The 42,910-nt window shown below is 65.5% G+C and carries 35 protein-coding genes, 2 pseudogenes and 1 other annotated feature; of the genes and pseudogenes, 20 read left to right on the top strand and 17 right to left on the bottom strand.

Annotation, left to right across the window (positions count from 1 at the left end; all coding sequences use genetic code 11):
- The coding region (locus DL899_RS15585; RefSeq protein ID WP_162685459.1) for an integrase core domain-containing protein at positions 1-197 on the top strand (197 nt) is incomplete at its 5' end.
- Between the two features lie 43 nt (positions 198-240).
- Here DL899_RS15585 and DL899_RS15590 read toward each other — a convergent pair.
- The 7 genes and pseudogenes from DL899_RS15590 to DL899_RS15615 all read right to left on the bottom strand — a co-directional run.
- Positions 241-750, bottom strand: a pseudogene (locus tag DL899_RS15590) (transposase); the annotation flags it as partial.
- Positions 310-427: a sequence feature (AL1L pseudoknot), on the bottom strand. (Overlaps the previous pseudogene by 118 nt.)
- A 32-nt stretch (positions 751-782) precedes the next feature.
- Positions 783-1,010: pseudogene (locus tag DL899_RS15595) on the bottom strand (transposase); the annotation flags it as partial.
- A gap of 39 nt (positions 1,011-1,049) precedes the next feature.
- Positions 1,050-1,208 (bottom strand): hypothetical protein, encoded by a 159-nt coding sequence (locus tag DL899_RS19450; protein WP_162685606.1) that lies wholly within the window; start codon positions 1,206-1,208, stop codon positions 1,050-1,052.
- Between the two features lie 111 nt (positions 1,209-1,319).
- Complete coding sequence (arfB, locus tag DL899_RS15600) at positions 1,320-1,742, bottom strand: alternative ribosome rescue aminoacyl-tRNA hydrolase ArfB (protein WP_111735293.1); 423 nt, start codon at positions 1,740-1,742, stop codon at positions 1,320-1,322.
- 294 nt (positions 1,743-2,036) lie between these two features.
- Positions 2,037-2,966 (bottom strand): penicillin-insensitive murein endopeptidase, encoded by a 930-nt coding sequence (mepA, locus tag DL899_RS15605; protein ID WP_111735294.1) that lies wholly within the window; start codon positions 2,964-2,966, stop codon positions 2,037-2,039.
- Complete coding sequence (locus DL899_RS15610) at positions 2,945-4,330, bottom strand: MFS transporter (RefSeq protein ID WP_111735295.1); 1,386 nt, start codon at positions 4,328-4,330, stop codon at positions 2,945-2,947. Before DL899_RS15610 ends, mepA begins: the two co-directional genes overlap by 22 nt.
- Before the next feature lie 65 nt (positions 4,331-4,395).
- Positions 4,396-4,932, bottom strand: coding sequence for an acyl-CoA thioesterase (locus tag DL899_RS15615; protein WP_111735296.1), 537 nt, complete (start codon positions 4,930-4,932; stop codon positions 4,396-4,398).
- A 163-nt stretch (positions 4,933-5,095) separates the two neighbouring features.
- On the opposite strand from DL899_RS15615, the gene DL899_RS15620 reads away from it, so the two are divergent.
- From DL899_RS15620 to yaaA, 3 genes are all read left to right on the top strand, one after another.
- Entirely contained in the window at positions 5,096-5,377 is a 282-nt protein-coding gene (locus tag DL899_RS15620; protein WP_111735321.1) for a YggT family protein, read from the top strand.
- A 361-nt stretch (positions 5,378-5,738) separates the two neighbouring features.
- Entirely contained in the window at positions 5,739-7,799 is a 2,061-nt protein-coding gene (recQ, locus tag DL899_RS15625) for a DNA helicase RecQ (protein ID WP_111735297.1), read from the top strand.
- Positions 7,800-7,833: 34 nt separating this feature from the next.
- Entirely contained in the window at positions 7,834-8,592 is a 759-nt protein-coding gene (yaaA, locus tag DL899_RS15630) for a peroxide stress protein YaaA (RefSeq protein ID WP_111735298.1), read from the top strand.
- A 103-nt stretch (positions 8,593-8,695) separates the two neighbouring features.
- Here the strand turns inward: yaaA and DL899_RS15635 are convergent, their stop codons facing one another.
- On the bottom strand, positions 8,696-10,492 hold the full coding sequence (locus tag DL899_RS15635; RefSeq protein WP_111735299.1) for an ATP-binding protein: 1,797 nt from the start codon (positions 10,490-10,492) through the stop codon (positions 8,696-8,698).
- 155 nt (positions 10,493-10,647) lie between these two features.
- On the opposite strand from DL899_RS15635, the gene DL899_RS15640 reads away from it, so the two are divergent.
- From DL899_RS15640 to DL899_RS15675, 8 genes are all read left to right on the top strand, one after another.
- The gene (locus DL899_RS15640) at positions 10,648-16,089 is read left to right on the top strand and encodes an alpha-2-macroglobulin family protein (protein WP_111735300.1); all 5,442 of its coding nucleotides are present in this window, start codon (positions 10,648-10,650) and stop codon (positions 16,087-16,089) included.
- A gap of 41 nt (positions 16,090-16,130) precedes the next feature.
- Positions 16,131-18,179 (top strand): penicillin-binding protein 1C, encoded by a 2,049-nt coding sequence (gene pbpC, locus DL899_RS15645; RefSeq protein WP_111735301.1) that lies wholly within the window; start codon positions 16,131-16,133, stop codon positions 18,177-18,179.
- A gap of 227 nt (positions 18,180-18,406) precedes the next feature.
- Entirely contained in the window at positions 18,407-19,870 is a 1,464-nt protein-coding gene (gene pdxR / locus DL899_RS15650; protein WP_111735322.1) for a MocR-like pyridoxine biosynthesis transcription factor PdxR, read from the top strand.
- A 114-nt stretch (positions 19,871-19,984) separates the two neighbouring features.
- Positions 19,985-21,760 carry a sulfoacetaldehyde acetyltransferase gene (gene xsc / locus DL899_RS15655; RefSeq protein WP_111735302.1) on the top strand — a complete coding sequence of 592 codons (1,776 nt, stop codon included), beginning with the start codon at positions 19,985-19,987 and terminating at the stop codon, positions 21,758-21,760.
- A 4-nt stretch (positions 21,761-21,764) separates the two neighbouring features.
- On the top strand, positions 21,765-22,937 hold the full coding sequence (locus tag DL899_RS15660) for an acetate/propionate family kinase (RefSeq protein ID WP_111735303.1): 1,173 nt from the start codon (positions 21,765-21,767) through the stop codon (positions 22,935-22,937).
- A gap of 118 nt (positions 22,938-23,055) precedes the next feature.
- Entirely contained in the window at positions 23,056-25,884 is a 2,829-nt protein-coding gene (locus DL899_RS15665) for a molybdopterin oxidoreductase family protein (protein WP_111735304.1), read from the top strand.
- Positions 25,881-26,636, top strand: a complete 756-nt coding sequence (locus DL899_RS15670) for a 4Fe-4S dicluster domain-containing protein (RefSeq protein WP_111735305.1) — start codon at positions 25,881-25,883, stop codon at positions 26,634-26,636. Before DL899_RS15665 ends, DL899_RS15670 begins: the two co-directional genes overlap by 4 nt.
- Entirely contained in the window at positions 26,636-27,511 is an 876-nt protein-coding gene (locus DL899_RS15675; RefSeq protein ID WP_111735306.1) for a dimethyl sulfoxide reductase anchor subunit family protein, read from the top strand. Before DL899_RS15670 ends, DL899_RS15675 begins: the two co-directional genes overlap by 1 nt.
- A 36-nt stretch (positions 27,512-27,547) precedes the next feature.
- On the opposite strand, the gene DL899_RS15680 is transcribed toward DL899_RS15675, so the two are convergent.
- The gene (locus DL899_RS15680; RefSeq protein ID WP_111735307.1) at positions 27,548-28,423 is read right to left on the bottom strand and encodes a 3-hydroxybutyryl-CoA dehydrogenase; all 876 of its coding nucleotides are present in this window, start codon (positions 28,421-28,423) and stop codon (positions 27,548-27,550) included.
- A 206-nt stretch (positions 28,424-28,629) separates the two neighbouring features.
- Between DL899_RS15680 and DL899_RS15685 the strand changes: the two genes are divergently transcribed.
- Positions 28,630-29,442 (top strand): DUF6473 family protein, encoded by an 813-nt coding sequence (locus tag DL899_RS15685; RefSeq protein ID WP_111735308.1) that lies wholly within the window; start codon positions 28,630-28,632, stop codon positions 29,440-29,442.
- A 57-nt stretch (positions 29,443-29,499) separates the two neighbouring features.
- Here DL899_RS15685 and DL899_RS15690 read toward each other — a convergent pair whose 3' ends face one another.
- The 6 genes from DL899_RS15690 to DL899_RS15715 form a co-directional block, all read right to left on the bottom strand.
- Positions 29,500-30,429 carry an electron transfer flavoprotein subunit alpha/FixB family protein gene (locus DL899_RS15690; RefSeq protein ID WP_111735309.1) on the bottom strand — a complete coding sequence of 310 codons (930 nt, stop codon included), beginning with the start codon at positions 30,427-30,429 and terminating at the stop codon, positions 29,500-29,502.
- Complete coding sequence (locus DL899_RS15695; RefSeq protein ID WP_111735310.1) at positions 30,429-31,187, bottom strand: electron transfer flavoprotein subunit beta/FixA family protein; 759 nt, start codon at positions 31,185-31,187, stop codon at positions 30,429-30,431. Before DL899_RS15695 ends, DL899_RS15690 begins: the two co-directional genes overlap by 1 nt.
- Positions 31,188-31,365: 178 nt before the next feature.
- Positions 31,366-31,938, bottom strand: coding sequence for a cob(I)yrinic acid a,c-diamide adenosyltransferase (locus DL899_RS15700; RefSeq protein ID WP_111735311.1), 573 nt, complete (start codon positions 31,936-31,938; stop codon positions 31,366-31,368).
- 12 nt (positions 31,939-31,950) lie between these two features.
- Positions 31,951-32,148, bottom strand: a complete 198-nt coding sequence (locus tag DL899_RS15705) for a twin transmembrane helix small protein (protein ID WP_111735312.1) — start codon at positions 32,146-32,148, stop codon at positions 31,951-31,953.
- Between the two features lie 72 nt (positions 32,149-32,220).
- Positions 32,221-33,048, bottom strand: a complete 828-nt coding sequence (locus DL899_RS15710) for an SDR family NAD(P)-dependent oxidoreductase (protein WP_111735313.1) — start codon at positions 33,046-33,048, stop codon at positions 32,221-32,223.
- A gap of 25 nt (positions 33,049-33,073) precedes the next feature.
- The gene (locus tag DL899_RS15715; protein ID WP_111735314.1) at positions 33,074-33,715 is read right to left on the bottom strand and encodes an SH3 domain-containing protein; all 642 of its coding nucleotides are present in this window, start codon (positions 33,713-33,715) and stop codon (positions 33,074-33,076) included.
- A 136-nt stretch (positions 33,716-33,851) separates the two neighbouring features.
- Here DL899_RS15715 and DL899_RS15720 point away from each other — a divergent pair, with 136 nt between their 5' ends.
- The 6 genes from DL899_RS15720 to DL899_RS15745 all read left to right on the top strand — a co-directional run bounded on the left by DL899_RS15720 (position 33,852) and on the right by DL899_RS15745 (position 40,007).
- The gene (locus DL899_RS15720) at positions 33,852-36,161 is read left to right on the top strand and encodes a DNA topoisomerase IV subunit A (RefSeq protein ID WP_111735315.1); all 2,310 of its coding nucleotides are present in this window, start codon (positions 33,852-33,854) and stop codon (positions 36,159-36,161) included.
- 435 nt (positions 36,162-36,596) lie between these two features.
- Positions 36,597-37,388 carry an isocitrate lyase/PEP mutase family protein gene (locus DL899_RS15725; protein WP_275426797.1) on the top strand — a complete coding sequence of 264 codons (792 nt, stop codon included), beginning with the start codon at positions 36,597-36,599 and terminating at the stop codon, positions 37,386-37,388.
- Between the two features lie 78 nt (positions 37,389-37,466).
- The gene (gene yczE, locus DL899_RS15730) at positions 37,467-38,195 is read left to right on the top strand and encodes a membrane protein YczE (RefSeq protein ID WP_239494725.1); all 729 of its coding nucleotides are present in this window, start codon (positions 37,467-37,469) and stop codon (positions 38,193-38,195) included.
- A 165-nt stretch (positions 38,196-38,360) separates the two neighbouring features.
- Positions 38,361-38,732, top strand: coding sequence for an MbcA/ParS/Xre antitoxin family protein (locus tag DL899_RS15735; protein WP_111735323.1), 372 nt, complete (start codon positions 38,361-38,363; stop codon positions 38,730-38,732).
- A complete protein-coding gene (locus tag DL899_RS15740) occupies positions 38,710-39,426 on the top strand; it encodes an RES family NAD+ phosphorylase (RefSeq protein WP_111735318.1) in 717 nt (238 codons plus the stop codon). The genes DL899_RS15735 and DL899_RS15740 overlap by 23 nt, the downstream gene beginning before the upstream one ends.
- Positions 39,427-39,488: 62 nt before the next feature.
- Complete coding sequence (locus DL899_RS15745) at positions 39,489-40,007, top strand: thermonuclease family protein (RefSeq protein WP_111735319.1); 519 nt, start codon at positions 39,489-39,491, stop codon at positions 40,005-40,007.
- Between the two features lie 27 nt (positions 40,008-40,034).
- Here DL899_RS15745 and DL899_RS15750 read toward each other — a convergent pair whose 3' ends face one another.
- Both DL899_RS15750 and ahcY read right to left on the bottom strand, forming a co-directional pair.
- Positions 40,035-40,376 (bottom strand): DUF2853 family protein, encoded by a 342-nt coding sequence (locus DL899_RS15750; RefSeq protein ID WP_111735324.1) that lies wholly within the window; start codon positions 40,374-40,376, stop codon positions 40,035-40,037.
- A 155-nt stretch (positions 40,377-40,531) separates the two neighbouring features.
- On the bottom strand, positions 40,532-41,923 hold the full coding sequence (gene ahcY / locus DL899_RS15755; RefSeq protein ID WP_111735325.1) for an adenosylhomocysteinase: 1,392 nt from the start codon (positions 41,921-41,923) through the stop codon (positions 40,532-40,534).
- Between the two features lie 163 nt (positions 41,924-42,086).
- On the opposite strand from ahcY, the gene DL899_RS15760 reads away from it, so the two are divergent.
- The gene (locus DL899_RS15760) at positions 42,087-42,680 is read left to right on the top strand and encodes an HD domain-containing protein (protein ID WP_239494726.1); all 594 of its coding nucleotides are present in this window, start codon (positions 42,087-42,089) and stop codon (positions 42,678-42,680) included.
- Positions 42,681-42,910: the final 230 nt, after the last annotated feature.

The following is a 42,910-nucleotide window of genomic DNA, read 5'->3' on the forward strand; positions in this document are numbered from 1 at the left end:
GGACCCTGAAATACGAGTGCGTCTACCTGCATGCCTGGGAGACCGGGTCGGAAGCAAAGGCGGGCATCCGGAAATGGATGACCTTCTACAACCACCAACGCCCGCACTCGGCCCTTGGCGGCAGACCGCCAGCCGTGGTCTATTGGCAGAGAAATGAAACAACCAACCCCGATCAGCAGATGCAAAGAGTAGCTTGAATTACGCCAGATCCTGTCCAACCGATGGGGAGTAGCTCACTCTATCCCGCTGATGCCGCGCCGAGGCTTTGGAGGGGCCGGCTTGGCACGCCAGGTGATGATAATATGTCGACGGCGCAATCGGCAGCACCCTGCAGATCGACTCGACACCGTAGACAACGCGTTGATCTTCGATGAAGGCGATCATCGCTTCAGTGGGCGGTCGAGTTCCGCCTGTGCAAAGTTGAGCCCGTCACGCCACTGGTTCAAGTGGCGGGTGAAACGCCGAAGCCTTGCGCAGGATCTCATTGGCCTGGCGCAGCTCTCGGTTCTCCCGCTCCAGCGCCTTGATCCGGTCCCGCTCCTCGCTGGTCACGCCGTCGCGCATGCCGCTGTCTTTCTCAGCCTGCTTGACCCATTCGCGCAGGGTCTGAGGAATACAGCCGATCTTGGGTGCAATGGCCGCGATCGCGCCCGCCTACGCCTCATATGAGCATTGATGCTCGAACACCATCCGGACCGCACGCGCACGGATCTCAGGCGAGTAGCGATTTGCCAGTTTGCTTTTCGTCATAACCATCATCCTTACTTAAGTTGATGGTCTCCGACAAAGCCGGGGCGATTCAGGGGCCTACCGAAAAGCACCTTCATCGTCAGGCAAGCTTGGATCGCGGCGTCGCTGAACTCGGGCTGACGACCGCGCCTACCCGTCGGAGCCGCGTGCCAGGGCATCTCGGGATCAAACCAGATTGCAAGTGAACCGCGCTGCTTCAGCGCCGTGTTGTACGAAGGCCAGTTCCTGGTCTTGCACTTCGTAGGTGACCAACTGCTCATGACAGCCAGCTATCACGCTGGATTCAAACAGTGAATCCCTCAGCCAATTTGTGCAACAAAGCCAAGTCTAGATACAATTGGTTCGATCGGGTCTCCAATCGAAAAATCCAACTTTGCAGCAATGGCTGACGCCATGTTCTCTACGCTGGATTTGTTCCAATACGTGGGCTGCGGCGGCAAGTATTTCTGCTGATCCATCGCCGGTTCTCCTCGGGGCATGGAGCAAGAAGAGGTCTCAGAATAGTGGCTCTTTTGTTAGAAGAACAGTTGATACCCTCAATTTGATTGAATCACATTTGGCACGCGGGATCACTCCTCTCCGTCCACCTTGCCGCGCATCGCCTTGACCTCGCCGCGAACCTTCTTGGCTTTCAAGCGGCGTTTCTTGGCGCCCAGTGTCGGGCGGGTGGGGATGCGGCGTTTGGGTTTCTCGGTGGCCCTGCGCACCAGCTCGGCCAGGCGTTCGCGGGCGATCTCGCGGTTGCGGGCCTGGCTGCGGGTGTCCTCGACCTGAATCACCAGCGCGCCTTCCTTGGTCCAGCGTCGCCCCGCCAGGCGTTTGAGCCGCCGCTTGACCGGGTCGGGCAGGTTGGGGGAACGCTCTGCCTCGTACCGCAGCTCGACAGCGGTCGACACCTTGTTGACGTTCTGTCCGCCGGGGCCGCTGGACCGGATGAACTGTTCGGTCAGTTCCCAGTCCTCGATGACGATCTGGTCGGTGATGCGCAGCATGGTCTTTCTCGCCGGGCCTTGCGGAAATCGAAAGGGCCGCCCCGGTCTGCGAAGCGGCCCTTCAGAAGTTTCAGGAGGTGGTGCGGTTAGGCGCACCAATCCGGGGGTGTCCTGCACCCAGGGGCTGCCCTAGGCGCGACCCACCCGAACTGTCCCTGCACCTCGCTCCAATACCTCTAATGACACTGGACCACCTCCTTTCAGTTGTTACCGTTGATCTGAGCGTGCCACAGATTTCGGCATTGTCAAAACAAAATACAGGGGTGGGCGCAGAAATTTCCCCACGATGTGGCGTCATTCCGCCTGCAGCACCGAAACACATTCGCGCGGCAGATCGGTCATTGTCAGCTCTCGCCGGGGGGCGGGGCGGGGCGCGGTCGGGTCGGGCGGCGGCGGGTTAAGGATGTTATGCACCCACTGTTCCGCGTCGGCGCAGCCATCGCCCGCCGGGGGTGCAACCTGGTTCGTGCAGCCGCTCGCGCCCTTGGGGCAGCTCAGCCGGACATGGAAATGATAGTGATGCCCCCACCACGGCCGCACCTTGCGCAGCCAGGACCGGTCTCCCTTTTCATCCTTGCACATCTGCACCTTGGCACCGGGAAAGACAAAGATGCGCGCGGTGCGCGGGTCCTGTGCGGCGGCCTTGATGATTTGGTGGTGCTGACGGGTCCAGTTGTCGTTGATATAGGCGCCGTTGGCGCGTCTGAGCGAGATCGACGACAGGTTCTCGCGCTCGGCCCGGCTGAGGTTCAGCCGCTGGGGCGGCAGCATCCAGATATCGAGGTCCAGCCCCATCTGGTGGCTGCGGTGCCCGGTCAGCATCGGCCCGCCGCGCGGCTGGCTGATGTCGCCCACGTAAAGCCCTTCCCACCCCGGCTGGGTAGCGGCAAAGGCGGACAGCTTCTTGATGAAGTCGATGGTTTCGGGATGGCCCCAGTTGCGGTTGCGCGACAGGCGCATCGCCTGCCAGGTCGGCCCGGTCTCGGGCAGTTGCACGCCGCCGGCGAAACAGCCCTTGGCGTAGCTGCCGAAGGGCGTCGGCGCCTGGCGAGAGCCGCGGGTCACGGCCCCGAACAGGCGCTTGGCCTCGACCCCCTGCATGGATGCGGGCAGGCTTTTTGTCGAAAGGATCGGCTCCAGCCCCGGTGCGGTTGCTTGCGGGGACGAGGCGCTGCACCCGGCCAGGATGGCGGCCAGCGCGATCAGTCTGAGGTGTCCGACCATGTTTCCCTGTCCCCTTCTGCCTGAACCCATCCTAGCAGCAGCAGCCCCACCAGGAAAAGAAGTATCAGCGGCGCCACCCCGATGCGCGCGCTGCCGGTGATCGCCGTGACTGTCCCCACCAGCGCCGGCGCGACAAAGGCGGTGGCCCGCCCCGACAGGCCGTAAAGGCCAAAGCTCTCGGTCGGGGCGGCGGGGTCGGTGTGGCGCACCATCAGCGACCGGCTGGCCGCCTGCAACGTGCCTCCCAGCCCGCCGATCAGCGCGCCACAGCCGAAAAACACCATATCCGGCAGGGTCGATCCCGGCGCCAGCGCCACGCCGAAAATCTGCGTGCGGTCCATGCCCACCACCACGACGCAGACCGCGATCAAACCCCATATCGCCGCGACGATCACCGGCTTTGGCCCCAGTGCCCTGTCGAATCGTCCGCCGACCCAGGAAAACAGCGCCGCCGAGATGACGCCGATGATGCCGAAGGCGCCCACCGAGGTGATCGACCAGTCCAGCACCAGCGCCGCATAGGTGCCGCCAAAGCCGTAAAGACCGTTGAGCGCATCACGGTAGAGCATCGAGCTGCCCAGATAGGCCGACAGGCTGATCCGTCGCCTGAGCGCGAGAACGGATTTCTTCAGCAGCCCCAGCGCGTCACCGATGCCGCGCCCGCGCCGCGGCGGGCCGATGTCGCGCACCCACAGGAAATAGGGGATCATGAAGATAGCGAACCACAGCGCCGCAAAGGGGCCGACCATGCGCGTGCCCTCGCGTGCCTCGGCATCAAGGCCAAAGGGCAGATCAAGCCCCAGCATCGTGCGCCCGTCCGCGCCCTCCATCAGGAAGGCCAGCATCAGGATCAGCGTCACCAGCCCGCCCAGGTAGCCAAATGCGAAACCGGCGCCGGAAATCGCGCCGGTCTCTTCGGGCGGACCCAGCGAGGGCAGTTGCGAATTGATAAAGATCAGCGCGTATTCGGCCCCGATGAAGCCGATGCCGAACATCACCATCGCCCACCACAGGGTCGACCCGTCCGGCAAGGTCCACCAGATGCCGGTGGCGCCCAGAACATACATCGCCGAAAAACCCACGATCCAGGGCATGCGCCGCCCGGCGGTGTCAGCCAGCGCGCCCATCAGCGGCGCGCCGAAGCCGATGATCAGCCCGGTGATGGTCAGGCCCAGTGACCACAGGCTCTGGGCGCGGGCGTCGGCGGCGGTCTCGGTCAGCCCCGTGGCCATGAAATGCGCCGCCGCGATCGAGGCAAAGTAGGGGCCAAAGACAAAGGTCACCAGCAAGGTGTGATAGGGCTGGCTGGCCCAATCGAAAAAGTACCAGCCCCAGATGCGCCTGCGTGCCGCGCGATCGCTCATGCCGCCCCCGTATTCCCTGCCTCAAAAGCCGTTCGATAAGACGGGCAGGCGGGGCGGGTTGCAAGTCAATCCTGCATCGGCGGCCAGGGGCGTTGGGCCTCGGCCGCGATCCAGGTCGTGACCCAGCCGGGTATGGGCGGCGATTCAGCCGGCAGGCCCAGCACGGTTGTCAGTTCCCCCGGGTTTACGATGCCATCCGGCCCGGTGACGGCGGAACGGTAAAGCACATGACCGGCACAGTCGCCTTTGCGTTTCCACATTGACTGTTCGATGTAAAAGAACCGGTCGTCCCAGCACAGCGTGCGCGATCGCATCTCGACGGTTTCGAACATGCGGATACGGCGGCGATAACGGACCGAGGCGCCGGCCATCGTCAGCCCCCAGCCGCGCCGCCTGAGCCCCCGCCAAAGGCCGGTGCGCCAAATCAGCGGCAATCGGCCCAGGTCGTACAGCGTCAGCGTCCGGCCGTTGTTCAGCTCCATCCATATGTCGAGGTCCCAGGGCAGGCAGACATGGTGTGACAGATGGGTGCCTGTCACCGGCAGCGGCGGGGCCTTTCGGTGCAGCCAGAATTGCCACGCCATGCGGATGAAGGGGTACATCGCGGTCCTGCCTGTAATGGATTACTCAACCTGCCTGTAATGGATTACTCAAACCGCCGCCGGTTTGCCAGCCTCGCGGGCGAGGTCAGCGCAATCTCGCGTCGGACTTGCCCTTTTTGCCCCGCGCGCTTAGGTGAGTGCGGCAAGTGATGGAGTGCGCGGCATGATGGCGATTTACGGACCCTTGAGGCTGATCCTCGATGTGGCTTTCTTTATCATGATTGCCCACATCATCATGAGCTGGCTGATCAGCTTTCAGGTTCTGAACCTGCATCAACAGTTCGTGGCCCAGATCTGGTACGGGCTGAACCGCCTGCTGGAGCCGATCTATAGCCGCATCCGCCGCATCCTGCCCGATACCCGGCCGCTGGACCTGGCGCCGCTGATCGCGATCATCATCGTCATTTCGCTGCGCGATTATATCCTGCCCGCGATCCTGTTCTAGCGAACATGCGTGCCGGGGCTTGTGCCCCGAATCATGGTATGGGATGGTCGCCGGCAAGAGCAGTCGACGAGTTTCAGGGGACAGGTTTGAACCGCCGGGAGAACATGTGTCGCAATGTGGTGCCGACGCCGGTTCGAGCGCGTCCTGCTGCCTGTTTCGAAGGGAATGATGTTTCGGGGGGGCTTGGCGAATTCATGAACTTGCCTCGCCCGGCACGCTTGCGGGCCGGGCATGCGCCCGCCCGCCCCATGGCGGGCGCATTCGCGCCCACCCGGGCGTTCGCATGCCCTCTGGTTGCAAGGTTGCGACTCCTGTCAGGTGAAACCCGCGACATCGGCCCCCGCCGGAAGGCCGGGCTGACATGAACGCCTCTGCCACCCTCGACAACAGCGCTGCCACGCTTTTGCGCGACGTCTTCGGGTTCCAGGCGTTTCGCCCCGGCCAGGAAGAAATCGTTCACACCGTCGCCGAGGGGCGCAACACGCTGGCCATCATGCCCACCGGCGGGGGCAAGTCGCTGTGCTATCAACTGCCGGCCCTGATGCGCAAGGGCGTGACGGTGGTGATCTCGCCGCTCATCGCGCTGATGCGCGACCAGGTACGCGCGCTGAGGGCCGCGGGGGTAGAGGCCGGGGCCCTGACCTCGGCCAACACCGACGAAGAGACGCAGGCGGTGCACGCGGCCCTTGCCGAGGGTACGCTCAAGCTGCTCTACATCGCGCCGGAACGGCTGGCCGCCGGATCGGGGCAAGGGCTGTTGCGGCGCATCAATGTCAGCCTGATCGCCGTCGACGAGGCCCATTGCGTCAGCCAGTGGGGCCATGATTTCCGCCCCGACTATCTGCGCATCGGCGATCTGCGCCGCGCGCTGGGGGTGCCGCTGGCGGCCTTTACCGCCACCGCCGACGCCGAAACCCGGACCGAGATCGTTGCCAAGCTGTTTGACGGAGAAGAACCGCAGATATTTCTGCGCGGTTTTGATCGGCCCAACATCCACCTGGCCTTTCAACCCAAGGACCGGCCGCGCGCGCAGGTGATCGCCTTTGCCGCCGCCCGCAAGGGCCAGCCCGGCATCGTCTATTGCGCCACCCGCGCGCGCACCGAAACGCTGGCCAAGGCGCTGCGCGACGAGAGCCACAACGCCGCGCATTACCATGGCGGGATGGAGGCCGAAGCCCGCCGCGAGGTCGAAGAGCGTTTCAACGTCGAGGATGACCTGATCGTCGTCGCCACCATCGCCTTTGGCATGGGGGTGGACCGGCCCGATATCCGCTGGGTGGTGCAGGCCGACCTGCCCAAGTCGATCGAGGCCTATTACCAGGAAATCGGCCGCGCCGGGCGCGACGGCGCCCCGGCCGAAACGCTGACCCTTTACGGTGCCGACGACATCCGCCTGCGCCGCGCCCAGATCGACGAGGGGCTGGCCCCGCCCGAACGCCGCGCCGCCGATCATGCCCGGCTGAACGCCCTGTTGGGCCTGGCCGAGGCCACGGGATGTCGCCGCCGGGTGCTGCTGGGTTATTTCGGTGAAACCGCCGGCGATTGCGGCAATTGCGACCTGTGCGACACCCCGCCGGCAACCTACGACGCCACCGAGGCGGTGCAAAAGGCGCTGTCGGCGGCACTGCGTACCGACCAGAGCTTTGGCGCCGGGCACCTGATCGACATCCTGACCGGGAACGAAACCGACAAGCTGCGCGCGCGCGGCCATGACGGGTTGCCGACCTTCGGGGTGGGACGCGACATACCGCGCGCCGCGTGGCAGGCGATATTCCGGCAGATGATGGGGTATGACCTGATCCGCCCCGACGCCGCCCGCCACGGCGCGCTGGTCGTTACAGAAAAGGCGCATCCGGTGCTGCGCGGCGAGGTGTCCGTGACCCTGCGGCGCGACTCGCTGCAAAAGGCCGCGCGCCGCCCCGCGCCCAAGGCGCTGGTGGCGGAAGAGGACGCGCCGCTGTTGTCGGCGCTCAAGGCCAAGCGCCGGGCGCTGGCCGAGGCGGCGCGCATGCCGGCCTATATCGTCTTTACCGACCGCACGCTGATCGAGATGGCCGAAACCCGGCCCAGGACGCTGGATGAAATGGCGCGCATTGGCGGCGTGGGGGCCAAGAAGCTGGAACAGTACGGGCGCGCGTTTCTGGAGGTGATCAATGGCGAAGCCGAGCAATTGCACCCCACCCGGCGCAAGCTGGCGGGCCGTGATGCGGGGCCGCTGTTCGACCGGCTGAAGGCGGTCGAGGCCGAACTGGCCCGTGGCGAGAACGGCGCCGGCAAACCGCTGAGCTGTTCACCCTCGCTGCTGGCGCGCGTCGCCACTGCCCGACCCCGCACGCCCCAGGACATGGCGCGGCTGCTGGGCGAACGCCGGGCCGAGCGTTTCGGCGCGGCCTTTCTGGACGTTCTGTCAACGGCGGATTAAGCCGCAACCCCAACCCGGACGAAGGAGGCGCACAATGCTGGTCGTACTGTCACCCGCCAAGAAAATCGACATGGCGCAGGCTGAATGCCCCGGCACGACAGAGCCCGCCTTTGCCAAGGACGCGCGCGAGCTGGCGGAGGTGGCGCGCGGGCTGTCGGTGGCGGAGTTGCGCCGCCTGATGAAGATCAGCGAGGATCTGGCCCAACTCAACGCCGACCGCTTTGCGCGCTTCGGCGAGATGGATCGCAAGCCCGCTGCGCTGGCCTTTGCCGGCGACACCTATCGCGGGCTCGAGGCACGGACGCTCGACCCTGACGAGATGGAATGGGCGCAACGGCACCTGCGCATCCTGTCCGGGCTTTACGGCCTGCTGCGCCCGCTCGACGCGATAGAACCCTACCGGCTGGAAATGGGCAGCCGGCTGAAGACCGCGCGCGGCAAGACGCTTTACGACTACTGGGGTCCGCGCATCGCCGAGGCGCTGCGCGCGCAGGCCGGCCAGATCGGCACCGATACGCTGGTCAACTGCGCCAGCCAGGAATATTTCGGCGCGGTTGACCTGGCCGCGCTGGGGCTCAGGGTGGTCACGCCGGTGTTCATGGAAGACCGCCCCGGGGGCCCGCGCATCGTCAGCTTCTACGCCAAGCAGGCACGCGGGGCGATGGCGCGCTTTATCGTTCAGAACCGACTGACCGACGCCGGGGCATTGCGCGAATTCGACACCGGCGGCTATGCGTTTCAGCCGGACATGTCGGAACCTGACCGACCAGTGTTTCTGCGAGGCGCAGCTTAGGGACGATTCCCGCGCATTGAGCCTGTATCTTTCGGCCCGGGACAAAGCCGCTGGCGCCGGGCCCGCCGAAGCATCCGACAATATGAGCGTCCGATTCGGGGTTTCAGGACGCCTTCTTGGCGTCCCCCTGCGGCAAGGGCGGGCGCGCGCCGGGCGGGCAGGCGTCGGTGACCTGGCCGATGATGTCGGCCTTTCTCAGCGGCTTGGTCAGGAACCCGTCCAGCCCGGCGGCAAGGATCGTTTCTCGGTCGCCGGTCAGGGCATGCGCGGTCATCGCCACGATGGGCACATGTTGGCCTGTCTCGGCCTCGAACTGCCGGATGTGGCCGGTTGCCTCCTTGCCGTCCATCCCCGGCATCGAGATATCCATCAACACCAGGTCGGGGCCGAAGGTCTGATACAGCGCAACCGCCTCGGCCCCGTCCCCGGCGAATTGCAGGTCGATATCCAGTTCCTTGAGCATCTTTGACAGCACCAGGCGGTTGGTCTTGTTGTCCTCGGCCGCCAATACCCGCATCGCGCGCGGTGGCTGTTCGTCGACCGCCGATGTGGTGTCGCCCTGTTCCGCGGCCAGCGGCAGGGACAGAGCAAAGCCAAAGGTCGACCCCTTGCCCTCTTCCGATTGGACCCAGATGCGCCCGCCCATCAGGCCGATCAGCCGTTCGGAAATCGCCAGCCCCAGCCCTGTTCCCTCAAAGCGGCGGTTGCGGGCGTCATCGACCTGGTTGAACTCGCCGAACACGTGCCCCACCTTGTCCGCCGGGATGCCGATGCCGGTATCCTCGATACTGATCTGCAACTCGAACGCATCGTCGTCTGCCATCGCCCCGGTGGCGTGCACGATGACATGGCCCGCCTCGGTGAACTTGACGGCGTTGCCCAGAAGGTTGGTCAGCACCTGCCGGATACGGCCGGGGTCGCCGACAAGGCGGCTGGGCAGCGTCGGGTCGCATTCGGCCCGGATTTCCAGCCCCTTGTCGCGGCTGCCCGCTCGCATCATCGTCACCAGCTCGTGAATGCAGCGTTTCAGATCAAAGGGTTCGGCGTGCAGGTCCAGCCTGCCAGCCTCGATCTTGGAATAATCCAGCACGTCGTTGATGATCACCAGCAACGCCTCGCCCGAGCTCTTGATGGTGTTGGCATAGAGGCGCTGTTCCTCGCCCAGTTCGGTATCAAGCAGGACCTCCGCCATGCCGACGATACCGTTCATGGGCGTGCGTATCTCGTGGCTCATGTTGGCCAGGAACGACGATTTGGCGGCGCTGGCCGCCTCGGCCAGGTGGCGGGCCTCCTTTAGCTGGGTTTCATAGCGGATCGTGTCGGTGATGTTGAGCGCGAGGCTGACGATATCGCCGGCGTGGCCGCGCTGGTCGATCAGCTTGATGTACTCGCCGCTCCACAGGCGAATCACCTCGGGTTCGGGCGACGCTTCCTGCCATCGTTCCAGCATCCGCTGGCGCCAGGCGGCGGGGGCGTCTGTGCCGATGTCGATCACGCCTTCCTCGATGGCGATCTGCAGTATCTCGATAAACGAGATGCCGGGGCGCACGGTCTCGATGCCGTCGAACACCGACAGCCAGGCGCGGTTGGCGGCGATCATCCGGGTGTCGGCGTCGAAAAAGGCGAAACCGTCCTGGATCGTCTCGATCGAATGCCACAGCCGCCGCTCGGCGATCTCGATCTTTTCATTGGCGGCGCTGAGGTCGGATTTGACGCGCGCGTTCTCGTCGCGCACGGTGCGGACCTCGGCGCGGGTCTTGTTGATCTTTTCCGACAGCGCCAGCGCATGGCGGCCAAGCTCACGGTTGGCGGCGTGCAGTTCTGCCTGCTTCTGTTCCAGCAGCCTTTCGGCGGCCAGCCGGGCGCGGCGCTCTTCTGCCAGTTTGTTGGCAAGGCTCATCGCCCGACCTCCACCCAGGACCAGCGGGATTGCCGTGTCACTTTGGGTGTGATGGGTAAAGATGTGCCTAACCGGTGCCGGCCGCGGCTGCGGGAAACCGTTGTCTGTCGCTCGGGGACGTGGCACGATGGCGATAGATTTTGAAGGAGAGTGCCATGCTGCGCCGGCTTTTTTCAGTCATTCTATTGGTCATTGTTGCCGCCCAGGCCACGGCCCAGAGCCCGGCACAGGGCGTGGTGCCCGAACGGCGCGAGACCGTTATCCGGGACACCGATTTCTTTGGTGGCGACCTGCAGCCGCTCTTTGACACCACGCGCGAGGCCTGCCGCAACACCTGCATGGCCGACCCTGACTGCAAGGCCTATACCTTCAACACGCGCAAGAACGCCTGTTTCCCCAAGGTCGACGTGGCGGAAACAAAGCCTTTTGAGGGCGCGATCTCGGCCCGGATACTGGACACCGACCCGCAAGTGCTGGCGCAGGCCGGTGCGCGCGCGGCCGAGCTGGGCTTTCTGTCGCGGGGCGATCTGACCGCCGCGCGCAAACTGGCGGTCGAGATCGGCAGCCGCCACCCCGGCGGCCAGTACCAGGTGCTGGAGATGCTGCGCGCCGCCCAGGACCGCGAGGCGACGGGCGATCACCTGAATGCCATGCGCTGGATCGGGGCGGTCATCGCCGCGGCGGACGGGGCCGACCAGTGGGTGGAATATGCCCGTCTGTCGCTGGCCATCGAGACCGATAAACGTTCGGAAAAGCGCCAGAATGCCGAACGTGCGCTTCGCGCAGCGACCAATGCCCACCTGCGCGGCCTGACCCCGGCGGTGCGCGTCAACGCGCTGATGCAGATGGCCGAGGCGCTGGAGCGTCTGGGGCGCGGGCGCGACATGGTGCACGCCCTGCGGCTGGCCGAAGGGCTGGCACCGCGTCAGGACGTGACAGCCGCGCTTGAGGCGGCGATTGCCAAATACGGCTTTCGCGTCACCGGCCACCGTGCCGACAACGAAAGCGACCGCCCGCGCATCTGCGCCGAATTTTCCGAACCGCTGGTCAAGGCCGGGGTCGATTACGCCCCCTTCGTGCGGCTGAATGATACCGGGCTGGTGGTGCAGGCCGAGGACCGCGAGATCTGCATCGATGGCGTCGAACACGGCGAACGCTATACCGTCACCTTTCGCGAGGGGCTGCCGGCCGCCAGCGGCGAAAAGCTGATCCGCGATGTCGAGATCGCGCTTTACGTTCGTGACCGCAGTCCGGTCACATCCTTTCCCGGGCGCGCCTATGTGCTGCCCGCCTCTGCCGATGCGGCATTGCCGATCGAAACCGTCAACCTGGACGAGGTCGAACTCAGCCTGCGGCGGGTGAGCGACCGCAACCTGCTGCGCACGATACAGGAGGACTATTTCGCCCGGCCGCTGAGCTATTACGCCGAGGAACGTTTCACCGCCGACCTGGCCGAGGAAGTCTGGACCGGCACCGGCGAGGTCGGTAATGAGCTGAACCGCACCATGACCACGCGCCTGCCGCTGGGCGATGTGCTGGCCGGCCGCGCGCCGGGCATCTACGCCCTGACCGCCCGTGTGCCGGGCAGCGACCCGTACGATGCGGATGCCGCAACGCAATGGTTCGTGCTGACCGATCTGGGCCTGACCACGCTCAAGGGTACCGACGGGCTGCATGTGTTCGTACGCGCGCTGTCGGATGCGCAGGCGCTGGACGGGGTCGAGCTGACGCTCTTGTCGCGCAGCAACCGGGTGCTGGGCACCGTCGCCACCGATGCGCAGGGGCACGCGATGTTCGCGCCGGGGCTGGTGCGCGGCGCGGGGGCCGCGGCGCCGGCGATGGTGCTGGCGCAACGGGGCGATGACGACATGGCCTTTCTGTCGCTGACCGACCCGGCGTTCGACCTGTCGGATCGCGGCGTTGCCGGACGACCGTCCGCACCGCCGGTTGACGTGTTCCTGGCCACCGACCGCGGTGCCTATCGCGCGGGCGAGGTCATCCATGCCACCGCGCTGGCGCGCGATGGTGTCGCCGCGGCAGTCCCCGACCTGCCGCTGACCGCGATCCTGACGCGCCCCGACGGGGTGGAATATTCCCGCCACCTGTCGGCCGAGGATGCCGCTGGCGGGCATGTCTTTGCGCTGCCCGTGGGCGCCACCGCCCCGCGCGGCGCCTGGCGGCTGGAGGTGCGCGCCGACCCGGACGCCCCGGCGCTGGCCAGCCAGACGGTTCTGGTCGAGGATTTCCTGCCCGAACGCATTGATTTCGAGATGTCGCTGCCCGAGGGGCCGATCCGCCCCGGCGACAGCCCGCCGCTGAGCGTCGAGGCGAGATACCTCTTTGGTGCGCCCGGAGCGGGGCTGGAGGCCGACGGCATGGTCATCATCCGCCCCCGGCGTGACCTGGAAAGCCATCCCGGCTATCGGTTTGGCCGCCACGACGAACAGGTTTCGGCCCAGACCGAGTTTCTGGCGGGCGGGACGACCGATGACCAGGGGCGTCTTGTCACCGAGGCCGATATCCCTGACGCGCCGGTTGCGGACCGCCCCTATGAGGCGACGCTGCGCCTGTCGATGCGAGAGGGCTCCGGCCGACCGGTCGAGCGCGAAATCACCCGCATGCTGGCCCCCTCGGGGCCGATGATCGGTATCCGCCCCGAATTCGACGGTGTCGCGCCCGAGGGGGGCGAGGCCCGGTTCCGCGTCATCGCCTTGGGCGCAGACCTGTCGCCGGCGCCGATGGCGGTCAAATGGACGGTGAACCGCGTTCATACCCGCTATCAGTGGTACCAGGAATACGGCCAGTGGAACTGGGAACCCGTCACCACCCGCAGCCGCGTCGCCACGGGCGAGGCGATGCTGGGGCAAGGGGTCGACCCGCTGGCGCTGTCAGCCCCGGTCGAATGGGGTCAGTATGAACTGGTGGTCGAGCGCACCGACGGCGCCTATGTCGCCGCCTCGGTGGATTTCTACGCCGGGTGGTACGCACCTGCAGATACCTCCAGCACGCCCGACATGCTGGAACTGTCGCTGGACAAGCCCGGCTATCGCCCGGGCGACACCGCCAATCTGCGCATCGTGCCGCGTTATGCCGGCACCGCGCTGGTGACGGTGATGTCCAACCGGGTCATCGACATGCAGGCCGTCGAGGTCAGCGAGGGTGAGAACATCATCCCCCTCGCCGTAACCGATGACTGGGGCGCCGGCGCCTATGTCACCGCCCAGGTGATCCGGCCCATGAACGTGGCAGCCGGGCACAATCCCGCGCGCGCACTGGGCCTGTCCTATGCGGCGATCGCCCCGGGCGACCGGAAGTTGACGGTCGATATCGAAGCGGCGGAACTGACGCGCCCGCGCGGCCCGCTGGATGTCAGCGTGTCCGTCGACGGCGTGGCCGAGGGCGAAACCGCCTATGTGACCCTTGCCGCCGTCGATCTGGGTATTCTCAACCTCACCGGCTTCGACAGCCCCGACCCGGTGGGTCACTATTTTGGTCAGCGCCGCCTGGGCGTGGAAATCCGCGACCTTTACGGCCGCCTCATCGACGGGCTGAACGGGGCCGAGGGGCGCGTGCGCTCGGGCGGTGATGCGGGCGGCGGCGGCTTTCAGTCGCCCCCGCCGCAAGAGGAACTGGTGGCGTTCTTTTCCGGCCCGCTGACGGTGGGCGCGGATGGCATGGCGCAGGCCAGTTTCGATATCCCCGATTTCAACGGCACGGTGCGGTTGATGGCCGTGGCGTGGTCGCCCCGCGCCGTGGGGCAGGCCGCGCGCGACGTGCTGGTGCGCGATCCCGTGGTCATCACGGCGTCGCTGCCACGTTTCATGGCGCCAGGTGATGCAAGCCAAATGTTGCTGGAAATCACCCATGCCGATGGCCCAACCGGGCGGATGGGGCTCGACATCACCACAGCGGGGCTGACTCTTGGCGGCGGCATGCCGTCGGGCATCGACCTGGGCGAGGGCGAAAAGGCAACGCTGTCGATCCCGGTCGTGGCAAGGGAGGTCGGCGATCACACCCTGCGGGTTGCGCTGACCACGCCGGACGGGCGGCAACTGACCAAGTCGCTCACGCTGGGCGTGCGCAGCAACGACCCCGAAGTTGCGGTCACGCGGCGGTTCTCGCTGGGCGCTGGCGAACGCTTCGCGCTGGATGACAACGTCTTTGCCGATCTGCGCCCCGGCAGCGGCAGCGCTGTGGTTTCGGCCGGGCCGCTGGCCAAGCTCAACGCGCCGGCGTTGCTGACCGCGCTTGACCGTTATCCCTATGGCTGCACCGAACAGGTCGCTTCGCAGGCGATGCCGCTGCTCTATTTCGACACGGTCGCGCAGGCGCTTGGCCTGGGCGGCGGCGAGCAGGCCCAAAAGCGGATCGGAGAGGCCATCGCCAAGGTTCTGTCGCGGCAATCCAGCGGTGGCAGCTTTGGCCTGTGGCGTCCCGATTCGGGTGATTTCTGGCTGGATGCCTATGTCACCGACTTCCTGTCGCGGGCACGGGCGCAGGGGCATGCGGTGCCCGAGCGTGCCTTTGCCATGGCGATGGACAACCTGCGCAACCGCGTCAACTATGCACCCGATTTCGACAAGGGCGGCGAGGACGTGGCCTATGCGCTGATGGTGCTGGCGCGCGAGGGCGCGGCGCGGATGGGCGATTTGCGCTATTACGCCGACGTCAAGGCTGATGCGCTGGCCACGCCACTGGCGCTGGCCCAGCTTGGCGCGGCGCTGGCGGCCTATGGTGACCAGACCCGTGCCGACCGCATGTTCGCCGCTGCCCAGCGCCGCATCAGTGGCGAGGACCGGCAGGCGGAAAGCCAGCTATGGCGGGCCGACTATGGCACCAGGCTGCGTGACCGCGCGGGCCTGTTGGCGCTGGCCACCGAGGCCGGCAGCACCGCGATCGACCGGGGCGCGCTGACGGATGCGCTGGGTCAGGCCGGGCCGCACTTGTCGACGCAGGAACAGGCCTGGACGCTGCTGGCGGCGCGGGCGCTGATCGACGATCCGGCGCTGGCCGGGCTTGCCGTCGATGGCGTGCCGGTTTCCGGCCCGCTGGTGCGCCGGGTCGCGGCGACAGAGGCGCCGTTAGAGATCGCCAACACCGGACAGGCGGCAGCCGACATCACGCTGACGACGCTGGGGGTGCCACAGGTGGCGCCGGATGCGGGCGGCTATGGCTACGCGATCTCGCGCGGCTATTACACGCTCGATGGTGACGAGGTCTCGCTCGACAGCGTTGCCACCGGCACGCGGCTGATGGCGGTGATCGAGGTCACGCCGTTCGAGAAGGGTGAGGCGCGGCTGATCATCAACGACCCGCTGCCGGCGGGGCTGGAGATCGACAACCCCAACCTGCTGCAATCAGGTGGGGTGGGCGTGCATGAATGGCTGGACCCGGCGCCCGCGCAACATGCCGAGTTCCGGTCAGACCGGTTCATCGCGGCGGTTGATTGGCGCTCGGACAAGGCGTTCGAGCTGGCCTATATCGTGCGTGCGGTAACGCCCGGCCTTTATCACCACCCGGCTGCCACGGTCGAGGACATGTACCGCCCCGCCTATCGGGCGCACACGGCGACCGGGCGCATGCGCGTGACCGAGTGAGCGGGTTCCGCCCACCGGTCATGCCCTTGGCGAGATAGGCCATGCGGGTCGGCCGCCTGATCTGTGCGCTGGCACTGGGCCTGTTCCTCGTCGCGCTGGCGCGCGACGGGGTTGACCGCTGGGTTGCGGCGACTGAACTGCCCGACATCATCGCCGAAACCTCGGCCGAGATGCGCGACCGCGACGGTGCGCTGCTGCGTCTCTACACGGTCGAGGACGGGCGCTGGCGATTGTCGGTGGGCGCGGACGGGGTCGATCCGGCCTATCTGCGGATGCTGATCGCCTATGAGGATCGCCGCTTTTACCGCCATTCCGGGGTTGATCCGCTGGCCCTGACGCGCGCGCTGGGGCAGGCGGTGACGCGGGGGCGGGTGGTCTCGGGCGGCTCGACCCTGAGCATGCAGGTGGCGCGGCTGCTGGAGGACAGCGGCACAGGCCGCTGGGCCGGCAAGCTGCGGCAGATGCGGGTGGCGCTGGCGCTGGAACGGCGGCTGGACAAGGCGCAGATCCTCGACATCTACCTGTCGCGCGCGCCATTCGGCGGCAATCTCGAAGGGGTGCGGGCGGCGACGCTGGCGTGGTTCGGCAAGGAACCCGCGCGCCTGACCCCGGCCGAGGCGGCGTTGCTGGTGGCGCTGCCGCAATCGCCCGAGGCCCGCCGCCCCGACCGCGCGCCAGAGGCAGCCCGCGCCGCCCGCGACCGGGTGCTGGCGCGGATGGTGGGCGCCGGCGTGCTGAGCGACGAAGAGGCCGCCGCCGCGCGCACCGAACCGGTGCCGACCGCGCGCCGCCCCTTCCCGGCGCTGGCCCCGCACCTGACCGACCTTGCCCGCCGGCAGGACCGGCTGTCGCCCCGCCAGACCCTGACCATCCGCCGCGACCTGCAACAAAGCCTCGAATCGCTGGCGCGCAACAGCCTGCGCGACCTGCCCGACGAGGTGTCGATCGCCATCGTGGTGGCCGATCACCGCAACGGAGAAATCCTCGCCTCGGTCGGTTCGGCCGGTTATGGCGCCGGCGAGGGGCGGCAGGGGTTCGTCGACATGGCCCGCGCCGTGCGCTCGCCCGGATCGACGCTCAAGCCGTTCATCTATGCGATGGCGTTTGACCGGGGGCTTGCGCATCCGCAGACGCTGATCCGGGATCGGCCTGTCGCCTTTGGCACTTACGCACCGCGCAATTTCGACGGCGCCTGGCGGGGCGAACTGCCGGTGGCCGAGGCGCTGCGCCAGTCGCTGAATATCCCTGCGGTGCTGCTGCTGGACGAGATCGGGCCGGCGCACCTGATCGACGCCATGCGCCGCGCCGGCGTCAAGGCCCGCCTGCCGGGCGGGCAGCCGGGGCTGGCGGTCGCACTGGGCGGTGTCGGGGTGACGCTGACCGATCTGGTGCAGTTATATGCTATGTTGGCGAATGGCGGCGTTGCACAGCCGCTGCACTGGCGCGCCGGAGAAGCGGCACAGGCAACGTCATCCCGTATTCTGGGCCGTGCGGCCGCGTGGCAGGTGGGCGACATCCTGGCCGGGCTGGCGCCGCCACCGGGGGCACCGCGCGGGCGGATCGCCTACAAGACCGGCACATCCTATGGCTATCGCGATGCCTGGGCGCTGGGCTTTGACGGGGCGCATGTCGCCGGGGTCTGGATCGGGCGGCCCGACGGCACCCCGGTGCCCGGCGCGTTCGGCGGTGATCTGGCCGCGCCGATCCTGTTCGAGGCATTCCAGCGCCTCAAACCCGCCGCCGACCCGCTGCCCCCGCCGCCGCCCGAAACGCTGATCCTGTCCACCGCGAAGTTGCCGCAGCCGCTGCGCCGCTTTGCCGGGCGCGATGCGGTGTTTACAGCGGCCGAGGACGCACCCAAGCTGGTGTTCCCGCCCCAGGGCGCGCGCCTGCCGGTCGAGGGGGGTGTCTTGCCGGTCAAGCTGCGCGACGGCACGCCGCCCTTTACCTGGATGGCCGACGGCACGCCGGTGCTGACCGGGGTGCGCCGGCGCGAGGCGGTCATCGAGGGGCTGTCGCGCGGCTATTCCACCCTGTCGGTGATCGACGGTGAGGGCCGCGCCGACCGGGTGATGATCTGGATAGATTGACCGAGGGTGGAAACGCACCTGGATAAGACCAGATTGCGCCGTGGCTAAGGCCAGTCTAAAGTTTGTCTGACTTATTAATTCCGCTTTTGCCCGGACCGCTTTGCGGGCCGGGCATGCGCCCGCCCGCCCCATGGCGGGCGCATTCGCGCCCACCCGGGCGGTCGCATGCCCTCTGATCGCGGGTGGCCGCCACGGAAACCATCGCCAAAGGATACAGGCTCCGCAACATGGCCATCCCCGTAGAAACCTTCTTTCTGGACCCGGAGGCGCAAGGCACGCTGCAGGCACAGATCCGGCAGATGATCGCCGAGGGCATCCTGTCGGGTCGGCTGCGCAAGGGTGAAAGACTGCCCTCGTCGCGCAAGCTGGCGCAGCACCTGGGGGTCAGCCGGATCACCGTGACGCTGGCCTATACCGACCTGCAGGCCTCTGAATACCTGGAGGCGCGCGACCGCTCGGGCTATTACGTCTCACGCAATGCGCCGGAACCGCCGCGCATGGCCGTGCACCACCCGCTGAACGACCGCATCGACTGGTCCCGCGCGCTGGGGCGCAGGTTCACCGGCGGCGCGGCACCGGAAAAACCGCATGACTGGTCGCGCTACCGCTATCCTTTCATCTATGGGCAAAGCGACGCCACGCTGTTCGACCACGCCAACTGGCGGCACTGTGCGCTCAGGGCGCTGGGGCAGCGCGATTTCCTGACCCTGACCGCCGATCTGTATGACCAGGACGACCCCAGGCTGGTGGAATTCATCGCCCGCCACACCCTGCCCCGGCGGGGCATCCTGGCCCGGCCCGAGGAAATCCTTGTCACCATGGGCGCGCAGAACGCGCTGTGGCTGACGGCGCAGGTACTGCTGACACAGCGCCGCACCGCCGTGGCCGAGGAACCCTGTTACCACGGGCTGCGCGACATCCTGCTGCAGACGCGCTGTCACGTCGCGCCGGTGCCGGTCGACCGTGACGGGCTGCCGCCCGAGGCCCTGCCGGACCATGCCGACGTCATATTCACCACCCCCAGCCACCAGGCGCCAACCAACGCCACCATGCCGCTGGCGCGGCGGCGCGCCTTGCTGAGCCGGGCGCGCGAGATGGACGCGCTGATCGTCGAGGACGATTACGAATTCGAGATGGCGTTCCTGCGCGCGCCGCTGCCGGCACTGAAATCGCTCGATCGTGACGGGCGGGTGATCTATGTCGGCAGCTTTTCCAAGTCGGTGTTTCCGGGGCTGAGGCTGGGCTATCTTGTCGGGCCGGAGCCGTTCATCCGCGAGGCGCGCGCGCTCAGGCTCAGCGTCTATCGGCATGCGCCCGGCCATGTGCAGCGCACCACCGCCTATTTCCTCAGCCTCGGGCATTACGACAGCCTGATCCGCCGGACGGGCCAGACGCTGGCAAACAGGCGCCGGGCGATGGAAGCAGCACTGGCCGAACACGGGCTGGGGGTCGAGGGGCGCGGCGTCTTTGGCGGCAGTTCGATCTGGATGCGCGCGCCCGAAGGCGTGGACACAGGGGAACTGGATGCGCGCCTGCGCGAACGCGGGGTGTTGATCGAGCCGGGGCGCCCGTTCTTTCACGCCGCCGCGCCGCCGCGGAATTATTATCGCCTGGCCTATTCCTCGATACCCGTCGAACGTATCGGCGAGGGTATCGCGTTGCTGGCCGAAGAGATGCGCAAGATGGCCTGATGGTGGGCGTCTGGCCATAATCCGATATCGAAACTGGCCCTAGACACCCCCGGCGGCTGCCGTAGGTTCGCGTCAGGCCGCGCCCCTGTGGGCCGGGATCAGGAGACGCACGCCATGAAGATGACCACCGAGGAAGCCTTCGTCAAAACCCTGCAAATGCACGGGATCGGCCATGCCTTTGGCATCATCGGGTCGGCCTTCATGCCGATTTCGGACCTGTTTCCCAAGGCCGGCATTACCTTTTGGGACTGCGCGCACGAGGGGTCGGGCGGCATGATGGCAGACGGCTTTACCCGCGCCAGCGGGAAAATGTCGATGATGATCGCCCAGAACGGCCCCGGCATCACCAATTTCGTCACCGCCGTGAAAACCGCCTACTGGAACCACACGCCGCTGCTGCTGGTCACGCCGCAGGCCGCCAACAAGACCATCGGTCAGGGCGGTTTCCAGGAAGTCGAGCAGATGAAGCTGTTCGAGGACATGGTCGCCTATCAGGAAGAGGTGCGCGACCCCAGCCGCATCGCCGAGGTGCTGAACCGGGTGATCCTGCAGGCCCGACGCGCCAGCGCACCCGCCCAGATCAACGTACCGCGCGATTACTGGACGCAGGTGATCGACATCAACCTGCCCGCCTTGGTCGAGTTTGAGCGCCCCTCGGGTGGCGAGACTGCCATCGCCGAGGCGGCCGACCTGTTGGCAAAGGCGAAGTTCCCGGTGATCCTGAATGGTGCAGGCGTGGTTCTGGCCGGTGCAATCCCGGCGACCAGGGCGTTGGCGGAACGGCTGGAGGCCCCTGTTTGCGTGGGTTACCAGCACAACGACGCGTTTCCGGGGTCTCATCCGCTGTTCGCCGGGCCGTTGGGCTATAACGGCTCCAAGGCGGGGATGGAGCTGATCGCACAGGCGGACGTGGTGCTATGCCTCGGCACCCGGCTGAACCCGTTCTCGACCCTGCCGGGGTACGGCATCGACTACTGGCCCAAGGATGCCAAGGTCATCCAGGTCGATCTGAACCCCGACCGGATCGGGCTGACCAAGCGCGTCAGCGTCGGGATCGTCGGTGATGCCCGCAAGGTGGCTGAGGCAATCCTCGACCGTCTGCCCGAGGGCGCCGGCGACGAGGGCCGGGATGAACGCCGCGCGCTGATCGCGCAGACAAAATCGGCCTGGGCGCAGCAACTTGCCTCGATGGATCACGAGGAAGACGACGCCGGCACCACCTGGAACCAGCGCGCCCGCGACGCGAAACCCGACTGGATGAGCCCCCGCATGGCCTGGCGCGCGATCCAGGCGGCCCTGCCGCGCGAGGCGATCATTTCGTCGGACATCGGCAACAACTGCGCCATCGGCAATGCCTACCCCAGCTTTGAGGCCGGGCGGAAATACCTGGCACCGGGTCTGTTCGGCCCCTGCGGCTATGGCCTGCCCGCGATCGTCGGCGCCAAGATCGGCTGTCCCGATGTGCCGGTGGTGGGTTTTTCCGGCGACGGCGCCTTTGGCATCGCGGTGACCGAGCTGACGGCCATCGGGCGTCCGGAATGGCCGGCGATCACACAGATCGTCTTTCGCAACTACCAGTGGGGTGCGGAAAAGCGCAACTCGACGCTGTGGTACGATGACAACTTCGTCGGCACCGAGCTTGACCAACAGGTCAGCTATGCCGGTATCGCCCGTGCCTGCGGGTTGCAGGGCGTGGTGGCGCGCACCATGGACGAGCTGACCGATGCGTTGGCGCAGGCGATCCGCGATCAGATGGAACACGGCAAGACCACGCTGATCGAGGCGATGATCAACCAGGAACTGGGGGAACCATTTCGCCGGGATGCGATGAAAAAGCCGGTCGAAGTGGCCGGGATCGACGCGGCCGACATGCGCGAACAGCAGGTCTGACGCGGTGACGCGGGGGACCGTAGGCGACAGCATCCTGGTGATCAATGCCGGGTCGTCCTCGGTCAAGGCGGCGGTGTTCGGGGCGGATGGCACCGAGCATATCCACCTGCTGGCCGAGGGGATCGGCGGCACCGGGCGGCTGTGCGTCGGCACCGAGCAAGGTGCCGCGCAATTCGATACCCACGACGCGGCGCTGCGCGCGGTTCTGACGGCGCTGGGGGCGCGCGGTTTCACCCTGGATACCATGCGCGCGGCGGCGCACCGGGTGGTGCATGGCGGTGCTGCGCTGGTGCGCTCGGTGCTGATTGACGCCAAAACCCGCGCCGCCCTCAGTCGTTGCACGCCGTTGGCGCCCCTGCACAACCCGCACAACTTGGCCGCCATCGATGCGCTGTCGGGGCTCGCGCCGGGGCTGCCGCAGGTGGCTGTCTTTGACACCGCCTTTCACGCCACCAACCCCGATGTTGCCACCCGCTATGCCGTGCCCGACCGGATCGCGGCGCGCGGAATTCGTCGCTATGGCTTTCACGGGATTTCATATGCCGCGCTGGTCGAGGCACTGCCGCAGATCACGGGTGCCGCACTACCCCGCCGCCTGCTGGCGATGCACCTGGGGCATGGCGCATCCATCTGCGCCATCCGCGACGGGCGATCGGTGGCCACGACGATGGGATATTCGCCGCTGGAGGGGCTGACGATGAGCACCCGTTCGGGCGGCATCGACGCCGCTGCGGTGCTGCGGCTGGCGGCCGAGGACGGTATCGAGGCGACGCAGGAGATGCTGATCCGCGAAAGCGGGCTCAAGGGGCTGTCGGGCGGTACCGTCGACATGCGCGCGCTGCTGGCCGATGACAGCCCGGCGGCGCGTTTTGCAGTCGATCATTTCTGCTATTGGGCGGTACGGCATGCGGGCTCTCTCATCGCGGCGATGGAGGGGGTGGATGCCGTCGCCTTTACCGGCGGCATAGGCGAGAACGCTGCCCCCATCAGGGCGCGGATCGTGGCCGGGCTGGGCTGGCTGGGGGCGCGGATCGACGATGCGGCAAACGCGCAGGGCTCCGCGCTGCTGCACGTCGCGGAGTCGGCGGTCGGGTGCTGGATCGTGCCCGCCGCAGAGGAACGGCGGATCGCTGCCGAGGCGAAGGCCTTGCTGCCGGCATCAGGATCGGGAAAATAGACCCTGATGCAGGGAATTTCAGAAATCGAATTTCGGAAAATACAAACTAAACGGAAAATATGTCGCAGGACGAAATCAACTGTCCTAACGTGATGCCCGACAAGGAACGATCACGCCGATGAAACATCACGAGCCGCAGATTGATACCTCGCCCGAGGTCTCTGACGAGGTGCGCAAAACCACCTGCTACATGTGCGCCTGCCGCTGCGGCATCAACGTGCACATGAAGGATGGTAAGGTCGCCTATATCGAGGGCAACCGCGATCACCCGGTTAATCGCGGCGTGCTCTGCGCCAAGGGCAGCGCCGGGATCATGCAGGTGAATGCCCCCTCGCGTCTGCGCGCGCCGCTCAAGCGCGTCGGCCCCCGCGGTTCGGGCCAGTTCGAGGAGATCAGCTGGGAAGAGGCGCTGGAAATCGCCACCGACTGGCTGGGCCGCATCCGCAAGGATGACCCCAAGCGCCTGGCCTTCTTCACCGGCCGCGACCAGAGCCAGTCCTTCACCAGCTTCTGGGCGCAGAACTATGGCACGCCCAACTATGCCGCGCATGGCGGGTTCTGTTCGGTCAACATGGCGGCGGCGGGCATCTATACGATGGGTGGCGCGTTCTGGGAATTCGGTCAGCCCGACTGGGAACATACCCGCCTGTTCATGATCTTCGGCGTGGCCGAGGATCACGACAGCAACCCCATCAAGATGGGCATCGCACGGCTGAAGGAACGTGGCGCGCGGATCATCGGCGTCAACCCGGTGCGCAGCGGCTATAACGCCGTGGCCGATGACTGGGTCGGGATCACGCCGGGCACCGACGGGCTGTTCATCCTGTCGCTGATCCATTGCCTGATAAAGGCCGGGCGGATCGACCTGGATTACCTCGCACGCTATACCAACGCGCCCTTCCTGGTGAACCGCGATTCCACCTCGCCCGATTACGGGATGTTCCTGCGCGACGCCGTCGGAACGCCGCAGGTGATCGACCGGGTGACAGGCAGGTTGGCGCCGTTCGACCGCCCCGGCGTGCGCCCCGACCTGTCGGCCATCCACCGTGAGGGGCACATTACCCACAAGCCGGTGATGCACCTCATCGCCGCGCGCTACCTGTCAAAGGACTACGCGCCCGAGGCCGTGGCCGAGCGATGCGGCGTGCCCGCCGAACGCATCCGCGCAATCGCCGCCGAACTAGCACGGGTGGCGTTCGAAGAAGAGATCGAGCTTGACCGCCAATGGACCGATTTTCGCGGCGAGACGCATCAGACGATGCGCGGCCGGCCTGTCAGCTTTCACGCCATGCGCGGGATATCGGCCCATTCCAACGGCTTTCAGACCGCGCGTGCGTTGCATGTGCTGCAAATCCTGCTGGGTAGTGTCGAGGTGCCCGGCGGGTTCCGTTTCAAGCCGCCCTATCCCAAGCCGGTTTCGGCCCATCCCACGCCGCACAGCAAGGCCACGCCCGACAGCCCGCTTGACGGCCCGCACCTGGGCTTTCCGCGTGGGCCCGAAGACCTGGCGCTGGACGATGACGGCAACCCGGCGCGGATCGACAAGGCGTTTTCCTGGGAAAACCCGCTGTCGGCGCACGGGATGATGCACATGGTCATCTCAAACGCCCATGCGGGTGACCCTTACCCGATCGACACGCTGTTTCTCTACATGGCCAACATGGCCTGGAACTCGTCGATGAGCACGAACCGCGTGATGGAGATGCTTACCGATACCGATGAAAATGGCGACTACGTGATCCCGCGCATCATCTACTCAGACGCCTATTCGTCAGAAATGGTGGCCTATGCCGACCTGGTGCTGCCCGATACCACCTATCTGGAACGGCACGACTGCATCTCGCTGCTGGATCGCCCGATCAGCGAGGCCGACGCCGCGGCGGATGCTATCCGCTGGCCCGTGGTCGAACCCGACCGTGACGTGCGCGGCTTTCAAAGTGTGTTGATCGACCTTGCCAATCGCCTGGGCCTGCCCGGGTTCGTGGACGAGGCCGGTGCGCCGCTTTACACCGATTACGCCGACTATATCACCCGGCACGAACGCAAGCCGGGCATCGGGCCGCTGGCGGGCTGGCGGATGGGGCGCATGGGGCTGACTCATGGGCGCGGGGCGCCGAACCCCAAGCAGTTGCAAAGCTATATCGCCAATGGCGGCTTCTTCGTGAAGCACATCCCGCCAGAGGCCGCCTATATGAAACCCTGGAACCGCGCCTATCAGGACTGGGCCGTCGGCATGGGGATTTATGACAGCCCGCAGCCCTATGTCTTTGACATCTATTCCGAGACGATGCGCCGTTTCCAGCGCGCGGCAGAGGGTCATGGCGAGCACCAGCCGCCCGATCATCTGCGCGAACGCCTCAAGACGGTGATGGACCCGCTGCCGATCTGGTACGCGCCGCTGGAACATGACAGCGTCGATGGCGATGAATACCCGCTGCACGCGCTGACCCAGCGACCGATGGCGATGTATCACAGCTGGGGCACGCAGAACGCCTGGCTGCGCCAGATCCACGGGGAAAACCCGCTCTACCTGCCCACCCGCGTATGGCAGGCGCATGGCTTTGCCGAGGGCGACTGGGCGCGCGTCAGCTCGGCGCATGGGGCAATGGTGGTGCCGGTGGCGCATATGGCCGCGCTCAACCCCAATACCGTCTGGACATGGAACGCCATCGGCAAGCGCAAGGGTGCCTGGGCGCTGTCGGATGACGCGCCCGAGGCGACGCGCGGCTTTCTGCTCAATCATCTGATCCACGAATTGCTGCCCGAAAAGGGCGACGGGCTGCGCTGGGCCAATTCCGACCCGGTAACCGGTCAGGCGGCGTGGTTCGACCTGCGGGTGAAGATCGAAAAGGTCGCCGCCCCGGCGCAAAGCCAGCCTGCGTTCGAGCCGATAAATTCGCCCGTGGGCAAGGGGCCTGACGAACTGCGATGGAAGGTGGGAAAATGACCGCGCTTCCGGACAAGACCGAACGCAAGATGGGGCTGGTGATCGACCTTGACACCTGTGTCGGCTGTCATGCCTGCGTCGTCAGCTGCAAGGGCTGGAACACCGAGAATTACGGCGCGCCGCTGTCCGATCAGCAACCCTATGGCGCTGATCCCTCGGGCACGTTCCTGAACCGTGTCCACAGCTACGAGATTACGCCTGACGATGGCGGCGCCGCGCAGCTGGTGCATTTCCCCAAATCCTGCCTGCATTGCGAGGATGCGCCCTGCGTCACCGTCTGCCCCACCGGCGCCAGCTTCAAGCGGGCCGAGGACGGGATCGTGCTGGTGAACGAGAGCGACTGCATCGGGTGCGGGCTGTGCGCCTGGGCCTGCCCCTATGGGGCACGAGAGCAGGACGCCGCCGAGGGGGTGATGAAGAAATGCACCCTGTGCGTCGACCGCATCTACAACGAAAACCTGCCGCAAGAGGACCGCGTGCCCGCCTGCGTGCGTACCTGCCCGGCCAAGGCGCGCCATTTCGGCGACCTGGGCGACCCCGACAGCGATGTGTCCCGTCTGGTGGCTGAACGCGGCGGTTTCGACCTGATGCCCGAACAGGGCACCAAGCCGGTCAACAAGTATCTGCCCCCGCGCCCCCGCGACAGTCTGCAATCGGCAGAGACAGAGGCGCAGGAGACCTGGCTCGAACCCGTGGCGGGCGAGGCAAAGGGGTTCATCGCCTGGCTTGACCGCGCATTGGAGAAGCTCTGATGCATCCGGCGCCATCCGTCATCCTGTTCACAACGCTTTCGGGGGCCGGTTTCGGCCTGCTGGTCTTTCTCGGTGCCGGGTTTCCGGCTGTCACCGGCTGGGTGGCATTTGTCTTTTTCGCCGTTGCCTATGTGCTGGCGGTGGGCGGGTTGCTGGCCTCGACCTTTCACCTCGGCCACCCCGAACGGGCGATGAAGGCATTCACGCAGTGGCGCACCTCGTGGCTCAGCCGCGAGGGGGTCGTATCGGTCGCGGCCCTGCTGGTGATGGCGCTATACGGTGCGGGGCTGGTCTTTCAGGGCGAGGCGCGGCCGGTACTGGGCGCGGTCGGCGCGGTGCTGTCACTGGGCACGGTCCTCTGCACCGCGATGATCTATGCCCAGCTTGCCACCGTGCCCCGGTGGAAGACATGGCTGACGCCGGTGCTGTTCCTGGCGCTGGCGCTGGCGGGCGGTGCGCTGCTGGCCGGGCAGGTGCGCGCGGCGCTGGTGCTGTTGCCGCTGGCGGGGGTGGTGCAACTGCTGTGGTGGTTGCGTGGCGACAGGGCGCTGGCGCGCAGTGGCACCACGCTGGCCAGCGCCACCGGGCTGGGCGGCGGCGAGGTTCGTGCGTTCGAGCCGCCGCACACCGGCAGCAACTACCTGCTGCGCGAGTTTGCCTTTCAGGTCGGCCGCCGGCACGCGCTGAAACTGCGCATCATCGCGCTGGGGCTGGGGGTCGTGCTGCCCGTGGTGCTGTTGCTGGCGCCCGGCACGCATGTTCCGGCCGCGCTGGCGGCACTCAGCCATCTGGCGGGGGTGGCGGCCTCTCGCTGGCTGTTCTTTGCCGAGGCCGAGCATGTCGTCGGGCTGTACTACGGTCGTCGCGGGGGCTGACACCACGACGTTGCCCGCATTGCGGCGCTCTGCGGTTCAGCGTGTCGGCACCGGGGTTTCGCCGCGATAGTCGTAAAAACCGCGCCCGGTCTTGCGCCCCAGCCAGCCGGCCTCGACATACTTGGTCAGCAGCGGGCAGGGCCGGTACTTGGTATCCGCCAGCCCGTCATGCAGCACGTTCATGATTGCCAGACAGGTATCGAGCCCGATGAAATCGGCCAGTTCCAGCGGCCCCATCGGGTGATTGGCGCCCAGCTTCATCGAGGTGTCGATCGAGATGACCGAGCCAACCCCCTCGTACAGCGTATAGACCGCCTCGTTGATCATCGGCATCAGGATGCGGTTGACGATGAAACCGGGAAAATCCTCGGCCGTGGCCGAGGTCTTGCCCAGCCGGTCAACGACGGCCTTGCAGGTCTTGAATGTTTCCTCGTCGGTGGCGATGCCGCGGATCAGCTCCACCAGCTGCATCACCGGCACCGGGTTCATAAAGTGGAACCCCATGAACCTTTCCGGCCGGTCGGTTCGGCTGGCCAGCCGGGTGATCGAGATCGAAGAGGTGTTCGAGGTCAGGATCGTGTGCGGCAGCAAATGCGGCGCGAGGTCCTCGAAAATCGCCTGCTTGACGGTTTCGCGCTCGGTCGCCGATTCGATCACCATGTCGGTCTTGCCCAGGTCGCTCAGCGTAAGGGTCGGCGTGATGCGGGCAAGCGATGCCTCCATCTCGGCCTCTTCCATCTTGCCGCGCGAAACCTGCCGTTCCATGTTGTCACGGATATGCGCCAGCCCCTTGTCCAGCGCCTCTTGCGTGATGTCGTTGAGCAGCACCTCATAGCCGGCCATCGCCAACACATGCGCGATCCCGTTGCCCATCTGCCCGGCGCCCACGACGCCCATTTTCCGGATTTCCATTGGTTCGCCCTTGCATAACTCATCGGTGTTTCAAGTTGGCGCTACCATAGGCGCGCAGGGCTTTGGCCCGCAAGGGGCGGCGGCGCGGGCGGTGCCGGGCCGGGGGCGGAGGTGCCTTTAAAACTTGCGGCAAATGCCCGCATTAGCAGTTTTTCAACGTGCCTGCCCGAATCTGCCTGTGGGTGAGACGATCAAGGGTGGGCGCGATGCTTTACAAGGCCGCGGGGCGGGGGCCCCATGCGTTTGAGCAATGCCGCTATGATGGCTCAAGGCTGCTGTTTCGCGGCCCGCGCCGGCGGCTGGAGGGCGATTTCACCGCCTGCCTGGGCGGGACCGAGACATTCGGCAAGGGCGTGGCCTGTCCCTGGCCCGACCTGCTGGAGGAATTGACCGGGGTTACCTGCGTCAATTTCGGCTGGCCCAATGCCGGCGTCGATGTCTTTGCCAGCGACCGTGCCTTGCTGGATTGTGCCGGACGGTCGCGGCTCAGCGTGTTGCAGGTGCCCTGCGCCACCAACATGTCGAATCGGTATTACAGCGTGCATCCGCGCCGCAATGACCGGTTCCTGCAGGCGGCCCCTGCCCTGCGCGCGCTCTTCGCTGACGTGGATTTCTGCGAATTCAGCTTTACCCGCCACATGCTGGGGGCGTTGCAGGCGCGCTCGCCCGACCGTTTTGCCATCCTGCGGCAGGAACTGGCCACGGCCTGGGTCGAAGGCATGCGGCCGCTGATCCGCCGTATCGGCGTGCCGGTGGTTCTGTTGTGGCTGTCGGCACGGACGCCGGACGTGGCCGCCGACCGGCCAGAGGTCTGGGCCGATCCGGCGCTGGTCGACCGCGCGATGCTGGAGCGGCTGCGCGCGGATGTGCAGGCCATCGTCGAAATGCGGATAGATGCGCCAAAGGATACCGGCCCGACGCCAAGGGGCGCGGTGCCCGGTCCGGCGGTGCACCGACGGATCGCCACGGCGCTGGGTCCGGTTGTCGAGGCCGCGCTGGAGGCTGAAACGAGGGGCTGACATGCTAATGGCCCGCCCTTGCGGGGCGGGCCATTCACGGCGTCACGCGGGTGGCGTTCAGCCCAGTTTTTCAGTCAGTTCCGGGACGGCCTGGAACAGGTCGGCGACCAGGCCGTAATCGGCAACCTGAAAGATCGGCGCCTCTTCGTCTTTGTTGATGGCGACGATGATCTTGCTGTCCTTCATCCCCGCAAGGTGCTGGATCGCGCCCGAGATGCCGACCGCGATGTAAAGATCGGGCGCCACCACCTTGCCGGTCTGGCCGACCTGCCAGTCGTTCGGGGCAAAGCCCGAATCGACCGCGGCGCGCGAGGCGCCCACCGCCGCGCCGAGCTTGTCGGCGAGCTTTTCGATCAGCGCGAAGTCATCCTCGGAGCCGACGCCACGACCGCCCGAGACGACGATACCGGCGGAGGTCAGTTCGGGACGGTCGCTTGCGGCAACCTTGTCCTCGACCCATTCGGACAGGCCCGGGTCGGCGACGGCATCGATGCTGTCGACCGAGGCCGAGCCGCCTTCGCCGGCCACGTCGAAGGTCGAGGTCCGGAAGGTGATAACCTTCTTTTCATCTTTCGACTTTACCGTCTGAATCGCGTTCCCGGCATAGATCGGACGCTCGAAGGTATCGCTGTCGACCACCCCGGAGACATCCGAGAGGATCATCACGTCGAGCAGCGCAGCAACGCGGGGCATGACGTTTTTCGCATCCGTGGTCGCGGGCGCGGCAATGTGCGAGTAGTCGCCCGCGAGCGACACGATCAGCGCGGCGGTCGCCTCGGCAAGGCGGTGGCCCAGCGAGGCGTCTTCGGCCACCAGCACCTTGGCCACGCCGTCGATCCTGGCGGCGGCTTCGCCTGCGGCAGCGGCAGAGGCCCCGGCACACAGAACGGTCACATCGCCCAGCGATGCGGCAGCAGACACGGCCTTGGCGGTGGCATCCATCGCCAGCTCGCCATCGGTTACTTCGGCAAGAAGGAGAACAGCCATCAGATAGCTCCCTTTTCTTTGAGTTTGGCCACCAGCGTATCCACATCGGCCACGATCTCGCCGGCCTGACGGGTCTCGGGCTCGGCGGTCTTGATGACCTCCAGTCGCGGGGTGACGTCGACGCCGTAATCGGCGGCGGTCTTTTCCTCCAGCGGCTTTTTCTTGGCCTTCATGATGTTGGGCAGTGACGCATAGCGCGGCTCGTTCAGGCGCAGGTCGACGGTGATGATCGCCGGCATCTTGACCTTGATCGTCTGCAACCCGCCATCAACCTCGCGCGTGACCAGCGCATGGTCGCCCTCAATGTCCAGCTTGCTGGCGAATGTGCCCTGCGACCAGCCCATCAGCGCCGCCAGCATCTGGCCGGTGGCGTTCATGTCGTTGTCGATCGCCTGCTTGCCGGCCAGAACCAGCCCCGGCTGTTCCTCGTCGATCACGGCCTTGAGGATCTTGGCAACTGCCAGAGGCTCGATGTCCTGGTGCACATCATCGGCAGCCACCACCAGGATCGCCCGGTCAGCGCCCATCGCCAGCGCCGTGCGCAGCGTTTCCTGCGCCTGCTTGACCCCGATCGAGACGGCGATGATCTCTTCGGCCTTGCCGGCTTCCTTCAACCGGATCGCCTCTTCGACCGCAATCTCGTCGAAGGGGTTCATCGACATCTTCACATTGGCAAGATCGACACCCGATCCGTCCGCCTTGACGCGAACCTTCACGTTGTAGTCGATCACGCGTTTGACAGGCACAAGCACCTTCATACGTCTGATCTCCTTAAAGTGGTTGAAGCGCCGCAAGGCGCCCCGTCTTGAAACTCTCCGGCGCGTTAATACAGATTTGTTTCCGGATGAAACAGAGCAAAATCATCATGATCCTGCGCCCGGTCGTCGCGTTCGGGACGGTTTTCGCCATGTTAGCGCCAAAGCGGCGACTCCGGCCTCAGCGGTTCGCCCCCGGAACCCACAGAATATCGGCCTTGCCGCCGTCGTTGGCGATGCGGGCGGCGACGAAGAACCAGTCGCTGAGGCGGTTGAGGTACTTGACCGCCGCCGGATTCACCTCTTCGGCGGTCGTCAGTTCGACCGCGTGACGTTCGGCACGGCGCGCGACAGTGCGGCAAAGATGCAGCGCTGCCGACAGCTCTGACCCGCCGGGCAGGATGAAACTGCGCAATGGCTGAAGGTCCGCGTTCATGGCGTCGATCTCGGCCTCAAGCCGGACAACCTGGTCGTCGCTCACGCGCAGGGGCGGGTATTCGGCCTCGGCATCGCGGGCCATGTCGGGGCGGCACAGGTCCGCGCCCAGGTCAAAAAGGTCGTTCTGGATACGCATCAGGGCCTCGTCCGATTCGGCCGTGGCCTTCAGCCGGGCCAGTCCGACCGTGGCGTTCAGCTCGTCGACGGTGCCATAGGCCATGACGCGCAGCGAATGCTTGGCCACGCGCACGCCGTTGCCCAGAGCAGTTTCGCCGGCATCGCCGGTACGGGTATAGATCTTGTTGAGAACGACCATGTCATCAGACTCCTAGCGACGGATTAGAACAAAAAGAAGGATGGCGAGTACCGCGACGAACTGGGCGATGATCCGCCAGCGCATCAGCTTGTTTGACCGCTTGCCGTTCTCGATGCCGCCCTTGCCGAAGGTGGTGATCCCGAAGATCAAGATCGCCGCAACAACGCCGCAGGCCAGTACAACAAGAATGAAAAGCGGGTCGCTGAACATGGGGCAGGGCCTTTCGTCACGTCCTTGGCGACCATGTAGAGCGGATGGAGCACAAGACGAAAGCGAAAAATGTCAGCCCTTGGCGATCAGCCAGTCCAGCGCCCGCGTCGGCAGGACCCGTCTGAGCGCCCCCATCAGATAGGTGGGCGTGGTGACATAATAGCGCGGCCTTGGGCGCCGCGATTCCAGCGCGCGGACCAGTTTTTTCGTCACCGCCGATGGCGGCAGCTCGAACGGGTCGCGGCCGCGATCCTCGTAAAGACGGTGCAGAACTGCCTTGTACTGGCCCTTGCGGGCTGAGTTCTGCCAGTCGATCCAGCGTTCGAAATGCGGGATGGCGTTTTCGCGGATCTTCGATGTCACCGGCCCCGGCTCTATCAGGATGATGTGGACGCCGGTGCCGCGCATTTCCACCCGCAGCGTGTCGGTCAGCCCCTCCAGCGCGAACTTGGTGCTGACATAGGCGCCGCGAAACCGCGCCGGCACCAGCCCCAGAACGGATGAGTTCTGCACGATCCGTCCCTCGCCCTGCGCCCGCATGACCGCGATCACCCGGCGCGTCATTTCGTGCCAGCCAAAGAAATTCGCCTCGAAAATATCGCGCAGCGCATCGGTCGGCAGGTCCTCGACCGCGCCGGGGCAGGCGAAGGCGCCGTTGTTGAACACCGCGTCCAGCCGGCCGCCGGTGGCGGCAAGCACCTCGTCCAGCCCGTCGGCGATGGTTTGCGGGTCCTGATAGTCGATGCGCGGGCTGTCGAACCCCTGAACGCGCAGGCGTGCGCAATCCTCGGCCTGGCGGCAGGCGGCAAAGACGCGCCAGCCGCGCGCGCGCAGCCCGTGCGCAGCGTCCTGCCCGATGCCCGAGGAACACCCGGTGATGAGAATATTCTTTCCGTTCATCTGGGATGTGCCGCCAGCCTTTTGCCTAGTCGGGGTTCACCAGCAGCCATTCGGCCACCCAGCCTGTTTGATAATTGTCTGTCGCCTGTACTTTCAACCAGCCGTGACCGGGGTCTTCGATCACCGCCACCTCGGTTCCCTTGGTGATCCGGGCCACGGTGTCATAGCTCAGCCCCGGGCCGGCATGCAGGTCGACCATGTTTTCCTTGACCCAGCGCAGGTCGGACGACCGATAGAGGGGTTGCCCCAGCGCGGCGGCGAGGGCAGAGGTGAGCGCGTCATCCTGTGCCGGGGTGTCGCCCGTCACGTCGACGGTCATGGGGCTGTCGGGCAGCTCCAGGTCCAGCAGCTCGCCCTTGGGGCGGCTGGCCTCGGCGGCGATGATGCCGGCCCCGTCCAGGCGCGTGGCGGCCAGGGTCACGGACAGATCTTCGGTCTTTGTCTCGGTTTCCACCTCGGCGCGGCGCAGGCTGTCCATCGTCGCCTCGACCTCGGCCATGCTGCGCGACGGGGGGGCGGGGCGTTCGGGCGCGGTCCTGGGCTGTGGTTGCACCCGGTCGGCCATCGCCTGCAGGGACCCGGGCGCAGGTTCATAATCGGCGCCGCCGCTCAGCACATAGAACGCCAGCCCGAGCAGGGCGAAACTGATCACAATAAAGCGCCACATAGCGCGGTATCCCCCGGAACAGAAACAAGAGCAGCACAAAGACGAAGGTCAGGTTACATGATTCGCCCACCGGCATCATGTCAAAAGCCCCGCTTGCCGCTTTACGCCGAAACGGCACGGGGCTATCACCGCATATATGAACGATCTGCTGGATGACCCCCATATCGGCCCCGGAACTGTTGCCGAACCGCTGCGCCGCGCCATCGGCGAGCGGTACCTGACCTATGCGCTTTCGACGATCATGCACCGGGCATTGCCCGATGCGCGCGACGGGCTGAAACCGGTACATCGGCGCATCCTCTACGCGATGCGCGAGCTGCGGCTCAATTCCGGCGGGGGGTTCCGCAAGTCGGCCAAGATTTCGGGCGATGTGATGGGTAACTATCACCCGCATGGCGACGCGGCGATCTATGATGCGATGGCCCGGCTGGCGCAGGATTTTGCGGTTCGCTATCCGCTGGTCGACGGGCAGGGGAATTTCGGCAATATCGACGGCGACAACCCCGCCGCCAGCCGCTATACCGAGGCCCGCCTGACAGCGGTGGCCGAGGCCCTGCTGGACGGGCTGGCCGAAAACGCAGTCGATTTCCGCCCCAACTACGACGGCACCCTGACCGAGCCGGTGGTGCTGCCGGCGGCCTTTCCCAATCTGCTGGCCAACGGCGCCAGCGGCATCGCCGTGGGCATGGCCACCAGCATCCCGCCGCACAACATCGTCGAGCTGATCGACGCCTGCCTGTACCTGATCAAGACGCCCGACGCGCGTGACGACACCCTTCTGAACCATGTGAAGGGCCCGGATTTCCCCACTGGCGGCGTCATCGTCGAACCGCCAGAAAGCATCGCTCAGGCCTATCGCACCGGGCGCGGCGGGTTTCGCCTTCGCTGCGCCTGGGAGGTCGAGCAACTGCCACGCGGCCAGTGGCAGATCGTGGTGACGGAAATCCCCTATCAGGTGCAGAAATCCAGGCTGGTGGAAAAGCTGGCAGAGCTGATCCAGACCCGCAAGGTGCCGATCCTGGCCGATATCCGCGACGAAAGCGCCGATGACATCCGCATGGTACTGGAGCCGCGCTCCAAGAACGTCGATCCCGAGGTTCTGATGGGGATGCTGTTCCGCAACTCGGATCTTGAGGTGCGGATTTCGCTCAATATGAACGTGTTGATCGACGGGGTAACGCCCAAGGTCTGCTCGATGAAGGAGGTACTGCGCGCCTTTCTCGATTTCCGCCGCGAGGTGCTGATCCGGCGGTCGCATCACCGGATGGAAAAGATCGACCACCGGCTTGAGGTGCTCGAAGGGCTGATCGTCGCCTTCCTGAACCTCGACCGGGTGATCGACATCATCCGCTATGACGACGAGCCCAAAGCCGCCCTCATGCGAGAGGATTGGGGACGCGAATTCGTCCGCGCTACATCGGAGCGAGATTATGTAACGCCCGCCCCCGGCGGAGAAGAGGACGGGCTGTCGGACGTGCAGGCCGAGGCGATCCTCAACATGCGCCTGCGCAGCTTGCGCCGGCTCGAAGAGATCGAGCTGAGGAACGAACGCGATGCCCTGATGGAAGAGCGCGCCGCGCTGGAAGACCTGCTGGCAGACGAGACACGCCAATGGGCAGCAGTCGCCGACCAGCTGAAAGAGGTCAGAAAGACCTTCGGCAAGGATTATCCCGGCGGCGCCCGGCGCACCCGTTTCGCCGAAGCGGGCGAGGTCGAAGAGGTGCCGCTTGAGGCGATGATCGAGCGCGAGCCGATCACGGTGGTCTGCTCGCAGATGGGCTGGATCCGCGCCATGACCGGCCATATCGATCTGGGGCGCGAGCTGAAATTCAAGGATGGCGACGGCCCGCGTTTCATCTTTCATGCCGAAACCACAGACCGCTTGCTGGTCTTTGCCACCAACGGACGGTTCTACACCCTGTCGGGTGCCAACCTGCCCGGCGGGCGCGGCATGGGCGAGCCGCTGAGGCTGATGGTCGATCTGCCCAACGAGGCCGACATCGTGGCGCTGTTCATTCACCGCCCCGCTGGGCGGCTGCTGGTCGCATCCTCGGCCGGCGACGGGTTTGTGGTGTCCGAGGACGAGGTCGTGGCCCAGACCCGTGCGGGCAAGCAGGTGCTGAACGTGCGCGGCGACGTGCGCGCCAAGGTCTGCAAGCCGGTTACCGGCGATCACGTCGCCTGCGTCGGCGAAAACCGCAAGGTGCTGGTGTTCCCGGTTTCAGAGCTGCCCGAGATGACGCGCGGCAAGGGCGTGCGGCTGCAGAAATACAAGGACGGCGGCCTGAGCGACGCCGCCACCTTTGATCTGGCGGATGGGCTGAACTGGCACGATCCCGCCGGCCGGACGCGGACCGAAACCGAGCTGGCCGAATGGCTGGGCAAGCGCGCCGGCGCCGGCCGCATGGCGCCGCGCGGGTTCCCGCGGGACAACCGATTTACCTGAGCGGATTTGTGCAAGCCGGACGGCTGGCTGCCCGTGGGATGACGCAGTCAACGGACGTCTGACGCGGTTTATCCCGGCTCATACCAACGCCTCCATGAGCAGGGCCTCGATCCACGGGCGGGCGCAGAGGGGCCGATACGCCCCTGCCCCCGGCAACGCGGCGGTTCCAGGCGTCCGAGCCAGCGACACCGTCAAGGCCGCGCTGCTCCTGTGCGACGAAAGCTGAAAGAACACGACGATCAGGATCGCGGGGGTGACGGTGGAGTTTCAGCAGACAAGCCCTGCCGGTTTTTCAGGAAACCGGTGTTGAACTGGACGAACACCGGGCCTGTCCCGCGTCGTGCCTCTGAGATGCTGCGCCGGGCATGATTGTCGGCTATGATGCGTGATACCGGAACCGGCTAAGGGGAGGGCCACGTTTTGCGCCGCGATGAGTTGACAGAACGTTTCCGCGCCTTGCACGTCCCGGGCACGCCGCTGATGATGCCGAACCCCTGGGACATAGGATCAGCAAAGGTCATGGCCGGGCTGGGGGCGCAGGCGCTGGCGACGACCTCTTCCGGGTATGGTTTCACGCGCGGGCTGCGCGATGGCGGCCAGATGACGCGCGACCAGGCCCTGCAACACGCCGCCGAAATCTGCGCCGCCGTCGATCTCCCGATCAACGGCGATTTCGAGAACGGGTTCGGCCATGATCCAGGGACCGTCGCCGAGACGGTAAAGCTGGCGGCAGAGGCCGGTCTGGCCGGTGTCTCGATCGAGGATACCGACCTGCCAAAGACAGGGTCATATCCATTCAATGAGGCCCTGGCCCGAGTAGAGGCGGCGGTATCCGCGGCCCGCGCGGCGGGAATTGTGCTGACGGCCCGCGCCGATGGCTGGCTCATGAAAAGCTATGATCAGGCCGAGGCGCTCCGACGTTGCCGGGCGTTCGCCCGGGCCGGTGCCGACGTCATCTATGCCCCGCTGGTCGATGCAGACACCACCCGTGCGCTGGCCGCAACCGGAACCCCGGTCAACCTGCTGGCCGCGGGTGACATGCGTGACCTGAACACGCAACAGATCGGGGCGCTTGGCGTCGCACGCATTTCAATCGGCGGCGGGCTTGCCCGCGTCACCCAGCAGGTGACCATCAACGCGACCCGCGCAATGCTGGAACGGGGCGATTTCACCGCCCTGAAGGGCGCGGTGAGCTTGGCGGAAGTCGAGGCGCTGTTGGACAGATGATCCGATGGGCGACGGGTGTCAGCCAGGTTCCTGCCCCACTGGCGAAAATCCGGTCCGAGCCCGATCAGGCGATTGACGATGTCGGACTTGTGGTGTCCTCTCCCAGGCGGCAAGAAACCAATCTCTTGCCGCTTCAGTGTGGGTTTCGCCTTGAGTTTTCTTTCGGTCACGTCTGTCCCAAAGCTCAGATGGAGCTCGCCAAAGGCTTTCACCCTGAAACCGCCCTTGGTGTCGGTCGTGTTTCTCGTCGCTGGCCTGGTGGTGTTCGGCCTGGGTGAATCGTTACTGGTCACCGCAGGCGTCGGCGTCAGCCCCTGGACCGTGTTCGCCGAAGGCGTGACCAAGGTCACGGGCTGGAGCTTGGGATTCGCAACCTTCGTCATCAGTGCCTCAGTTCTGGCCCTGTGGATTCCGCTCAGGCAGACGCCCGGCATGGGAACGATCCTCAACGCGATCATCATCGCCCTGGTGCTGGAATTCGTGTTGCCCTGGCTGCCCCGGTTCGAGACTTATCTTGCCAACGCCATGCTGGCCCTGGCGGGGGCGCTTGTGACCGGATTCGGCGGGGCGATATACCTGATCGCAAACCTGGGCCCGGGTCCCAGAGACGGCCTCATGACCGGGCTGCAGGCTGTCACGCATCGACCCATCGCGCTTGTCCGCACCGGTCTTGAGGTGACGGTCATCGCGATCGGCTGGGCCCTGGGCGGCACGCTTGGTCTGGGCACGATTTTCTTTGCGTTGGGGATTGGACCGGCAATGGCAATCGGGATGCAGATCCTGCAATTCCGCAGCGCCACGCGTTGATATCCGCCGGACCGTCGCGGGGGGGTGCCAATTGCAGCATCAAAGCCCTTTTGAACGGCCAATGAGGACTCAGGTAAGACGGTTTTCCATGGAAAGGTCGCCTCCATCTTGTTTCTTTAGAAATTTTCTGCTATATATTATTCATCAGAAACCGAAGAGATGGACATGCAACAATCACAAACCCTGCCGCAAACGGCCCCCGGCACAGTGTTGGGAAAGGCTGTGTTCCGCGCGTCACAGGCCCTGGGGCTGACCGGGGCCGAATTGGCGGCGATCATCGGTGTCAGCCCTGCCTCGGTTTCCCGCCTCAGCGGGGGGCAATACACCCTCAGCGGCAAGCCGTTCGAACTTGCCGCGTGCCTTGTCCGGGTGTTTCGGTCGCTCGATGCCATCGTCCACGGCGATGCGACGTCGATGAAGGCCTGGATGGCCAGTCAGAATACCCATCTCAACACCGTTCCAAGGGAAGAGATAAAGACAGCGCCGGGCCTTGTCCGGGTCATGAACTACCTTGATGCCGCAAGAGCCCCGATTTAAGCCCTACGTGAACGAGGTGTGGCGCCTGGTAGAGGCGCAGCACCTCGTCTCGACCACCAAGCTGGTCGATAGCGGCGAAGAACAGGAACAACTGGAACAGATACTGGAGGCGACCAAACCCCCGGTTCCGCCGAATTGCCGGCACCTGCATTACCTGCTTTCCACCCCCTTTCGCTATGGCCGCTATCCTTGGGATTCACGCTTTCGCAGAAAGGGCGAGAGCCCGGGTGTGTTCTATGGTGCCGAGGACCCGATGACAGCCGTTGCCGAAACGGTGTGGCAGCGAAAGGTCTTTTTCGACGCCTCACCCGACACGCCATTGCCTGTGGCGCCCGGGGTCTACACCGCATTCAGCGTCATGGTTCGCGTGCCACTCGCCATCGACCTGACCGAACCGACGATGTCGCACGATGCGGTTCTCTGGACTGATCCGGATGACTACAGCGCCTGCCTGGATCTTGCCGACCGGGTCCGTCAGGCGGGGTGTGAACTGATCCGTTACGCTTCGGTTCGTCACCCGGACGGGCCGGCGAACATCGCGGTCCTCACCTGCCGGGCATTCGAAAGCGCCGATCCCGTCCAGTTCCAGACCTGGCACCTGATCATGCGGCCCGGGCGCACCCAGGTTCGCCGTGAACATCCCAGGGTTTCGGTCGAGTTCGAATTTCGCACCAGCAGGCTGGCCTTTGTCTGAGAACATCATTTTCTCAGGTGCAGGCCATATTTCCGCCGAAGTGATCCATTAACTTTTGGGTCATGATGTTTCTGCTCGGGCCTGGCCGCAACTCGTTCATCGGACGTGTGATATCCTCTATCCGCTCTGCGCTGCTGGTCGGGCTGGCGCTGGCGGCGGTGCCCTATGTCAACGCGATATATCAGCCGTCTGAGCGGGCCGCTTCGGCCAGCGCCGGACAGCCCGAGGCGTTGCGCGGCGGCGGCGCCTGGGGCGGTCTGCGCCCGGTCTCGCGCAACGAAGGTGCCGAACTTGCCGGCAAGCGGCTGTCCGGCCCGGTGACCCATGTGCGCGACGGCGACACCGTCGAGGTGCGCGGCGTGCCGGTCCGGATCGCCAACCTGGATTGTGCCGAGTTGGGCACCCCGGCCGGGCGTATGGCCAGCGAGGCAATGACGCAACTTGCACGCACCGGCCCGCTGACATGCCGTCTGACCGGCCGTCAATCATATGACCGCGAGGTCGGCACCTGCGCCATGCCCGACGGGCGCGACATCGGGGCAGAGCTGATCGCGAAAGGGGTGTGCAGCCGCTGGCGCTGATTCAGCCTAAGCGGCGCTCGCTACGGGTCAGCCGTAGACCGATTCCTTGCCGAATTTCTTGGTCAGCATGTAATAGACCACGGCGCGATACTTGTTGCGCTCGGAGCGGCCATAGGTCTCGATCACTTCGTTGATCGCATCCATCAGTTGCGGACCGTCGGCAAGGCCCAGCTTCTTGATCAGGAAATTGTTCTTGACGGTTTCCAGCTCGTGTTCCTGTCCGGCAGCCACGGTCGAAGCATCGGCATCATAGACCGCCGGGCCACAGCCGATTGTCACCTTGCGCAAGAGATCCATATCCGGATTCATCCCGCACTTGTTACGCAAATCGTCGGCATAGGTTGCGATCAGATCGTCACGACGTCCCATGAAATAACTCCCTTTTTCCCGGCACCGCGGCCGGCCCTTGACGGGTTTTTCGACCATTGCCCCTGACGGGGCTATAGTGAACTTAGCGACAAGTTTCGTTTGCTGAAAGCAGTTATTGCCCCGCCCGCGTCATGCCGGGCGGGGCATATGGACACTCAATAGCGGTAATGTTCCGGCTTGAAGGGCCCCTCGGGGCTGACGCCGATGTAATCCGCCTGTTCGGGCGTGAGTTCCGTCAGTTGCACGCCGATACGCGCCAGGTGCAGGCGGGCAACCTTTTCATCCAGCGCCTTGGGCAGGATATAGACCTGGTTTTCATAGGTATCGCCCCTGGTCCACAGCTCGATCTGCGCCAGCACCTGGTTGGTGAACGAGGCGCTCATCACGAAACTCGGATGCCCGGTGGCGTTGCCGAGGTTCAGCAGACGCCCCTCGGACAGCAGGATGATACGATTGCCCGAAGGCATCTCGATCATGTCCACTTGGTCCTTGATGTTGGTCCACTTGTGGTTCTTCAGATCGGCGACCTGAATTTCGTTGTCGAAATGGCCGATATTGCCGACGATCGCCATGTCCTTCATCTCGCGCATGTGCTCGATGCGGATAACGTCGCGGTTGCCGGTGCAGCTGACGAAAATATCGGCGTCCAGCGCGTCCTCCAGCCGGACCACCTCGAACCCGTCCATCGCCGCCTGCAGCGCGCAGATCGGGTCGGCCTCGGTCACCTTGACCCGTGCGCCGGCGCCTTGCAGGCTGGCCGCCGACCCCTTGCCCACGTCGCCATAACCACAGACAACCGCGACCTTGCCGGCCATCATCGTGTCGGTGGCGCGGCGGATGCCGTCAACCAGGCTTTCCTTGCAGCCATACTTGTTGTCGAATTTCGACTTGGTGACAGAATCGTTGACGTTGATCGCCGGGAACGGAAGGTGCCCCTTTTCCATCATCTTGTAGAGACGGTGCACCCCGGTGGTGGTTTCCTCGGACACGCCGCGGATCATGTGGCGCTGGCGCACGAACCAGCCTGGGCTGGCCGCTATCCGCTTGCGGATCTGGGCGAACAGCGCCTCTTCCTCTTCGCTGGTCGGGGTTTCGATCAGGTCGGTTTCACCATCTTCGACGCGCGCGCCCATCAGCACATAGAGCGTCGCATCCCCGCCGTCGTCGAGGATCATGTTGGCGCCGCCGTCCTCAAACTGAAAAATGCGGTCGCAATAGTCCCAGTATTCCTCCAGCGTCTCGCCCTTGATGGCAAAAACCGGGGTCCCGGTCGCGGCGATGGCTGCAGCTGCATGGTCCTGGGTGGAAAAGATGTTGCACGAGGCCCAGCGCACATTGGCGCCCAGCACGACCAGCGTTTCGATCAGCACAGCCGTCTGCACCGTCATGTGCAGCGACCCGGCGATGTTTGCGCCCGCCAGCGGTTTGGCGTCGCCGTATTCCTCGCGCAGGGCCATCAGGCCCGGCATCTCGGTTTCAGCAATATCCAGTTCCTTGCGACCGAAATCAGCCAGGCCAATATCCTTGACGATATAGTCCTTTGTCATGAAGGGGCTCCCTGCAAATGCGGTGTCGCATGGCAGATAGCATCGCACCCGATTGGCGGCAATGTGCGATTGGCCGATCGCGGCGCGGCGCGGGCTTTGCAAAACCGCACCGGCGCGGGTAACAGGGCGACGGTAGAAACCGCATACGAACGGGAGCCCAGCCTTGCCCCAACCCCGCGCCTGGCAAAAGATGCTTTCGGGCCGTCGGCTCGACCTGCTCGATCCCACGCCGGTGGATGTCGAGATAGAGGATATCGCCCACGGGCTGTCCTTTGTCGCGCGCTGGAACGGGCAGACAAAAGGCGAATTCGCCTATTCCGTGGCCGAGCATTCGCTGCTGGTGGAACGGCTGTTCGCCCGCATCAGCCCGCGCGCGCCGGCCAGGTGGCGGCTGGCCGCGCTGCTGCACGATGCGCCCGAATACGTGATCGGCGACATGATTTCACCGGTCAAGGCGGCGGTGGGTCCCGGTTACGAGGCGCTGGATCAGCGGCTGGCGGCGGCAGTCCATATCCGTTTCGGGCTGCCGGCGGTTCTGCCCGCGACAGTCAAGCGGCAGATCAAGAAGGCCGACAAGATCAGCGCCTGGATGGAAGCAACGCAACTGGCCGGCTTTACCGAGGCCGAGGCGAACAAGTTTTTCGGCAAGCCGGCGCCGGACATGATCGGAGATCTGAAACTGCTGCTGCGGCCACCAAGGGAAACGCGCGCCGCCTATACCGCGCGCCATGACGAATTGCTGGCCGAGATCGGCTGACGCCGCCCATTTGTTGTTGCTGCGGCTTGGTGTTGATGCGCTGAAAATCAGTATTATTGAGTCGATTAGAACCGCGCCGAGTTTGTCGGAGGCTGATTTGTCTTAGGCCGTGTTGACAAAATGGATTCCCATCAGGCTTTGGGCATGATTCAAGCTGGTATCTGCGATGGAGACCAGCTTGGCACGAAACCTTATGTCAGACGAGGAATAGGCCTTCTTTGAGGGGTTCA

Source organism: Roseovarius amoyensis (assembly GCF_003260265.1).
GTDB lineage: Bacteria > Pseudomonadota > Alphaproteobacteria > Rhodobacterales > Rhodobacteraceae > Roseovarius > Roseovarius amoyensis.

Excerpts from the sequence above, each read along its gene's own strand:
- yczE (WP_239494725.1), top strand. The coding sequence starts at position 37,467 with ATGTCGGACTTGTGGTGTCCTCTCCCAGGCGGCAAGAAACCAATCTCT.
- DL899_RS15640 (WP_111735300.1), top strand. The coding sequence starts at position 10,648 with ATGCTGCGCCGGCTTTTTTCAGTCATTCTATTGGTCATTGTTGCCGCC.
- recQ (WP_111735297.1), top strand. The coding sequence starts at position 5,739 with ATGAACGCCTCTGCCACCCTCGACAACAGCGCTGCCACGCTTTTGCGC.
- DL899_RS19450 (WP_162685606.1), bottom strand. The coding sequence starts at position 1,208 with ATGGATCAGCAGAAATACTTGCCGCCGCAGCCCACGTATTGGAACAAA.
- DL899_RS15615 (WP_111735296.1), bottom strand. The coding sequence starts at position 4,932 with ATGTACCCCTTCATCCGCATGGCGTGGCAATTCTGGCTGCACCGAAAG.
- DL899_RS15700 (WP_111735311.1), bottom strand. The coding sequence starts at position 31,938 with ATGGTCGTTCTCAACAAGATCTATACCCGTACCGGCGATGCCGGCGAA.
- DL899_RS15690 (WP_111735309.1), bottom strand. The coding sequence starts at position 30,429 with ATGGCTGTTCTCCTTCTTGCCGAAGTAACCGATGGCGAGCTGGCGATG.
- DL899_RS15635 (WP_111735299.1), bottom strand. The coding sequence starts at position 10,492 with ATGAGCCTTGCCAACAAACTGGCAGAAGAGCGCCGCGCCCGGCTGGCC.
- DL899_RS15620 (WP_111735321.1), top strand. The coding sequence starts at position 5,096 with ATGATGGCGATTTACGGACCCTTGAGGCTGATCCTCGATGTGGCTTTC.
- DL899_RS15675 (WP_111735306.1), top strand. The coding sequence starts at position 26,636 with ATGCATCCGGCGCCATCCGTCATCCTGTTCACAACGCTTTCGGGGGCC.
- DL899_RS15710 (WP_111735313.1), bottom strand. The coding sequence starts at position 33,048 with ATGAACGGAAAGAATATTCTCATCACCGGGTGTTCCTCGGGCATCGGG.
- ahcY (WP_111735325.1), bottom strand. The coding sequence starts at position 41,923 with ATGACAAAGGACTATATCGTCAAGGATATTGGCCTGGCTGATTTCGGT.
- mepA (WP_111735294.1), bottom strand. The coding sequence starts at position 2,966 with ATGGTCGGACACCTCAGACTGATCGCGCTGGCCGCCATCCTGGCCGGG.
- DL899_RS15665 (WP_111735304.1), top strand. The coding sequence starts at position 23,056 with ATGAAACATCACGAGCCGCAGATTGATACCTCGCCCGAGGTCTCTGAC.
- DL899_RS15745 (WP_111735319.1), top strand. The coding sequence starts at position 39,489 with ATGATGTTTCTGCTCGGGCCTGGCCGCAACTCGTTCATCGGACGTGTG.
- DL899_RS15680 (WP_111735307.1), bottom strand. The coding sequence starts at position 28,423 with ATGGAAATCCGGAAAATGGGCGTCGTGGGCGCCGGGCAGATGGGCAAC.
- DL899_RS15610 (WP_111735295.1), bottom strand. The coding sequence starts at position 4,330 with ATGAGCGATCGCGCGGCACGCAGGCGCATCTGGGGCTGGTACTTTTTC.
- DL899_RS15740 (WP_111735318.1), top strand. The coding sequence starts at position 38,710 with ATGCCGCAAGAGCCCCGATTTAAGCCCTACGTGAACGAGGTGTGGCGC.
- DL899_RS15750 (WP_111735324.1), bottom strand. The coding sequence starts at position 40,376 with ATGGGACGTCGTGACGATCTGATCGCAACCTATGCCGACGATTTGCGT.
- DL899_RS15705 (WP_111735312.1), bottom strand. The coding sequence starts at position 32,148 with ATGTTCAGCGACCCGCTTTTCATTCTTGTTGTACTGGCCTGCGGCGTT.
- DL899_RS15670 (WP_111735305.1), top strand. The coding sequence starts at position 25,881 with ATGACCGCGCTTCCGGACAAGACCGAACGCAAGATGGGGCTGGTGATC.
- yaaA (WP_111735298.1), top strand. The coding sequence starts at position 7,834 with ATGCTGGTCGTACTGTCACCCGCCAAGAAAATCGACATGGCGCAGGCT.
- DL899_RS15695 (WP_111735310.1), bottom strand. The coding sequence starts at position 31,187 with ATGAAGGTGCTTGTGCCTGTCAAACGCGTGATCGACTACAACGTGAAG.
- DL899_RS15685 (WP_111735308.1), top strand. The coding sequence starts at position 28,630 with ATGCTTTACAAGGCCGCGGGGCGGGGGCCCCATGCGTTTGAGCAATGC.
- pdxR (WP_111735322.1), top strand. The coding sequence starts at position 18,407 with ATGGCCATCCCCGTAGAAACCTTCTTTCTGGACCCGGAGGCGCAAGGC.
- DL899_RS15715 (WP_111735314.1), bottom strand. The coding sequence starts at position 33,715 with ATGTGGCGCTTTATTGTGATCAGTTTCGCCCTGCTCGGGCTGGCGTTC.
- DL899_RS15735 (WP_111735323.1), top strand. The coding sequence starts at position 38,361 with ATGCAACAATCACAAACCCTGCCGCAAACGGCCCCCGGCACAGTGTTG.
- xsc (WP_111735302.1), top strand. The coding sequence starts at position 19,985 with ATGAAGATGACCACCGAGGAAGCCTTCGTCAAAACCCTGCAAATGCAC.
- arfB (WP_111735293.1), bottom strand. The coding sequence starts at position 1,742 with ATGCTGCGCATCACCGACCAGATCGTCATCGAGGACTGGGAACTGACC.
- pbpC (WP_111735301.1), top strand. The coding sequence starts at position 16,131 with ATGCGGGTCGGCCGCCTGATCTGTGCGCTGGCACTGGGCCTGTTCCTC.
- DL899_RS15720 (WP_111735315.1), top strand. The coding sequence starts at position 33,852 with ATGAACGATCTGCTGGATGACCCCCATATCGGCCCCGGAACTGTTGCC.